Source organism: Pseudomonas sp. BAY1663 (assembly GCF_000582595.1).
Lineage (GTDB): Bacteria > Pseudomonadota > Gammaproteobacteria > Pseudomonadales > Pseudomonadaceae > Stutzerimonas > Stutzerimonas stutzeri_AF.
This window is the reverse complement of sequence record NZ_AZSV01000032.1, coordinates 1-44,207: the sequence shown is the minus strand read 5'-3', so window position 1 is coordinate 44,207 and position 44,207 is coordinate 1. Positions and strand designations below refer to the sequence as shown.

Below are 44,207 nucleotides of genomic sequence, written 5' to 3'. Positions count from 1 at the left end.
CGCGTCTGGCCGGGCGGCATGGCCGTGGTCGCCTGGTTCGGGCTGATCGCCCTCGGCGGGCTGGCGCTGCTCATGCTCCTGCCCTATGCGCCGCGCCTGGCGCTCTGGCTACCGGCCGCCGGCGGCCTGGCCTGGCTATGCGTCTACGCCGGCGTGTAGCAGGAAGTCGAGCACCGGCCGGGTGAAGGCATCGCCGGCCTCCACGTTCGACAGGTGCGCCGCCTCCAGCTCGAGCAGTCGTGCCCCGGCGATGCGCTGCTGCATGAAGCGGCCATGCTCCGGCGTGGTCACCGGATCGTGGACACCACAGACGATCAGCGTCGGCACCCCGATGACGCCCAATCGCTCGCGGTGGTCGGCATCGCGCACGGCGGCGCAGCTGGCGGCATAGCCTTGCGGCGAGGTCGTGGCGATCATCCGGGTCAGGCGCTGCACCTGCTCCGGTTGCCGCGCGGCGAAGCCCGGGGTGAACCAGCGTGCGGCAGAGGCTGCGCGCATGTCGCGCATGGCCTGCTCGCCGCCCTGTACGACGCTTGCGATGCGCTCGTTCCAGATCGCGTCGGTGCCGATCTTCGCCCCGGTGTTGCACAGCACCAGCCGCGTCAGCCGCTCGCCGGCGTGGATCCCCAGCCACTGGCCGGTCAGGCCGCCCATGGACAGGCCGCAGAAGGCGAAACGCTCGATCCCCAGCGCATCGACCAACGCCAGCACGTCGCCGCCGAGCTGGTCGATGGTGTAGGACCCCGGCGTGACCAAGGAGTCGCCATGGCCGCGGCTGTCATAGCGCAACAGACGGAAATGCTCGCTGAAGGCGGGAACCTGGGTGTCCCACATGCCCAGCGAGGTACCCAGCGAGTTGGACAACACCAGCAGCGGCGCATCGGCCGGGCCATCGAGACGGTAGTTCAGCTCGCCATCGGCGAGTTTTACGGTAGGCATGAAAAAGTCCTTATGCGTTCGAATGAAGGAACCCGGAAGCGCAGGAGACCGCGGGATGTCTGGCTCGGTGCCACGGTCGATGATCGGGCGTCCGTGGGTAGGTTGGCGCTGAGCGCAGCGAAGCCCAACAGGCACGGGCATGACGCGTTGGTGACATGCTGGGCTTCGCCCGCCTCATACCCTTTCGACCGCCAGTGCCAGCCCCTGGCCCACCCCGACGCACAGGGTCGCCAGGCCGAGCCTGCCGCCGGACTTCTCCAGCGCATGCACGCAGGTCATCACCAGCCGCGCGCCGCTCATGCCCAGCGGATGGCCGAGGGCGATGGCGCCGCCGTTGGGATTCACTCGCGGGCTGTCGTCGGGCAGGCCCAGGTCACGGGTGACGGCCAGGGCCTGGGCGGCGAAGGCTTCGTTGAGTTCGATCACGTCGAAGTCGCTCACCGCGAGGTTCAGCCGCTCGCACAGCTTGCGCACCGCCGGCACCGGCCCGTAGCCCATCACGCGCGGCGCGACGCCGGCGCTGGCCATGCCGAGCACCCTGGCGCGTGGCGTGAGGCCGTACTGGCGCACCGCCTCGGCCGAGGCCAGGATCATCGCCGCCGCACCGTCGTTGACGCCCGAGGCGTTGCCGGCGGTGACGCTCTTGTCCGGGCCGTTGACCGGCTTGAGTTTCGCCAGTGCCTCGGCGGTGGTGTCCGGGCGCGGATGCTCGTCGCTATCGACGAGGGTGTCGCCCTTGCGGCCCGCGATCGCCACCGGGACGATTTCCTCGGTGAAGAAGCCCGCTGCCTGCGCCTTGCCGGCGCGCTGCTGGCTGCGCAGGGCGAAGGCGTCCTGGTCCGCGCGGCTGACGCGGTGCTCCTCGGCGACGTTGTCGGCGGTCTGCGGCATCGAGTCGACGCCGTACAGTTCCTTCATCCGCGGGTTGACGAAGCGCCAGCCGATGGTGGTGTCCTCGATCTTCTGGCTACGGCCGAATGCCGCGTCGGCCTTGCCCAGCACGTAGGGCGCACGGGTCATGGACTCGACGCCGCCGGCGATGGCCAGTTCGATCTCGCCGCAGGCGATGGCACGGAAGGCGCTGCCCACCGCATCCATGCCGGAGGCGCACAGGCGATTGAGGGTCACGCCCGGCACGCTTTCCGGCAAGCCGGCCAGCAGCGCGGCCATGCGCGCGACGTTGCGATTGTCCTCGCCGGCCTGGTTGGCGCAGCCCATGAAGACGTCTTCGATCGCGGCGGGATCGAGCGCGGGATTGCGCTGCAGCAGCGCCCGGATCGGCGTGGCGGCCAGGTCGTCGGCACGCACCGCGGCCAGGGCGCCGCCGAAGCGGCCGATGGGTGTGCGTACGGCATCGCAGATGAATACTTCGCGGGTCACTCGTCACCTCCAGATTGTCCATGGGCGGCGGCCGTACGGGCCTCCAGGGCGCGCAAGGCCGCCAGTTCGGCGGCGGTAGGCGGCGCCGTCTCGCCGAGTCCGTCGGCGAAGCGGACAGCCCAGCCGGTGTTCTCGATCACCTGCTCGCGAGTCACGCCCGGGTGCAGCGAGGTCACCACGAACTCGTGGGTGTCCGCTTCCGGCTCCATGATGCACAGGTCGGTGATGATGCCGACCGGCCCCTCGCCCGGCAGCCCCAGCTGCTGGCGGTGGTCGCCGCCCTCGCCGAAACCGACCGAGGTGATGAACGCCAGCCGGTCGACGAAGGTGCGCTGCGACTGCCTGAGGATGATCAGCACCTGCTTCGCCGAACCGGCAATTTCCGGTGCGCCACCCGCCCCTGGCAAGCGAACTTTCGGTTGGTGATAGTCGCCGATCACCGTGGTGTTGATGTTGCCGTAGCGGTCGACCTGCGCGGCGCCGAGAAAGCCCACGTCGATGCGCCCGCCCTGCAGCCAGTAGCGGAAGATCTCGGCGGTGGGCACCACGCTGTCGGCGGTCTCGGCCAGCTCGCCGTCGCCGATGGACAGCGGCAGCACCGACGGCTTGGCGCCGATCGGACCGGATTCGTAGATCAGCACGACGTCCGGCGCATGGGTCAGGCGCGCCAGGTTGGCGGCCTTGGACGGCAGGCCGATGCCGACGAAGCAGACGCTGCCGTTGCCGAGGCGGCGCGAGGCGGCCACCGTCATCATTTCGTTGGTGGTGTAGGTCATCACTGGGCCTCCTGCTGCGCGGCCAGCTTGGCCTGGAACGCGGAAAAGTCCGCGGTGCCGCGAATGAATTCGTCGAGCCATGCGCTGAAGGCGTCGCGGTCGCGGGCGATGGGGTCCCATTGCTGGTAGAAGCGGTTGTCACGTTCGTAGTAGCCATGGGCATAGGACGGATGCGCGCCGCCCGGCACCCGGCAGACGGCGGTCAGCGCCCAGCTCGGCAGCACGCAGGCGTTCATCGGCGCATCGAGCTCGTCGACGATTTCCTCGACGGTGACGATGCAGCGCCTGGCCGCCAGGGCGGCCTCCTTCTGCACGCCGAGGATGCCCTGGATCAGCACGTTGCCCTTGCGGTCGGCCTTCTGCGCGTGGATCACGGTGACGTCCGGGCGCACGCTGGGCACCGCCGCCAGCGTCTCGCCGGTGAACGGGCAAGTGACCGACCTGATCAACGGGTTGACCTTCGGCAGGTCCGAGCCGGCATAGGCGCGCAGCACGGCGAACGGCAGGCCGGAAGCGCCGGCGACATAGGCATTGGCCAGGTCGGCATGGCTGTGCTCCTCGATTTCCAGCGGCCGCGGCCACTGCTTTCCACCGCGTCGCGCAGACGATGCAGCGAGCCGACCCCCGGGTTGCCGCCCCAGGAGAAGATCAGCTTCCTGGCGCAACCGGCGCCGATCAGCAGGTCGTAGACCAGGTCCGGGGTCATGCGCACCAGGGTCAGGTCCTTCTTGCCCTGGCGAATGATTTCGTGCGCGGCGGCGGTGGGAATCAGATGGGTGAAGCCTTCGAGGGCAACGCTGTCGCCATCGTCGACGAAGCGATCGATTGCCTCGTGGAGGGAAAGAAGCTCGGCCATTGTTGTTGTCTCGTGTGGGAATCCGGATGCACGAACGCATTCGCGCCTGGACCGAACACTAAACAGCGGCACGGAGCGGAACAATCCGATAATCGCATCACCGTTCGATTATCGAACCAAAGCTGCAGACGGCAACCGCAGCACGAACTGCACGCCTGGCCCTGGCGCGCGGCAGGCTCCGCCAGGGCCAGGGGCCATCAAACGGCCCGCGAAATACCCGAAACCGCCCGGCCGGCCGTCTGGTCGTTGGCGGCGACGGCAACGTCGGCGAGCGCAATGATGCCCACCAGGCGCTTGTCGCGGTTGACCACCGGCAGGCGGTGCAACTGGATGTCGCCCATGTTACTGGCGACTTCCTGCAGGTCCTGATCATCGAAGCAGTACTTGACCTCATCGGTCATGACGTCGCGGACAGAGGTGTTGGGGCCTTTCCCGGTACAGACGGCTCGCGTAACGATATCGCGATCGGTGACCATGCCAATCAGCCGCTCGCCATCGCTCACCGGCAGCGAGCCGACGTCGTTATCGGCCATCATCCTTGCGGCATCCTGAATCGTGGTTTCCGGCCGTACCATCCTGACTTCGCGGGTCATGCATTCTGCGACTTTCATATACGATCTCCCGACGCCGAAAAGGCGCCTTTTCAGGTGAGTCACTTCAGCGGTTCATAGGCATCACCTCGACGTCTCTTTCATGAAGAGGCACACCGGTGGACTCGCTGCCATCGGCGACGTTCGGGCGAGCCGGGCGAGTGCCGGACGGATGCACCGCCGTCGATCGGACATCGGCGATGACACGACCGCGGCCCGGCAATCTCCTCGAACAGGCGGCTATTTGCCTGGTGCTCCGCTGCGCGCATCACGCCACACGCCAGGCAACGTCGGCGCAACCAGCCGCGGGCCGTCGAAGCCGGCCACCTCGGCGAACCGGGCGCTGCCCTCCTCCCAGTCCCGCTGGGCGGCGGCAATCTCGGCCTTGCTGTGGCCGACGAAGTTCCACCAGATGAAGATCTCCTCGCTGAACGGCACGCCGCCCAGCAGGATGCCCCGCGCGCCGGCCGGGGCTTCCAGTTCGAGCGACGGCAGGCCGCGGCCGAGATAGGCCAGTTCGTTCTCGGCGAAGGCCTCGCCGTTGATCCGCCACTCGCCGACCAGCGGCAGGACGCAGTATTCGAAGCTCGGCTCGAGCGCCAGCCGGGTGTGCGCGGCCGCCAAGGCGGCCAGGTCGATGCCCAGCAGCGGCGAGAAGGTCCTGGCGGGCGCCTGGTGCGGGCCGCAACGTCCGGCGAGCAGGGTGAAGCCGAAACCGTCGGCCTGCCAGCGGGGCAGCTCGGCATGGTGCTCGAATGCCGGCGGGCGATCGCGCTCGGCGGCCGGCAGGGCGATCCACAGCTGCACGGCGTGAAGCCGGCCTTCGCCGGGCATGGATTCCTCGGTATGGGCGATGCCATGGCCGGCGGTCATCAGGTTCACCTGGCCGGGGCGGATCACCTGGGCATTGCCGAGGCTGTCGCGATGCAGCACCTCGCCTTCGATCATCCAGGTGAAGGTCTGCAGGCCGATATGCGGATGCGGCCCGACCCGCATGCCAGCGCCGGACTCGAACACCGCCGGGCCGGCATGGTCGAGGAAGCACCAGGCCCCGACCATGCGCCGCTGCCGCGAGGGCAGCAGCCGGCTGACCGAGATGCCGCCGCCGATCTCGGCGCTGCGCGAAGTGATCCGCTGGATGGCCCGCGCGCCGTTCGTCACCGGGCAATCGTAGGAAGAAGTCAGCTCACAGCGGGTTTCGTGGGTACTCATCGCTCGGTCTCCATCCGGGTCATTTCCTGTGTTCCAGGGTCCAGGCCTGGAGTGCCACGAGCAGGCCACGCAGGTACTCGCGGGTCGCCTCGTCGGTCAGGTGGCCCTGTTCGTCGAACAGCTTCTGGGCAGTGCCGATCATCAGTTCGGGCCGGTTGAGCGGACGCATGTCGAGGAACACCATGCTCTGCCGCAGGTGGTACTGGGCCCGCGCCGTGCCGAAGCGGCCGGCACTGGCGCCCAGCAGGGCGACGGGCTTGCCGGCGAAGGGTTGCTCGGGCGGGCGCGAAACCCAGTCGATGGTGTTCTTCAGCACGCCCGGCACCGAATAGTTGTATTCCGGGGTGGCGATCAGCAGCGCGTCGGCGGCGCGGATCTGTTCGCGCAGGCGCTCGACCGCGGGCGGAAAGCCCTGCGCGTAGACATCTTCGTCGTAGAGCGGGATCTCGCCGATGTCGGCCAGTTCGATGAGCATGCCCGCGGGCGCCAGGCGCATGGCCTCCCGCAACGCCGCGGTATTGAAGGACCCGCGTCGCAAGCTGCCGGAGATACCCAATACCTTGATCTGGGGTGCGTTGGCCATGTCCGCTCCTCCTCGTTCGATCGGTTGACTGGCGAGTGCCGGTACCTTCCACCGGACATGCGGCCGCGCATCTATCGCCAGTATCGAAGCGGCCGGCCCGGCGGCCACGCCCGCTGGCATGGTCGCCAGGGATCAGCGGCTCACTTGCCCGCGGTCAGCGTGTTGTAGCTGTTGATGAGGTTGCGGTAATCCGGGATGTGGTTGGAGAACAGCTCGGCCAGGCCCTCGATGTCGTTGCGCCAGTCGCGGTGCAGTTCGCAGGCCACGCCGAACCAGGTCATCAGTTGGGCACCGGCGGCTCCATGCGGCGCCAGGCGGCGTCACGGGTGATCTCGTTGAAGGTGCCGGAGGCATCGGCAACCACGAAGACCTCGAAGCCCTCTTCCAGCGCGGACAGCGCCGGGAAGGCCACGCACACCTCGGTGACCACGCCGGCGATGATCAGCTGCTTCTTGCCGGTGGCCTTGACCGCGTTGACGAAATCCTCGTTGTCCCAGGCGTTGATGTTGCCGGGACGGGCGATGTAGGGCGCGTCAGGGAACTGCTCCTTGAGCTCGGGCACCAGCGGGCCGTTGGGGCCGTTCTCGAAACTGGTGGTGAGGACGGTCGGCAGCTTGAAGTACTTGGCCAGGTCGCCCAGGGCCAGCACATTGTTCTTGAACTTGTCGGGCTCGATATCCCGCACCAGGGAGAGCAGGCCGGTCTGGTGGTCGACCAGCAGTACGGCGGCGTCGTTCTTGTCCAGACGCTTGTATTGGAAGGACATGGTGAATCTCCTTGCTTGGGTTGATGCTCCGCCCAGATGGGCGGAGCTGGGGGATCACTGTGTACTGCTAAGCGGTTGTTGCATCGCGGCGCCATCCCGGCCATGGCGGTCGAACCGCGCCCCTCACACGTCCACCGTGAAGAGTAGTCAAACCAGCCAGCAACCTGGCCGAAACCGACCGTCAGTTAGCCATCCGGCCGAAGCGACCACTGCTGGGCGGTCACCCTCTCGAAACCGCGGTGCGGATGCTCGCCTACTCCCCTGCGCCGGGCTGCGGGGATGAAACATGAGGCTGGCGAAGTCGAGCAGCAGGAAAGGGCTCACGTGCTTACCTAAGCTGTCATGGGAAAACAGCGTGCGAACCGGGAAGCCGTCACCCACCCAGTGGGGCCGAGGGCTGGTGTAGACGCCAAGGATCTTCTTCATCGCGGAGCTCCTGAAGCCAATGGCAGTAACGCTAGTTGCGCAACGGCACCGCCGGTAGCCCCAATTTATCGCCCTCAGTGTTCTATTTCGTGAACACCAAAGCCGCTTCGCCGGTGGTAAAAACAGGGGCTGCCGCTGACAGCACGCCAACCGGGCATGGCTGCCCGGCGGCACAGCCAATCTGGGTTGGTGCCGGTTTCCATGGTGCGCCTGGCGTTTTACCGGCATACGAACGCCGTTCGGCCCGGACGGCTAGCACAGACGATGACATCCGCCCCGTGCCGGTGGGGCCAAACATGAGGAGCCCGTCATGCAAGACCTCGATCCCGTCGAAACCCAGGAATGGCTGGATGCCCTCGAATCCGTCCTCGAGCGCGAAGGCGAAGAGCGGGTGCACTACCTGCTGACCCGGCTGGGCGAGCTGGCCAGCCGCAGCGGCACCCAATTGCCCTACGCCATCACCACGCCGTACCGCAACACGATTCCGCTCACCCGCGAGGCGCACATGCCCGGCGATCTGCTCATGGAGCGCCGCATCCGCTCGCTGATCCGCTGGAATGCGATGGCCATGGTGATACGCGCCAACCGGCAGGATCCGGACCTGGGCGGGCACATCTCGACCTTCGCCTCCTCGGCCACCCTCTACGACGTCGGCTTCAACCATTTCTTCCAGGCGCCCACCGAGGAGCACGGCGGCGACCTGATCTTCATCCAGGGGCCGATCGCCCCCGGCATCTATGCCCGCGCCTTCCTCGAAGGCCGCATCAGCGAAGAGCAGTTGAACAACTTCCGTCAGGAGGTCGACGGCAAGGGCCTGTCCTCCTACCCGCACCCCTGGCTGATGCCGGACTTCTGGCAGTTCCCCACCGTGTCCATGGGCCTCGGCCCGATCCAGGCGATCTACCAGGCGCGCTTCATGAAGTACCTGGAAAGCCGCGGCTTCATCCCCGCCGGCAAGCAGAAGGTCTGGTGTTTCCTCGGCGATGGCGAGTGCGATGAGCCCGAAGCGCTGGGCGCCATCGCCCTGGCCGGCCGCGAGAAGCTCGACAACCTGATCTTCGTGGTCAACTGCAACCTGCAGCGCCTCGACGGCCCGGTGCGCGGCAACGGCAAGATCATCCAGGAGCTGGAAGGCGTGTTTCGTGGCGCCCGGTGGAACGTCAACAAGGTGATCTGGGGCCGCCTCTGGGACCCGCTGCTGGCCAAGGACAGCAACGGCGCTCTGCAGCGGCGCATGGACGAGGTGGTCGACGGCGAATACCAGAACTACAAGGCCAAGGACGGCGCCTACGTCCGCGAGCACTTCTTCGACAGCCCGGAACTCCGCGAGATGGTCAAGGACCTCTCCGACGACGAGATCTGGAAGCTCAACCGCGGCGGCCACGACCCCTACAAGGTCTATGCCGCCTACCACCAGGCGGTCAACCACAGCGGCCAGCCCACGGTGATCCTGGCCAAGACGGTGAAGGGCTACGGCACCGGCGCGGGCGAGGCGAAGAACATCGCCCACAACGTCAAGAAGGTCGATATCGAAAGCCTGAAGCTGTTCCGCGACCGCTTCAGCATCCCGGTCGGCGATGCCGACCTGGAAAACCCGCCCTTCGTGCGTTTCGCCGAAGACAGCCCCGAACTCAAGTACCTGCAGCAGCGCCGCGCCGCCCTCGGCGGCTTCATGCCGCAACGCCGCGCCAACAGCTTCAGCATCCCCACCCCGCCGCTGGATACCCTCAAGGCCATCCTCGACGGCTCGGGCGAGCGTGAAATCTCCACCACCATGGCCTTCGTGCGCATCCTCACGCAACTGGTCAAGGACAAGGACCTGGGCAGCCGCATCGTGCCGATCATCCCCGACGAGGCACGCACCTTCGGCATGGAAGGCATGTTCCGCCAGCTCGGCATCTACTCCTCGGTCGGACAGCTCTACGAACCCGTCGACAAGGAACAGGTGATGTTCTACCGCGAGGACAAGCAGGGCCAGATCCTCGAGGAAGGCATCAACGAGGCCGGCGCCATGAGCTCCTTCATCGCTGCCGGCACCGCCTACTCCAACCACAACCAGCCGATGCTGCCGTTCTACATCTTCTATTCGATGTTCGGCCTGCAAAGGGTCGGCGACCTGGCCTGGGCCGCCGGCGACAGCCGCGCCCGCGGCTTCCTGATCGGCGGCACCGCGGGGCGCACCACCCTCAACGGCGAAGGCCTGCAGCACGAGGACGGCCACAGCCACATCCTCGCCGCGGTGATCCCCAACTGCCGCAGCTACGACCCCGCCTATGGCTACGAGCTGGCGGTGATCATCCGCGAGGGCATCCGCCAGATGCTCGAGGAGCAGCAACAGGTCTTCTACTACATCACCGTGATGAACGAGACCTACCAGCAACCCGCCCTGCCGCGCGGTGTCGAGAACGGCATCATCAAGGGCATGTACCTGCTCGAAGAGGACAAGAAGGAAGCGGTGCACCACGTCCAGCTACTGGGCTCGGGCACCCTCCTGCGCGAAGTGCGCGAGGCGGCGAAGATCCTCAGCGAGGAATTCAACATCGGCGCCGACGTCTGGAGCGTCACCAGCTTCAACGAACTGCGCCGCGATGGCCTGGCGGTCGAACGCCACAATCGCCTGCACCCGGAGCAGCCGCCGCGGCTGACTTACATCGAGCAGTGCCTGGGCGGGCGCAAGGGCCCGGTGGTGGCCAGCACCGACTACATGAAGCTGTTCGCCGAGCAGGTGCGCCAGTGGGTGCCGAGCAAGGAATACAAGGTCCTCGGCACCGACGGTTTCGGCCGCAGCGACACCCGCAGGAAACTGCGCCACTTCTTCGAGGTGGACCGCTACTGGATCGTCCTGACCGCCCTGGAAGCCCTGGTCGACCGCGGCGAGATCGGAGCCACGGTCGTGGCCGAGGCCATCGCCAGGTTCGGCATCGATCCTGAAAAACGCAACCCGCTGGACTGCTGAAGGCGGCAGCGATGAGCGAGCCGATGCCGCACGTACCGGCGAACGGCCAACCGGCGGGTCGATGTGCTCGGCGAAGGGCTGGACCTGGCGCTGCGCGTGCGCTTCCCGCCGCTGGAAGACAGCGGCCTGGTGATGCGCAGCCTGGCGCAGAGCCCGCAGCGCCTGGTGGCGAGTGCGGATTTCCTGAAAGGCCTCGACCTGCCGCTGGTGCCGGCCGATCTCGGCAACCTGCCGAGCCTGGACTGGGGGCCGCGTTGCACGGCGTAGGCATCGTGCAGTTGCCGCTGATGGTCGTCGATCAGGACCTGGAACAGGGCCGGCTGGTGGACATCATCCCGCAATGGGTGCCCCGCAGCGGCCCGTCCCGCCGGGGCCTGCTGCTTTCGGTGAGGACGCTGATCGACTTCCTGGCGGAGCACATCAGGCAATAGCCTTTCAGGCTACCGATGAGGACGAGACACCGCTCCGCCCTTCCGGCGGAGGGCTTTGCGCAGTTACTGACCGCAGCACGGGGCCCCCGCTCGCCGCCAGAGCAGCCGTGCCGTCCGCGCTTCGCTTGTGCCCACCTCAAGCCGAGCCGTCAGCGCGAGGACGTCGCCTTCCAGCTCGGCGCTACGGCGCTGCTCGCCGCCTACCCAGTCGGGGAAGAGGCTGTGGCGTACCTTATGCGTGATGGTATTGCCGTCGACGTCGTAGTCTCCTGCATACGTCAGGTAGCTGCCGTAGGCCGCCGCCTTCTCGGCATCGCTGGCCGACCATTGGCCTCCGCTGGCGAATGCCGGGCGATCCTTGCGCGAGACGACGCAGAACATGCCGAAGTCGGAGTATTCAATGAAGCCTTCCAGCTCGGACCCCATGGGCAGTACCACGCGGCCATCGTCATAGAGTTGCTCCCAGGCCAGGATGTTCCAGCGGCCTTTTATGGTTTCGCGATTCATGTTCATGCTCCGTTGCAGGATGGCGGGTCGATGAGAAAGTCAGTGAGCAGGCGGACGAAGGCCGGGGCTTTTTCGATCTGCACCCAGTGGCCGCATTCGCCGAACGCATGCAGCTGGGCGTGGGGGATCAAGCGCAACATGCGCTCGGAGACTTCCAGGGGAATCACCTTGTCGTCACGGCCGTGGACCAGCAGGGTCTCATGCGGCAGTGCACGCAGCGCGTCCTCGGCCAGGGCGAGCATTTCCACCCCCTGCTGGCGAGGCGCCGGGAACAGCTGGGCGAAGCGCGTCTGCACGTCGTCGCGGATACTGGCCTCGTAGCGCATCCGCACCAGATCGTCGTTGATCAGCCCGTGGTCGTAGGCGAACACTTCCATCAGCTCACGCATCGCCTGCAGCGATGGCTGGTAACCCCAGACCTTTTCCAGCCCCTCGGTGATGGGGAACGGCAGCCCCGCGGCGCCCATCAGCACCAGGCGCCGAACGCGTTGCGGATACGCCTTGGCGAAGGCCAGCGCAATCGCCCCGCCGAAGGAATTGCCCACGATGGATACCTGCGGGACGTCCAGTGCATCGAGCAGGCCCACCAGCGACCGCACCCAGGCCGTGGGATCCAGCTTCCAGTCGCCGGGGCAGGTGGTATAGCCGAAGCCCAGCATGTCCGGGGCGATGACGCGGGCGTTCCGGGACAGCGCAGGAATCACGCCACGCCAGTTGGCCCAGGCGGTGACGCCAGGGCCGGAACCATGGATCAGGAGGATGGCGTCGCCCTGGCCCTGGTCGTGATAGTTGAGGGTGCATTCGCCAATCCGCAGGCTGTTGGCGATTTCCGGGGAAGCGGTGGTGGTCATTGTTTGGCCTTAGCGGTTTGAGAGGTGGTAACGACCGGGGCGCGCACACCTTGGGCGGCCAGGCGCTTGAGGATCTGCCGGGCTTCTTCGCGCTTGTGCTCCGGCAGCCAGGTGCGGTCGTGGCCCCACAGGCTCATGCCCTGCAGTTCCTCGACTTCCCAGTCCGGCCCGACGGTGCGGCTGGCCCAGCCCAGCTCGAACATCCAGCCATCCGGGTTCTTCAGGTAGAACGAGGTGACGTAGTCGTTGATATGGCGGCCCAGGGTCACGCCAATGCTGTCGGGGTTGGTCAGCGCCACGTCGTAGGCGCGGCCAACGTCGTCGAAATCGTTGTATTCGAGCATCAGGTGGTAGATCTTCGCCGGCCCGCCGGTATGGGCCAGCCCCATGGTGTGGTGGCGCGGATTGCAGTGCAGGAACTCCACGCGAAACGGCGCATGGGTGTAGTCGCTGACCTTGAAGCCGAAGATGTTGCGGTAAAGATGACTGAGTTCGTCGAAGTGCTCGGTGATGAGCGCGACGTGCCCCAGGCCCATGTCGCCGGTGCGGAATCCGCCCAGCGGGCGCCCCGCAACGAAGGGACTGGCGGCATCCGCCAGGCCGTGGCACACCTCGATCGTCACGCCGTCGGGGTCGCGGAAATGAAACATGCCAGCAACCCCGCGCAATGCCAGTTCCTCGGCCGAGGCCGGTGTGGTCGCGTAGCCGCCGGCCTCCAGGGCAATGCGGATGCGCTCGGCATCGGCCGCATCCGCCGCCTCGAAGCCCATGCCCATGCTGGCCTCGCCTTCGGTCCGGCTGACCAGCAGGCGCTGCACCTTCTCATCGGCGCGCAGGCGCACGCATGCTCCAGGACGGACGACCTCGACCTGCAGGCCGATGTGGTCGCGCGCCTGGTCCATCCAGGCCTCGAGATGCGGCGTCTGCACCACCACATAGCTCAGTGCGTTGATCATCTTGTTGTTCTCCTGTGATCACCCTGAAACGCGAGCACTATTGCGCTGCCATGCCGCCATCCACCGAGAGCGTCGTACCGGTGACGTAGGAAGCCTGGTCGGACAGCAGCCAGAGCACTGCCGCGGTTATCTCTTCCGGCTGCCCTATGCGGCGCATGGGTACGCCGTTGTCGTACAGATGGTCGTCACCGCCGGTGACGCGGTCGAAGCTGGGCGTCTTGACCGGGCCGGGGCATACCGCGTTGACGCGGATGCCCTGGCTGGCGTAGTCCAGTGCCACGGCGCGCGTCGCACCGACGATGCCGTGCTTGGAGGCGACGTAATAAGCCGTCTCGGGCATCGCCTTGAGGCCGAAGATCGAAGCGTTGTTGACGATCGAACCGCCGCCGCTGGCGAGCATGGCGGCCGTCTCGTACTTCATCATGTACAGCATGCCCTTGAGATTGATGTCGATGACCTCGCTGAGATCGGCGATCGGCGTCGCGTGGATCGCGTTGAAGGCCCGCTGCAGGCCAGCGTTGTTGAATGCGCCGTCGAGCCGGCCATGGCTGTCCATGGCCAGCGCCACCAGTGCCTCGCAGTCCTCCGGCCGTGACACGTCGGTCGGCAGGAACAGCGCCTGGCCGCCGCCGGCACGGATTTGCCGCAGCAATGCCTGGCCGGCTTCGGCGTTACGATTGCCGATCACCAGACACGCCCCCTCGGCCGCCAGCGCCAGGCATACGTCCCGCCCCATGCCACTGGCGCCACCGGTCACGATCACCACCTTGTCGCGCCAACCGTCATTGCGTCTCATCAGGTTTCTCCTCTCATCTCATGCCCGCGCTACGCGGCCAAAAATGCTTTCCAGCAACTGCCCGATCGCCAACAGGCGGCGATCGCTGCCCAGCGGACCGTCGAGTTCCATGCCCACCGGCAGGCCACTGCGCGTGCCGAGGCCCGCCGGCACCTGGATGCAGGGCAATCCTGCGCTGGCAGCCGGTTCGGTGTTCTGGATCAGGCGCTCGAAACTCGCCGGCTGGTTGACCTCTTCCTGCGCGAGCGGAGCAACCACGGCGGTCGTCGGAAACAGCAATCCGTCGAGGCGAAGGGATTCGAACAGATCCTGATAGCGTTCGCGCAGCGCCTGGCGGCCACCGTTCTGCGCGGCGTGGTACAGCGGTCCCGAAGCCACCAACTGGTCTGCGGCCGGAATCCTGCGAGGCAGCACCCAGTTCTCGTAGATGTAACGCACATCGGGACTGTGCAGCTTCTCGGCGACCTGCTCGATGGTCATGCCGTGGCCATACGCATGCAGGTACTCGACCATGCAGTCGTAAGCCTCGTGGATCACCACGCTGAAGCCCACCGGCTCGTTGAGCGCCAGCAGGCCGGCATCCTCGATGGGCACCAGCTGGACACCATGGGCACGGAGCTTGTCCAGCGCGGCATGGGCCTGCTCCTGGGTGTCGTCGTCCAGGTTGCGCCAGCATTCGGCGGGGATGCCGAAGCGGAGCGCCTCGAGGGTGATCGACGGCAGGGCATGATCGCCAGTGATCAAGCCATCGAGCAGCGCCACGTCGGCCATGCACAGGGCCATGGGCCCGACGGTGTCGCGGCTGCGGGCGATCGGGATCACGCCCTGGTCGCTGTAGCGGCCTTGGCTGGGACGCAGCGAGGCGCAACCGTTGAGCGCCGGCGGAATGCGCATCGAACCACCGGTATCGGTGCCCAGCGCCGCCAGCGCCATGCGCGCACCGAGCGCGGCGGCGCTGCCCGATGACGAACCGCCGGCGATGCGGGTGCTGTCGTATGGGTTGCGCACCCCCACTTCCCGCCCGGTGTTGAATGCGCCGTTGTAGCCAGTGGCGCCGAACGCCAGCTCATGCATGTTGGTCTTGCCGAGGATGATCGCGCCGGCCTCGCGCAGCGTGCGCACGGTGGGCGCATCCTCCGCCGGGACGAAATCGGCGAAGGCCGGCGAGCCGGCCGTACAAGGCAAGCCGGCGCAGTGGATGTTGTCCTTGATGACGATGGGAATCCCGCTCAACGGCTTGAGCGGCTCACCGGCCTGCGCGCGGCATCGGCGGCCCCGGCGGCCGCCAGCGCCCCGGCGCGGTCGAGGGTCACGTATACGTTCAGTTCCCTGCCATCGTCACAGCGCTCCAGGCAGGCCTCCACCAGCTCGGTACTGCTCAGCACACCGTCGCGGAAGGCCGTCATCGCCTCGGCGATGGTCAGGTCGCTGAGGGCGTGGGCCGCTGCCGATTCGAACATTTTCATCATGGCTCTCCTATGCACGACCCTGGCTCACGAAAGCCCCGTCCTTGTTCCGCTCGGGGCTGGGAAAGGCGACCTTGCTGTGGCACAGGCCAAGGTCGAGCAGCAGCTCGCACTGCTTGTAGGCGATCACGCCCGGATTGAGTACCGGCACCGGCAGGTGCTCGGCCAGGTAGGCGTGGGACTGGTGCATGGTGGTCGAGCCGAGCACGATGACGTCGGCGCCGTCTTCCTCGATGGCGCGCCGGCCGGCCTCGAGCAGCTTGCCGAAGACGAACTCCTCCTTGCCCTGCAGCAGCGCCTCGGTATCCGGACGAACATCGATCGAGCGGACCGACGCCAGGCGCGACTCCAGCCCGTATTCCTTGAGGGTCTTGCGGTACAGCGGAAACCAGCGTGGCCACATGGTCAGGATGCTGAACGTATGGCCGAGCATGGCGGCGGTATGGAACGCGGCGATGCCGGGGGCCAGCACCGGGATCGACAGCCGCGAGCGCAGCGCGGCCAGGCCGGAGTCGCTGACGGTGTTGATGCACACCGCGTCGAAGCCCTCTTCCTCGGCCTTGATGCCGGCTTCGATCACAGCCAGTTCCATCAGCGCCATGTCGTAGTAGCTGTCGGCCAAGGTCATCACCTGGCCGGCGCCGACGAAGCTGACCTCGATATCCGGGCGCAACATCGCGGCGGGCAACTGGGATTCCACCAACGGCCTTGTGGCTTCGCTCATCGGAACCGGGAAGATCATCTTGATTCGCTTGCTCATCGGCGGCTCCTTACAGGCCCATTTCATGGCGCGGCCGGCTCAGGGTGTCGATCAGCGCGTAGAGGATCTTTTCCGCGCAGGGCATCAGGTCCGGGATGTAGGTCGCGCCCATGCCGCCCAGCCCCTCGGCCACCGGCAGCGGTGCACCAGTCGCCGGCCACGGCCAGCCGATGCGGGCGGTGGGGACACCGTAGCGACGCAGCGCCGCGCCGTCGGTCTGGCCGGCGAGCATGTCCGGTTCGCCATGGGGGCGTTGCTCGATGAACTCCCAACCGCGCTTGCACGACTGGATGATCCAGTTCTCTGGATCGGTGGTGCCGCCCGGTGCCGAGCCGTACTGCTCCCAGTCCAGATCCAGGTCCGGGAAGCGTGCATTCAGATCGGCAACGAACTCGGCGAACTGCGCCTTGACGCTGGCCGGGCTTACGCGTGGATTGACGCGTACATCGAAGAAAATTTCGGTGACCGCGCTGGGGAACGCCGGGCGCTCGACCTGGCCGCCGCGCACGCCGGCGATCCAGCCATGAGGCTGGATCACGCCGCTGGTGTTGCGGTCGGTGTACTGCAGGATCCACTGCTGCAGCTCCTGGATCACTGTCGCAGCCGGCACCACGGAGCTACGGAAGCCCGGGATACCATGGGGGACGCCGGCATAACCGAGGGTGCCCTTGACCTTGAGCTTGAACCAGGCCATGCCCGGTTCCTCGTGGTAGACCCAGTTCCACGGCTTCATGATGATGGCGAAGTCCGGATACATGCCGCGGTTGAGCATGTGAATCACGCCGTTGGACATCCCGGCATGGCGCGCACCGATATCCACCGGCATGCCGCCGTCGGCCACTCCCAGCAGCAGATCGCCCTTGAGCGGGACACCGGCCTCGATCAGCGCGGTGGCCACCTCGGTCAAGGTGGCGATCATCGCCTTGGGGTTCGACGAGCCGAGGCCGAACACCCAGTCGTCGACCATCTGCGCATACGGCTGCAGGTCGGCTTCCTCGCCATCGCCGGTGAGAATCTCCTCACCCGGTGTGCGATCCAGGTGAGTATCGATCGGCGCATAGAGCAACACGGTCGCCCCGCCGCCACTGCCCCTGAACTCGCCCAGCGCATTGCCGGTAAGGTCGTTCATCGGGTAGTAGCGCGCCTTCATGCCGATCGACTGCATGTGCCGGCGCATGAACTCGCTGGCCTCGCGGGTAGCGCCGGTGGGGCTGTGAATGTTGGTCAGCTGGAACAGCAGCTTCTGCAGACGCTGGGGGTCGAGCTTGGCGCGGGCCAGTTCGTACCACTGGCTTTGCTCAGAGGTGAGCGGAAGCGAAGTTGTAGGTTTCATGCGCGGCTCCTCAGTGGCTGGCAACGAACTGCTCGGCGAAGATGTTTTCGGGTTTCACGCCCAGCGCGGTCAGGCGCTGGGTGGCGGCATCGATCATCGGCTGCGGGCCGCACAGGTAGGCGACGGTGTCCGGGCTGATCACGTCGTCTTCACGCAAGGCGCTGACCGGGCTGCCCGGATGCAGGCCGTCGCTGGCCTCGCGGTCGACGCAGATGCGGGTTTCCAGGGTCGGCAGCCATTGCTTGCGCAGCTCGATGTCTTCCAGGGAGAACAGCGCCTCGGGCACGGCGCAGCCGAAGCTCAGCAGCATCCGCGGCTTGCGCCCGCTGCCTTGTCGCAGGGTGTCGATCATCGACAGAATCGGTGCCAGCCCGGTGCCACCCGCGACGAAGATATGCGGTGCGCGCTTATGTTCTTCGCGCAGGAAGAACGCACCATATGGTCCGCTGAGGGTGAGGACCTGATCCCGCTCGGCCACGTTCGCGAGAAAATCGGACATGGCGCCGCCCGGCAGCAGACGGATGAGGAATTCCATCTTCGGCAAATCGACCTGGGTGCTCGACGGCGAGTAGCTGCGCAGCACCCCCAGGCCGGGCACCACGATCTGCATGAACTGGCCGGGGCGGAACTCCATCCACTCCCCGTCGGCAAGCTCCAGGGTCAGCTTCACCACATTGCTGGCGATGCGCTCCACGGAGTCGATGAAGGCATGGACTTCCTGCGCCGCGCAGGAGCCCACCTCGCTGCCGTAGCCAAGGTTGAAGGTGCAGTCCGAGTTGACCTGGGAAACGCACAGCAAGCGCTGGCCGGCCTCGTACTCACTGCCCAGCAGCGAGGAGCTGGCACCCGGCTGGGTAACCGCCTCGCCTTCGCTCAATGTGCAGATGCAGCTCGAGCAACCGCCGGAGCGGCACTGGTAGAGCACCGGCATTTCAGCCGCGATCGCCGCTTCGAGGATGTTGGCGCCCCGTGGCACGCTGAAGCTGTGGGTAACGCCATCGGCGAAGTTGAGGGTGACGTGATGCAGTTGTTCATTCATATCGGAATCCACCGGAATCGGGACTTGCTTGAAGCCGGGCTGAAGCGTGTGGGGTGCAATCCACCAGCGCCCCGGACGGGCTGGCCTTGTGCCGGATGTTAGGAAGCGACAGGGTGCGACTGCGCTCCCATGGCTACGCCGTTATCCCGAAAGTGCAAATTAAGTTGCGAAAGCACCAATGCCGACGGCCTGGAAAAGCCCCTGCACAGGCCTACGCCGCGCCACAGGGAGCGCAGACGCCGGAAAGAACGGGCATAGCTATCCGCCCGTGAAAAGCAACCGAATCACAGATAGGGCTCGCCACTCCACCCGCAAGCGCCTACGCACCCCGAAAGGTTCTGTCCCTGCTAACCGTTGCGAATGAACGTTGCCCGCTCCTACGGCGGCTCGGCATGCAGCCGCACATCGAGCAAGTCGGAATTGGGGCATAGCTATCCGAAAGGTTTCCTCTCAGCCGAAGCTCTGCGGACGCAACCGATGCCAGTCGCTCACTTTCTGCAGCGCCATGCCGGCGCGGCAGAGCAGCGCTTCGCCGCCCTTGCGGGCGATGAACTGGCCGCCGATGGGCAGGCCGCCAGCGGTCAGCCCGATGGGCAGGCTCAGGCATGGATGGCCACTGACATTGAATGGCGAGGTGAACTGGATCAGGCGGCGGTTGGCCTCCGGGTCCAGCGCCAGATTGGCGAGCTGCTCATGGGTCGGCGCGGCGTAGGGCTGCACCGGCGCCAGCACGACGTCCAGCTCGTTCATCAAGGCGTCCACTTCGCCGGTGAAACGCTGGGCCGCCAGCAGGATGCGCTGGTAATCCATGCCACTCAGGGCATGACCACCCTCGATCAGCCGGCTCAGGGCCGGACCGTATTCGCCCGCGCGCGCCGGATAGGTGCCGGCGTGGGCCACGGCGGTCTGTACGCCGCAGTGCATTTCCCAGTTGCCGCTCACGGCGCGGGCGTCCGGCATGTGGATTCTTCGCAACTGGCCACCAGCGCCGGCGATCAGTTGCATGACCTGCTGCAAGGCCTGCTGGATCTCCTCGTCGACGCCATCGCTGAGCCAGCGCTCATCGATGCCCACGCGCAAGCCGCGGAAGCTGTCGTCGATGCCCGGGATTTCCAGGCACACGCTGGGCAACGAGGTCGGGTCCAGCGGATCGTGGCCGGCGATGGTCGAGAGCAGGAACAGCGCGTCCCGCGCGCTGCGGGTGACCGGCCCGATATGGTCCAGGCTGGCGGCCATCTCGAAGGCACCGAAGCGGCTGACACGCCCCCAGGTCGGCTTGAGCCCGGTGAGGCCGTTGGCCGCGCAGGGAAAGCGGATCGAACCACCGGTATCGCTGCCCAGCGAGCCGTAGCAGAGCCCTGCCGCCGTGGCCACCCCGCAGCCGCTGGACGAGGCACCGACCCAATGATCGGCGCCCCAGGGATTGACCGGCGCCAGGATGTCGGGGTGATGGATGGCGAACGCGCCCTCGGTCATCTGCAACTTGCCGAGCATCACCACGCCGGCCTCGCGCAGGCGGGCGACCACGGTGGCATCCTGCCGCGGGATGCGCTGGCCATGCAGCGGCATGCCCGCCGCGGTGACCACGCCGGCGGTGTCCAACAGATCCTTGAAGGCCAGCGGGATGCCGTGCAAAGGGCTGCGGCAGAGGCCGCCGGCCAGTTCCCGCTCGGCCTGCCGGGCCTGTTCCAGGGCCAGTTCGGCGGTCACCCGGGCGTAGCTGTGCAGCGTGCCGTCGAGCGCGTCGATTCGCGCCAGCTGGGCCTCGGTGACTTCCACGGGGGAGATCTTGCGGCTGCGGATCAGCAGCGACAGTTCATGCATCTCCAGGTAATGCAGATCGCTGGGCAGGTTCATCATGCGGCTCCGATGAAGCTAATGGCCAGGGCGTTGAACTCGTCCGGGCATTCGCTCTGCAGATGGTGGGCGGCGTTGCCGAATACGTGGAGCTGCGCCCCGGGCAGGCGGTTGAGCATCATCATCGGCACGTCGATGCTGCCGAACCAGTCATGCAGCCCCCAGCACATCAGGGTCGGCGCCCGTACCCGATGCAGCTCCGGCAGCAGGTTCTCCCACTCGCCGAAGGCGCCGGGCGTCTGCAGCAGGCGGATGTAGTCCGGGTTGTCGCTGGCCTCGAAACGCAGGCGCAGGTTTTCCTCGTCCAGGCGGCTGTCGTCGTGCAGTTCGTAGCGCTGCAGCAGCCGGCGCAGCTTGTCCGGCGTCGGCCCGCCATCGGCCAGGTAGTAGTCGCTCATCAGCGTCGCGGCATGCTTGCTGAACAGCGGCAGCGGCGCCATCGCCCCCTGGTCCACGGGCTGCGAGCCTATGGTGACCAGCCGCCCGACCCGCTGCGGATGGTCCACGGCCAGGCGCAGCGCGACGCAACCGCCGAAGGACTGGTTGATCAGGTGCGCGCGGGCGATGCCCAGGGCATCCATCAGCCCCAGCAGCTTACTGGCGTGCCAGCCGAACAGCGGGCCCTGCACCGGGACCATGGCGGAGCGTCCGAACTGCGGCAAATCGACGAAGTAGCACCGGTGATCGGCCGCGAACGCGCCGGCACTGAGGCGAAAGTTGCTCCAGGCCGTGCTGCCCGGCCCACCGCCATGGGTGAATAAGATCGGCAGCCGTCCGGTGTCCCGGCCCAGCACCTGGTAATGCAGGCGCACGCCGTCGACCGCGACGAACTGGCTGTCGCTTGGGGTTAAGTACGACATAACGGATTCCTGAAACAGGCGGGCCAGCCCCGGTCGAGGCCGGCCCGAAGGCATCACTCTTCGATCTTGCGGACCCTGTAGCCCGGACGGTGGCCGTCGGCGGTGTCCTTGAAGATCAGGCTGGTGTCCTTGCGGGCGCCGGCCACGCCGCGCCCCGGCTTGGCGATGCCGCGATTCCAGCGCGACGCATCTTGCGCCAGGTGATCGGCGAGACGTCGGTGGCCACCAGTTGCTCCTCGTCCCAGCCGGTACCGTCGGAGTAGAAGTTCTGCATGGCTTCGCGGGCGTACAGGTCGCAGTCGTTGAAGCCGTGCAGGCACAGCGGCTCGTACATGTACTTGTAGCGATAGTCGAATTTCTTCACGTCTTCTTCGGTCGGGCACACGCGTACCAGGATTTCCCAGTACTCGTGGGTATCGTCGGTGATCGGCACGTACCACTCGTACTGCACCACATGCTCTTCCGGCCAGTTCTCCACCATCAGCACCCCCGGCAGAACCACCGAAGTGCGGTAGAAGCGACCATTCAGGCCTTCCACCTTCAACCCCAGAGGGCCGTTCTCCAGGATCGGCTGCCACTTGTCGGTGAACAGCCACTGCATCAGGCCTTTCGGGCCGTCCTCGTCCTCGACCACGCTGATGCAGTCGTCGGCGGTCGGCAGGATGCCCAGCGGCAGCACCCAGTCCTTGGCATGGACGATGGCATTGTCCTTGTGCACCAGGATGTGAGCGTTGTCGAAGCCGTTCTCGCAGGCGATGCGCCAGTTGCCGTAGCCGGTGCGGTGCATGCCGCGGATCTGGGCGTTGTCGTCCATCACGCTCGGCGAGGATGGCCACAGCGGGTGCGGGAAGCGCTCGCTGTTCTCCGGGAAACGGAACGGTAGGTCGTGGGACAGCGGCGGGACGTCCTCGTCGGGGAAGTCGTCCTCGCGCACGAAGACGAAGATCATGCCGTTGACTTCGTGCACCGGGTAGGTGGTGATGCCGGTGGTCCCCACCAGCTTGTCGTCCGGGTTGGCGACGATGGTGACCAGGTCACCGCTCTGCAGATCGAAGGTGAACCCGTGGTACCAGCAGGAAATGGTGCTCTTGTTGAAGCACATGGGCTTCTCTGACAGGCGTACGCCACGGTGCAGGCACTGATCCTTGAGACAGTAGACCTTGCCGTTGACCCGGCGCAGCACCAGCGGCACGCCGCAGATCTGGATGCCTTCGACCTGATCCTCGGGCAGCTCCTTGCTGAATAGGGCCGGGTACCAGTGGTTGATGAAGCCCCAGGCAGCATCCTTGTAGGGCTGGTACTGGCTCTGGGTCTTGGCGTTGTTGGCGCGGGCATCGCTGATGCCGTGCTTTACCACACGGCGCCGGACGATAGGCTGCTCGGACATGATTACCCCCTGGTTGTCAGGAAAGACGCCACCCCATGTGGCGCTTTTCAGTCATCCTAAGAAGCCATGTCCGCGCTGACGCTCCCGAAACCGTTGGGCTTATCCCGTCAGTGCCAAAAGATGCGAATTGCCGAACGCCCCGGCACGCTCAGCGCGCCAGGGTCTCGGAGGGGCTCTCGCCGAAGCGACGCTTGTAGTCGGTGGTGAAGTGCCCGAGGTGACTGAAGCCCCAGCGGAAGGCCACGGCCGTCACGGTATCGCCACCGGGCGCCAGCCGCTTGAGCTCTTCGTTGACCCGACGCAGGCGAATTTCCTTCAGGTAGAGCATGGGCGAAGTATTGCGGTAGCGGCGGAACCCGGTGAACAGCGAGCGGCTGCTGACGCCGGCATGCTCGGCCATGTCGACGATGGAGATCGGCTCGTGGGCCTGTTCCTCGATGTAGCGCTCGACCCGCTTGACGAAGGACGGCGCCAGCGACGGCCCCTCTGACGCCAGTTCGGCCGAATAGGTATGCGGCTGGTTGGCCAGCAGCAGGCTGACCAGGCCACTCTCCAGCTGCGCGACCATCAGCGGCGGGATTTCATCATCCTGCGACACGCAGTCGTAGACCCACCCCACCATCCGCAGCCAGCGCGCACCGGCCACGGTGTTCAACGGCATGCTGGAGTCGAACTCGATCTGGTTCCGCAACGTACGCCCCAGCAATTGCTGGCAATGCCGCTCGAGAAGGCTACGATCGATGCGGATGATCAGCTTCTCGGTATTGGACGCGTGGTTGATCAACGTGGGGGTATGGCTGTTGAGCACGGAGCCCATGTGCGGGTTGCACACTACGCGCTGCGAGCCGACCTCGATTCGCTCCTCCCCGCGGATGGGCATCTGCACCAGGGCGAAGTTCTCCATCACATCCGGCCTGATTGTCACCGCACCGCCGTAACTCATGCGGCCTATGCCGATGCTGCCGATACGCCGGTAGTAGATGCGGGTGTTGACCGCGCCCTTGCTATCCACGGCGCACAGGCGGTTCTCGCAGAAGATCTTCTCACCCCACTGGCGAGCCTCTTCCAGGTCATGGGTACGACAAAGCTCATAACGCGCCAGCACGGCTTCTGGCGGTGTAACTGGACGGAAACTCAACTGTTCCATTTGCATGACCCTCTTCGGTCTGGCCAGGCAACCAGATCGATTTGCACGATTCTTATGCGATCCCGAGTCGTGCCCGGGATCATTCTTGTTATTGCAATCGCTAGCTGAACCGACGCGGGCCAAAGCGTCCTTTCAGGTGCTCCGGTTCAGTGCAAGGCATAGCGTGGTCATCTGCCGATGGTGCGGTAATCCTTCCCTTTGGCCTGAACACCAGCCGCTCCAGGCCAATGGGTGTTCGGTTCGTCGTGACCACAGTCCTGATCAAGCATTAAGCATGCCTATCTTCATGGCCCATCGCAGCGCCGTGCGATGGGCCGGAGGTATTTCCTCCCGTTCGGTGTCGATCAGCGTCGGATGAGACGACATGTCCTTGTTATGAATGACAATGGAAAGAACCGGAGACGGCAGGGAGCCGTCTTCCAGCTCGGCCAGGGCCCACGTCTCACACGCGTTTCGCGTGCACCATCACGAACATCATCCGGGCCGGAGTGTTACCGGTGTTACGCCAGGCGTGGCGGGTACCCATCTGCACCAGCACATCGCCTGCTCTCACCACGGTGGTTTCACCTTCGTCGAGGACGAGCGTCAGCTCCCCTTCCAGGAGCACGCCGTAGTCGATGGTGTCGGTGCGATGGAAACCCGGTGCGTCCGGCTCGAACAGCTCGGCCAGGCCGGGCAGCCGGGCGGCCATTTCCGCCCCTGCCGCCTGCAGCCGTTCTTCGCTGGGCAGTACCTCCGGCTCCGGCGGGAAGGTCACCAGCATTGCGCAGGTGCCGCCCGGCCCGGGCAGGACGGAAGTCGGCCGGGCCGGCGGATCGGGCTGCACATTGCCGACCTGCGGCGCGGCTTCGGTCTTCCAGAACATCGCGGCACTGAAGCCCGGAACATTACTGAACGGTTCGTCACCGGGAATCGCACCGGCGCTGACGATCCGCGAGCGGCCCCGGGCATCGTGCCCGGTGACGACGCGTTGTGCTCTCATCCTGTTTCTCCTCGTGGCCGCCAGCGCCATCGACATGCGGTACCGGCGGCGTCACTCATCTCACAGATGAAGAATGTGGAAGTTGCTGAAGCCGTTGCCTTCGGCCTGGATCTCGTCCAGCGCCTCGTTGAGCTTCTCCAGTGGATACGGGCGGTTTTCCAGAATGGACAGGTCGAGGATCCCCGACTCCACCATGCTGGCCATCTCTTCGCCTTCGCTGGTGGTGAACCACAGCGAGCCGAGGTACTGCAGCTGGGCGCACATGAAAGGATGCGGATCAATGGGAATGGGGCCGGCCACGCCACCGATCTGCACGATGCGACCGCCGCGGGCGACCGCCTGCATGGCATCGACGGATAGCTCGGTGGGTGCCTTGGCGCCAAGGGTATCGAGCATGCAATCGACGCCCGCCGGCAGCAGTGCCCGGACTTGCTCGGCGATGCGGCCTTCGCCGATGCGGATCGGCACCACACGGCGCGGGTCCAGCGCCTTCAGGCGCTCCAGCGCCAGGGCATCGCGCGCCACCACCAGCACGCGGGCGGCGCCGAAGGCCAGGGCCAGCAGGGCCGCCCCCACGCCCAGGGTGCCGCTGGCCCCGAGGATCAGGATGTTCTGCGCCGGGCGCAGCGCCGCCTTGCGGATGGCCGAATAGGCAGTGCCCAGGTAGCCGAAGCGGGTGGCGGCGGCGAAGCCAGGCAATCCGGCAGGCGCACCAGGCTGTGCACGTGGGCGGTCATGTACTGGCTGTAGCCCGCGTACGGATAGCGTTCGAAGACCTGCTGCGAACCGGGACCGAAACCGAAGTAGCCGGTGAAGGTGTAGGACTCGCAGCGCGGTGCGTTGCCCTCGCGGCAGTGACGGCACTCGCCGCAACCTACGCCGGGATTGACGTAGACGCGATCGCCGGGTTTGAACGCGGTGACGTGGGTGCCCACGGCGGCCACGGTACCGGCCGAATCCAGGCCGAAGATGGCTGGCAACCTGGGCAGCGGCAGGAAGGGATACCACTCGGGGAAATGGGTGGTGACGTTCTTCAGGTTGGGGATGATCCCGCTGGCGGCAACCTTGACCAGTACGTCGTGGGGGCCGGGGCTGGGTATCGGGATCTCGTCGACGACGAAACGACCACCGATCTCGTGCAGACGAGCTGCTTGCATCATGGACACGGGGCACTCCTCGGATCGCGGCTCCGATACGAAGCGGTCGATCCTGTCTTGTTGTTTTTCTGGTTATGCGCAGCCAGGACGGATGCGTCACGCGAAAGGCCCGCCCCTCACGGGGCCGGGCCGGTACACAAGGTGATGAAGCCGGGCCTCAGCGGCCCGCCGCCTGCAGCGCCTGCAGGGAGAAGTCCGAGGCCTTGGCGTCGAAGTTGGTGCGCCAGGTGCTGGTGTCGATCAGCGAAATCGTCGCGTGGTTGCGCTGGAAATCGATCACCGCCCCCACGGTGGTGCGGATGTCGCCGTCGGCCGGGTTGGAATAGGAATGGAATTCCATGAACTTCCAGAACTCGCCCTTGCGGTTGTAGGCCTCGCCGTAGTGGATGCGCGGGTACTGGGTATCGATGTACAGCACCTTCTTGCTGTACGGGTGGATCGACGGCGTGATGGCCTCCACCACGTAGACTTCACGCACTTCGTAGCTGTTGCCGGTCATGTTCCAGTACGGCGGGTTCGGATCCATCACCGGGTAGCGCTCGGCGAAGCTCTTGCCGTCCTTGTTCCAGATATCGGCGCCTGCTTGCTCGCAGTCACCGCCAGGATGTTGCGCTTGCCCAGCAGGCGGTACTCGGGATACCAGCAGGGGCGCGCGTTGAAGATCTCCAGGTCGTCCTGCAGTTGGTCGGAGGAGCCCACCGGGTCCATCCAGGCGCCACCGGAGAGCTGGCGCACGCGGCGCACGGCGGGAATGTAGGCCCAGACGCTGTTCACCTTGTCCGAGTCGTACATGACGGTATAGGTCCCCAGGCCCTTCATGTCCGAGGGCGACTTGAAGTACAGCAGCTGGCGGCCACGCTCGCTGCCGTCACCCTCCACCGTGCTGTCACCGGTCAGCCGGCCCTTCATGGTGTAGCGGGTGAACTCGGCCACCGGCTCGGCATGCACTCCTTTCTTGCCATCGACCAGCAGCTGGGTGTAGCCCGGAACCTGCGACACGTCACCCACCAACTGGCCCAAGTGCCAGTTCCAGAGGATCTTCTCGGCGGCCTGCGGGTCCTTCTCGTCGATCTCCGGGAAGGGTGCGCCGGCACCCCAGCCGTCGACACGACAGGCTTCCCGGTTGATCGAAGTCTTGCCGGCGTTGGCCTGGGAGGCCGCGACCCAGCCCGGGTCGAGCGGAACTTCCCTGGAGGCCGCCAGCGGCATCTGCATGCCGCTGTTGCGGATACGCCACTCCAGCTTCTCGGTCAGCAGGCTGGCAATGCTGTGGCCCTCGAAGGTCTGGTCCTTCAACTGGTCGATGTTGGCGGCCGTGATCACGGTGCCGGCCGGCACCTCGGCGGCATTGGCAATACCGATGAAACCGCCGGCGGCGATCAGGCCGGCCAGCAGAGGGGTACGCAACGCATGACGGAAATGGGTCATCTCGTGGTCTCCGTTTGGGCTCAGAACAGGTAGGTCAGGCTGGTGTACAGCTGGTCGCGGTTGTGCAGGTAGCCGAACAGCGTGGTGTTGTCGGTCAGCGGGGTATCGCTGTTCTCGTAATGGCCGTCGTCCCAGAACAGGTCGTACTCAACCTTCCAGCGCAGCTTGCTGCTCAGTTCGAAGGTCACCGAGGGGATGGCGAAGCCGCCGCCGTTGCTCAGGTCGGAGCCGACCACCAGGTTCGGGCGGATACGGCCGTTGGCGTAGCTCATGTCGAAGATCGCGGTGCCCATGACCGTGTGTTCCTTGGCTTTGCCGCCCCAGCCGACGCTGTACAGCAGGTTGTCGTCCTCGTCGTAGTTCTGCACCCACTTGTCGAACAGCTGCACCGAGAAGAACATCGGCTTCTCGGTGCCCAGCAGGTTCTGGGTGAAGGCCAGGTTCTTGTCCATGCGCAGCATCAGCGCGACCACGTCCTTCTTGACCCAGCCATCGAAACCGGGCGCCACCAGCTGGCTCATGATGGTCGGGTTGTCCAGGGCGATGTTGTACGGCGCGTCCTTGATGTAGGCCATCTCGGTGCTGAACACGGCGTCGGTTGCCGCGGAATAGCTGCTGGCGGTGACGCCGAAGATGTCGACGATCGGGTAGATGACCTCGCCGGCCACGCCACGGGTCCGCTCGCCATTGAGCGCTCCGCTCGGCAGGTCGGGCCGGCCGATCAGCGCCTGGTTGTCGGAGGCGTTGAGGATCGGGGCGTTGTAGTAGGTCTTCAGGTACGACAGCGAGTAGTTGGTATCGCCCCACAGGCCGTTCCAGCGGATGCCGCCGGTGATGTCGTGGCGGTCGCCCTCGTCGTGGTTGTAGTTGTAGGGGTCGACATTGCGGAAATCGACGCCGGCATAGGGCTGGCTGGACCAGCGCCCGCCATAGATGTCGATCTCGGTGCCGCCGATGTCCCTTTTCGCATCCAGGCCGGGGCGGATGAACGTCTCGATGCCGCCGTTGAGCTCCGGCACGTCGATGTTGAACTTGGCCATGATGTTGGTCTTGCGCAGCTCCTCGTTGGCCGGTTCGAGGAACGAACGCCAGGTGTTGTCGAAGCCGTGCACCAGGTCGTTGGCGGCGAAGAAATCGGTCTCGCCCCAGGCGATCTGCTGCTTGCCGAGGCGTACCCAGGTGCGCTCGCCCATGGGGAAGTCCACGTACAGTTCGCGGATGTCGGTCTTGTTGTAGAGATCGGTGATGTCGCCGCGGCCATCGGCCTCGTGGTAGTTGTTGGCGCCCATCTCCTCCAGGTGCTCGAGGAAGTTGGTCTCGATCTCGCGCACGCCGCGCAGCTTGGCGACCACGGAGAAGGCGTCGCTCGGACGCCATTGCATGTTCAGGCGCACGGTGCTGCGGGACATCGACAGCTTGCCGCGATCGTCGTAATCGGGCGTGTCCTCCCAGTTCTTCATGTTCCAGGACATTTCCTGGCGCAGGTAGCCGTCGTAGCTGAAGGTGTCGGCCAGCACCGGCGTGCTCGCCACGCCGAGTGCGACGGCCAGGGCCAGCTTGCCGAATGCGGACCGCGGTAGTTCGCCACGGATGAGTGTGTGCATTGGATGTTCTCCCCAGGGTTTGCGGCAGTGATTGATCGGGTTGTGGTTGTTGTTCTTGTTACGTCTCAAGCCATCTGGAGCGCCGAATCGTTGCCAACGGCGACCGCTGCCCGAGTGCGCTCGCCGAAGACGAAGCGCGGGCGGAACACGTAGAGCAGCGCCGGCATCACGAACAGTGCGCTGAAGGCGGACACGGACAGCCAGATCGCCATCAGCAGGCCCATCTCGGCCTGGAAGCGCAGCGACGACGCCCACCACAGCAGGGTGGCGAAGACCAGCACGCTCGCCGTCACGATCACCCCCATGCCGGCGGTGTGCAGCGCGATGCGGATGGCCTCCTCCGGGCTCTTGCCGATGGCGATCTCTTCCTTGACCCGGTCGGAGATGTAGAAGGCGTAATCCACCCCCAGCCCGATCCCCAGGGCGGCTACCGGCACGGTATTGATGTTCATGCCGATGCCCTGCCAGGTCATGAAGGCGAAGGTCAGCATGTTGGAGATGATCACCGGCACCATGAACACCATGCCGGCGATGGAGGAGCGGTACACCGCGGTGCAGATCAGCGCCAGCACCAGCAGGGCCAGGGCGATCGCTTCGACCTGGCTGGCCAGGATGATCTCGTTGACCGCAGCCATCACGCCGATCAGGCCGCCGGCCAGTTGCCACTCGCCGTCGTCAAGCGGGTTCTGGGCGATGAACTCCTTGATGCGTGCAACCGCGGTGCGGATGGTCTCGCCCTGGCGGTCGCGGAACATCAGGGTCACCGCGCCGTTGGCGTACTGCTCGTCGGCGAAGCGCGAGATGTCGCCGGGTTCGGATACCGAATCGAGCATGGCCACCAGGCTGCCGTTGATGGCGCTGCTGTCGCCCAGTTCGAGGTAGCGCGGGTTGCCTTCGCGCAGGCTGAGGTTGACCTGCGGCAGCACGTCGGCCAGGGAGACGGAGCCCCCCACTTCCGGCTGTGCTCGATGAAGCGTTGGAAGCTGTTCATCGCCTGCAGCGCTTCGCTGGTCTTCATCAGGCCGCGGTTGCCGTCCTCGCCGAGCACCACGAACATGCGGTCCACGCCCTCGAAGCGGTTGTTGATCGCGTCCGCATCGACGTTGTAGGTCGATTCCGGCCAGAGGATCGGCGACCCCGGGTTGGCATCGCCGATCTTCAGGTTCAGCGAGTAGAAGCCGGCGCCGACCACCAGCAGAAAGCCGCCGCCAAGGACAACGTAGCGCGCACGCGACAGGCTGACGGCCGTGGCCAGATCCAGCACCCGGTTCAGCAGCGGGATACAGTTGAGCGGATGCACCATGCCGTGCGGACGGCGAATGAACGACAGCATGACCGGCGTCAGGATCACCGCGCTCACGGTCAGCGTCATCACCCAGACGCAGGCCAGCACGGTGAGCTTCTGCAGCATCGGGATCGGGCTCAGGGCCACCACCGCCATGCATGCCGCATCGGCGATCACGCCCAGCATGCCGGGACGAAACAGGTCCGCCAGCGCCACCCTGGCCGCAGTGCGCGAGGTATCGGCATTGGCCGGCAACAGTTCCAGCTCGTCGTCGAAGCGATTGACGATCTGCACCGAATGGGACACGGCGCGGGAGGTGATGAGCATGGCGACCACGATCACCAGCGGCTCGAAATGGATGTCCAGCAGGTGGCAGATACCTAGCGCCCAGGAGGCACTGACCAGCCCCGCCAGCAACGGCAGCATCACGCCGCGCCAGGTGCGCAGCAGAATGAACAGCATCACCAGGGTGACCAGCAGCGCCGCGCAGACCAGCTGGAAGGTCTCCGGCAGATAGTGGCCTACCCATCCGTACAGGATCGGGTCGCCGACCACGCGGATGTTCACGCTGCCGTCGTCGACACGGTCGATCAGGCTGCGAATCTCATGGAACACCTTGCCGTACTCGACCTGCTCGTCGATGAAGTCGACGGTGACGAGCGTCGCCTGCAGGTCCTTGGATACGTAGGGGCCGTAGACCAGGGGGTTACGCAGCACCGCCTGCCTCAGCTCCTGCATCTACGCGGCGGTCTCCGGCAGGTCCGGCCACATCAGCGGCAGGCTGACGATGCCGGTGGTGGAGGCGCGGACTTCCTTGAGCTTCTTCGACGCCAGCGAGGTGATCTGGTAGGGGTTGACCGCCGAGACCTCGCGCAGCCCCATGGTCACTTCGCGCACCTTCTCCAGGACCGGCTTCTGGAAGATGTCGCCCTCGTCCACCTCGAACATGATGGTGACCATGTTCGAACCGCCGAAGGTGTCCTTGAACTTCTCGTGCGTCTGCACGTATTCGTGGCGCGAGGGCAGCATGTCCTCGAAGACAGTGCGCACCTCGATATGCAGGGCGGACCAGCCCAGCACCAGGGTCATGAGCAGCAGAGCGCTGGCCACCCAAACGCTGCGCCGGATACAGAACGCGGCTATCCGATCGATCATTGAAATGCTCTCGCTTTGTTAGGCAAATGAGGGGTTCAGGGCTTGAGCTGCGACCAGCGCCGGCCATCCCAATGGCCGATGTCCGCACCGGCGAGCCAGAGGCCACCGGCTACCGGCAGCGCTCTCACGTGCCAGGACAGGTTGCGCTCATCCAGGTTGCCGGCCTGCCATTGCCCGCCGTCGCCGAGAGCCCAGCGGCCCAGGCGCCGGTGACGAACCAGCGCCGCTGCTCGGCCAGCCAGGCCACGTCGAACAGGTGCTCGGCGAGCCCAACGTCATGGGCCTCCCAGCTCTGGCCGCCGTCGCTGGTTTCCAGGACCGTGCCTTCCAGGCCGACGGCCATGCCGTTGCGGGCATCGCGGAAAGCCACCGCCATAAGCGAGGCGCCAGTGCCGCCGTCGATGTCGTGCCAGGCCTGCCCATCCAGGTCGCCGAGCACGATCCGGCCGAACTCGCCGACCAGTACCAGACGGCCGTCGTCGAGGATCGCCACGTCGTTCCAGGCCACGTCTTCTTCTTCGCGCAGGCGTTGCCAGGTCACGCCGTAGTCCCGGCTGATCAGCAACGCGCCCATCTCGCCACTGGCGATGGCCAGGCCATCGGCGCCGATACGTACGCGATTGAGCTTGTTGGCGATCTCGGAGCGCGGGACGTCGCCGGCCCGCTGCCAGCTGGCGCCGCCGTCGCGGCTGTAGAGCACCACGCCGCCATTGCCGACAGCCACGGCATGCCTGGCGTCCCATGCAGCGATGTCCTGCAGCGTATGGCGGGTGCCGCTGGGCAAACGGCTGGTGCTGCCGTCCTGCGCGATCCTGAGGATCTTGCCGTAGCTACCGCGGCAAGCAGCTCGCCACCGGGTAGCTGGGCCAGCCCATAGAACTGGTCACGGCTTTCCAGCGGCGCCGGGTCGATGGTGCTGCCCACCGGCTGGGGACGAATGAAGATGCCAGCCCAGAGCAAGGTGGCGATGATCATCCACGGCAGTACCGCCATGAAGAGTTTCAGCAACCGTGCAGCGGGCGTCGGAGTAGCCGCCTGCGCAATGCTGAGTTCGCGAGTAACGAGGTTCGACATGAGACTGATCCACACGTTGGTCGCCGCCGGGAAATCTGCGGCGAGGCAACGTGACATTAGGTCTCCGTACCCGCGGGGGACTATCCGTGGACTGCTCGGGTTATCCCCCCAGTGCAGGTTAATGATCCTGATCAAGTTTCGAGCATGGCGGCAGCGCGGCAATCTTCCGATTGCCACGCAAAAAACACTTATATTTCAATTGGTTATTGATAAATAACCGAATGACGACGACACCACGCCCCGCGCAGAGGATGCGCGGCCGCCGGCCGGGAGGCGTCAGAGCCGGAAGCGGCTCACCAGGGCGTTCAGGCGCGTTGCGCTGGCTTCCAGGCCGTCGCTGCGCTGGCTGACCGCCCCGGCGCTCTGGGACGAGCGTTCGGCGGAATCGGCGATGCTCACGAGGCTGCGTGAAAGCAGGTCGCTGGTGGCGGCCTGTTGCTGCGTGGCGGAGGCGATCTGCTGACTCATGCCGCGCAGCTTGGCCATGATCCGGGAGATGCTCTCCAGTGCCTCGCTGGCTTGCCGGGCACTGGCTATGTTGTCCAGCGAACTGCGCCGGCTCTGCTCGATGATATCCACGACACGGGCGGTGCGCTCCTGGATGAGATGGATGCTGGCGCGGACCTCCTCGGTGGACGAATGGGTCCGCCGCGCCAGCGCCCGTACCTCATCGGCGACCACCGCGAAGCCCCTGCCCTGCTCGCCCGCCCGCGCCGACTCGATGGAGGCATTGAGGGCAAGCAGATTGGTCTGGTCGGCGATGTCGCTGATCACCGCGACGATGGTGCCGATGGACTGGCTGGCCTCGCCCAGCTGGGCCGCCAGGGTCGAGACGTGCTCCAGCGTGTCGGCATCGTCATGGATCGCTGCCACCAGCCCGGAGACCTTCTCCTGGCCCAATGCGACCGCCTGATCGCCCTCCCCCGTGGCGACGGCTGCCTGCCCGGCATTGCCGGCGACCTCATCGACGGTCGCGGCCATCTCCTGCATGGCCGTGGCCAGTTGGCCGACCTCGTCACGCTGTGCATCGACCGAGCGTTCCGCGCTTCGGCTTTGGGCATGCAGCTCCGTCGAGATGCCTTGCACGGCCTGGCTGGTACCGTTGATTTCACGCACCAGTTCCCACAACGTCTCCAGGAACCGGTTGAACTCGCGGGCAAGATTGGTCAGCTCATCGTCCCCGCGTATCGGCAGGCGCGCGCAGAGATCGGCGTCGCCGGTGGCCAGCTCGTGCACGGCCTCCACCACCCGCTGCAGCGGCCGGGCCAGGGCCCGGCCCAACAGCACCACGGTGATCGCAAGCACCAGCGATGCGAAGATCCCGAGCAGGATCAACTGCAGGGCCAGGGTCTTCACTCCACCGAGCAATGCGGAACTCGGTAGCGCCAGCCCCAGCGACCAGGGCGTGACGTCAGCACCGATCGCCACCGGCGTCACCAGCATGAAGACCTCTTCGGACATGGCCGGCGAATCGAAGCGCAGGGTCATGCCCTGGCCCTTGCGGACCGACTCGATCACCACCTCGAAGTAATCGCCAAGAAAGTCGCCTTCGGTGTCCTGTTGCCGTTTGCCCACCCGGCCAGGATCGGGATGTGCCACCAGCGTGTTGTCGCTGGCGATCAGCGCCGCCACGCCCACATCCAGTGGCCGCAAAGCCGCTACCTGCTGCTGCAGTTGGACGACATCCAGGCCGACGCCCAGGGTGCCCACCACCTGTTGCCCCGCCAGCACGGGCATCAGCAACCCGATGACCTGGCGGTCGTCCAGTGCCAGCAGGGGGATGACCTGTACGCTGGCCGGGCCGGCCTGCCCCATCCGCGCCAGAAGCGCTTCGCGCTGTGGCTCCAGGCCCGGATGCAGGTGCTCGCCGCCGCGCAGCCAGAGGACGCTGCGGTCCGTCCCGCCCTGTCGCGGCACCCACCATACTGCCGAGGCGGAATCCTGGGACCGAAGCAGGGATTCGGCGATCTGGTCGGCAATACGCCGGTCCGGCAATTCCCCGTCGATCATCTCGCTACCCAGCAATCCGGCGGTATTGCGCAGGGCGTGCAGCGAGGCGTCGAAAGACTTGGAGATTTCCGCCGCCTGTTGTCGGGCGACGGCATTCACAGCCACCTCGGCCAGCGCTTCCGTCGAAGACTTGCCGGAGTAGTAGACCAGCAGCACGGTCGCCAGATAGATCAGCAGCATCAGCGGCAGGACGGTGAAGAGCAGCTTGTTCTTCATCGACAGGTTGGACAGCATCAACAGCACCTCGTCCGAATCAACCGGCTCGCGGCGGGCCCGGCAAGTCACGGAAAATAAAAAAACGCCGTGCAAGCACGGCGTAAAGGAGCATCTCGTCAGGGCCGCTGCTCGAGCAGGTCCAACGCGACATCGACGATCATGTCTTCCTGCCCGCCGACCATGCGGCGCCTGCCCAGCTCGACCAGGATGTCGAGCGTCTTGAGCCCGTACTTGGCGGCCGCGACTTCGGCGTGGCGCAGGAAGCTGGAGTACACACCGGCATAACCGAGCCCCAGCGTCTCGCGATCGACTCGCACCGGGCGGTCCTGCAGCGGACGCACCAGGTCGTCGGCCGCATCCATCAGGCGATACAGGTCGGTGCCGTGGTTCCAGCCCAGGCGCTCGGCGGCGGCGATGAACACTTCCAGCGGCGCGTTGCCGGCCCCGGCGCCCATGCCGGCCAGGCTCGCATCGATGCGGTCGCAGCCCTCTTCCACCGCGACGATGGAGTTGGCCACGCCCAGGCTCAGGTTGTGATGCGCGTGCATGCCGGTCTGGGTTTCCGGGTTCAGCACCGCCTTGAATGCGCGCATGCGATCGCGCACGTCGTTCATGTTCATCGCCCCGCCGGAATCGGCCATGTAGACGCACTGGGCGCCGTAGTCCTCCATCAGCTTGCCCTGGCGAGCCAGTGCCTCGGCCGGGATCATGTGGCTCATCATCAGAAAGCCCACGGTGTCCATGCCCAGGTTGCGGGCATATTCGATGTGCTGCCTGGAAACGTCGGCCTCGGTACAGTGGGTGGCCACGCGTACCGAACGCGCGCCGGCGTCATAGGCGGCCTTGAGGTCGTGCACGGTGCCGATACCCGGCAACAGCAGGACGGTCAGCCGGGCGTGCCGGACCACGTCGGCCGCCGCCTCGATCCATTCGAGGTCCGAGTGGGCGCCGAAACCGTAGTTGAAGCTCGAGCCCTGCAGGCCATCGCCATGGGTCACTTCGATGGAATCCACCTTCGCCTCGTCCAGCGTGCGGGCGATGTCCTGCACGTTCCGGATCGAGTACTGGTGGCGGATCGCATGGCTGCCATCGCGCAGGGTCACGTCGGAAATGTAGAGTTTCTTGTCGGTCATGCTCATGTCCTCAGCCCTCGGCATTCAGCATTCGTGCGGCCATCCGCTCGGCGGTGGCCAGGCCGGCAGAGGTCATGATGTCGAGGTTGCCGGCATAGGCTGGCAGGTAGTGGGCCGCGCCCTCCACTTCGAGGAACACGGAGGTCTTCAGGCCGGAAAAGCGCCCATGGCCCGGGATGTTCAGCGGCGCGCACTCGGGAATCACGTCGAATTGCACCTTCTGCTTCAGGCGATAGCCCGGCACGTAGGCCTGTACCGCCCTGGCCATCTCCTCGATGGAGGCCTCGACCGCCGCCTGGTCGACCGCCTCGGACAGCACGAACACGGTGTCGCGCATGATCAGCGGGGGCTCGGCCGGGTTCATGACGATGATCGCCTTGCCCTTGGCCGCCCCCCCGATCACTTCGATGGCCTTGGAGGTGGTCTCGGTGAATTCGTCGATGTTGGCGCGGGTGCCTGGGCCTGCCGACTTCGAGGCGATGGAGGCGACGATCTCAGCGTAGTGCACCCTGGCCACGCGGGACACCGCGGCGACCATCGGGATGGTTGCCTGGCCACCGCAGGTGACCATGTTGACGTTGAGCCGGTCGACGTGTGCCTCGCCGTTGACCACCGGCACGCAGTACGGGCCGATGGCCGCCGGCGTCAGGTCGATCAGGCGGATGCCCGGCTTGATCGCGCGCAGGAAGGCATCGTTCTTCACGTGAGCCGAGGCGGAGGTCGCATCGAAGACGAAGTCGATGTCCGCGAACACCTCCAGCCGCGCCAGGCCTTCCACGCCTTCGTGGGTGGTGGCCACGCCCAGGCGCTGCGCCCGGGCCAGGCCGTCGGAGTCGGGATCGATACCGACCATGGCAGCCATTTCCAGGTGCCGGCCATGGCGCATGATCTTGATCATCAGGTCGGTGCCGATATTGCCGGAACCGACGATGGCAACCTTGAGTTTGTTCATGAAGATGCTCTTTGCTGTAGGGCTTGCCGATCACTCGGCGGAGAAAGTCGCTGCGACCTGGCCGACGCCCTCGATCACAGCCTCGAAACGATCACCCGGATTAACCCCGACCATCGGTCCCAGGGCACCGGTGAGCACGATGTCGCCGGCGCGCAGCGGCTGGCCCAGGCGGGCCATGGTGCGTGCCAGCCAGACGGCGGCGTTGAGCGGATGCCCCAGGCATTCGGCGCCGCTACCGGTGCAGACCAGCTCGCCGTTGCGGGTCATGCTCATGCTCGCCTTGCGCAGATCGACGCCCGCTACCGGCAACGCCGGCCCCCCCAGCACGAAGCAGCCGCTGGAAGCGTTGTCGGCCACGGTATCGACGAAACGGATATTCCAGCCCTGTACCCGCGAACCGACGATCTCCAATGACGGCAGGACCCAACCGGTGGCCTCCAGCAGCTCGGCGAAGGTGGTATCGGCCCGGGGCAGGTCGCGGTGCAGGATCAGCGCGATCTCGGCCTCGATCTTCGGCTGCATCACCCGACCGAAGGGCACGGTCTCGTTGTCGCCATAGCACATGTCGGCGAACAGGGTGCCGAAATCCGGCTGGTCCACGCCCAGCTGCGCCTGCACCTTGGGGTTGGTCAGGCCGATCTTGCGGCCCACCACGCGCCGGCCGGCGGCCTCGGCATGGGCCACGTTCAGGCGCTGAATGGCATAGGCCGCCTCGCCGGCATCCTCCCCTATGCGCTCACGCAGCGGCGTGATCGCCTCGCCGCTACACTCGGCCGCACGCAGGGCCGCAGCCAATTGTTCGAGAATGTCCTGGGTCACGCTCATATTCACCTCGTGTTCACCGCATCGCTCCCGCAGCAGGCAAGCCCGACCGCCGGAGGCGCGAAACCTGTTGATGCCGATGCTAGGAAATGCTCGCCGCCGGCGGCGCTCCCGCCAGCTACGGCGTTATCCCGCCAGCGCAATAAGTTGGGCTCTGCCCGAGTTGGCCGTTGCGGATAGACGTATCCCTGTAGGAGCGGGCCAGGCCCGCGAATATTCCGGCGCGCAAAGCTTGGCGGGCACGGCCCGCTCCTACGGACGCTCAGAACAGCTCGACACTTCGAGCGACACGCAGTTGGGACAGAACCATGAGTTCTTTCCGAGAGCGGCACCGGCCCGCTGGCATCGGGTGCCGGATCAACTGCCGAGGAAATCCGCCACCAGGCGGTTGAAGCGCTCGGCATGCTCCCACTGCACCCAGTGGCCGCAGTTGTTGAATACATGCAGTTCGCTGTTGGGGATGCCGGCGACCAGGCGCAGCCCGGTATCCATGGGCACGAAGCGATCGTTCCGCCCCCAGATCACCAGCGTTGGCGCGGCGATCTCGCCCAGGCGCATGGAAACATCGGGAAACTGGCGCGGATTCACGGCCAGGCTCTGGGTGAAATTCTCCAGATGGTCGCGGCGCAGAAGAATGTTCTCCAGGCGCCCGGCAATCAGTTCCGGCGTCAGGTCGCGGGTGTCGTAGACGAAGATGTCCATCATCTGCTGCAGATTTTCCTGCGTCGGCTCGCGATACACCTTCTGCAGCAGCTTGATGCCTTCGGTCGGCATCGGCACGAAGGGGCTTGCGCCACCGGTTCCGCCCCCCATCAGCACCAGGCGGTCGATGTGTTGCGGATAGGCCAGCGCAAAGGCCACGGCGCTGTGGCCACCCATGGAGTTGCCGATCAGATGCGCGCGGGAAATCGCCAATTGATCCAGCAGCCCCTTGAGCACGCGCGCATTGAGCGCCGAACGCGATTCGCTGCAGACGATGCTATCGCTCTTGCTCCAGCCGGGGCAGTCCATCAACAGCACGCGGAATCCGGCCGCGACCAGGGGCTCCACGTTGCGACTGAAGTTGGACCAGCCACTGGCTCCGGGACCGGAGCCGTGGAGCATCACCACCACCTCGCCGCCCTCGCCGCAGTCGTGATAGTGGACGTTCAGGTCGACGCCCTGATCCTCGATGCGGGCAAAGCGGCTGGTGGCGGTTTCGCTGTACTGACTCATGGCATATCTCCCGGTTTCAATCTGGCTCGACCCGACTCGCGCTCAGCGAGCCGAAACCGGCAATCCACTCGGGAACCGGGCGGTAATAACGGTCGCTGGTCTGGTAAGGGCCATACATCGACAAGGCAGCGAAGGCCGCCACCCAGGTCTTGATCTCATGCGTGGACTTGCCCGCCAAGGCCGACAATTCGGCGTTGCTCATGGCATCCAGCTCGCCCAGGCGCCCCTGCTCCAACAGGGTGATGAAGTGCTGATCCCAGTCGGGATTGAGGGGATGCAGCGACTGCTGGTCTTCGGCGAACCGCTGCGCCGCGAGAATCACCCGCTGCGTACGTGCTTCGCGCTCATCGGCCGGCAGATGCCGGCCACTGCCCTTGAGCCGGTCCGCCATAAGGCCTTCGACCTTGGCCAGCTCCGGCACCGGCGGCTGATGCGACAAGCCTCCGGAACCGAGCAGCAGGACACGCTTGCCCAGCGTGCCTGCCCAGCGCCCGATCGCCTCGCCCAGCAGGCGGGCCCGCTGGAAACTCGGCAGCGGGGTCGCCAGCGAATTGATGAAGACCGGGATCACCGGCACGTTGCGCAGGCCACCCACCAGCATCTCCAGCGGCTGCGCGGCCCCGTGGTCGAGCTGCATGCGATAGGACACGGCGCTGTCCACCCCGGCGTCCAGCACGGACGCTGCACAGTTTTCGGCAAGCTCCTGCGGTACCAGCAGCGCTCCGGCGAGAGTGCCGAAATCGCCGATGGCGTGGGCCGCCATGCCGATGCAGAACGACGGCATGACATCGTAGAAAAAGCCGTTGTAGTGGTCAGGGCTGAAGAGGATCACCAACTCCGGGTCGAACGCAGCGATACGCTGGCGTGCCGCGGCGATGACGCCATCGACCTCGTCGAGTACCGCCGGGGCGGGGTCCACGTGCCCCATGAGCGGGGTATGGGATAGGCAATGCAGATAGACGGTCATGTCTCGTACCCAGTCAATCCCGGCCCGGCAACAGTCCGGGCCGCTCGTTGGGTCCAAGCGTAGAAAAGGCACTACCGGCGAGCACTCCCATGAGGGCGCGCTTTATCCGTAAAGCGCATAAAACGCTTTTGAAATGCATCGGTACGTTCACGCCAGATGCGCCGCGAGAACGCTACATCGCGGATTCGGGCAACGACTCTGCAGGCAGCAGAACCAGCAGCGCCAGCACCGATGATGACGCCGTTACCGGCTGGTTATGCGGGAAGGTGAACTTCCGATGTTCTGGCGACGATTACGTGCTCTTTTCGAAACCACTATTTTTTCCTATCACCGAAAACGTACGGCGAAAGCCACTGGGGTCCATGCCGTAAAGTTGCTAAACGCCAGAGAGAAATTACTTCTGCTGGAAAATCCGGCTCGCTTGGCGACCTCGGCGACTGGAAGTGCTGTCGTGATCAATAACTCACTGGCACGACGCAACCTCACCAGTTTGACCAGACTCATCGGCGATTGCCCGAAGGCGCGCTGGAATGCGGCAGCAAACGCCGAACGACTCATCCCTGCAATCAGCGCGAGACTGTCTACCGTATAGGCGACGGCAGGCTGCTCAAAAATAGCGAGTAAAGCACGGCTTAGTCGTGTATCCGCCATGGCAGCCAACCAGGGTAATGGCGAGGGATCACGCTCAATCCAGCGCCGCAGCGCCAGTACCAGGCATTGCTTGAGCAATGCCTCGGTCAGAACACGCGAGCCGACGCCTGGCCGGGCCGACTCAGCCAACAACATGACAAACTGGTCTCGCAATCCGCCGCTGCCGCCAAAGTGCACTACCAATGGCTTTCCCAGTGAGCCGAAAGGATCCACCCCACCAGCCAATCCGATACGAAGCTCACCGCACGCCGTAGTAATGCCTTGCAGGCCTTCGCCGGCGATTAGCGTTGGCACGGATTCCTGTGACGACACTCCGCACACGCGCGCCCGGTATTCAAGCCGCACCGGTTTTATCGCGGCGCTTTCAAGGTGGTAAGCAACCCCAGGTGGCAGAAGTACGAAACTGTGTGGCTCGAGTTGAATAGGCGGTCCGCCATGAACGCCAGTGTGCCAGCACCCTCCAGGCAGTAATGCAAACTCGCCGTCTTGCAGGAATCGAAGCGCATTCCCCAACCGTTACGTATATCGCAAACCGTGAAATGGGTTACGCCGATATCAAGAACAGCTAGCAATTGATCCAGGATCACATGCGCAGACAAGGGCGATTCGGACATGAGCGATTATTCAAGCGACCAGAATAAGAGAAGGACGATTATGAAAGCACCCCAAACATGAATGCAATTCGACAAATACGATTAAAAATTCTGGACGAATCAGAACCAATTCGAGACCAAAAAGTACGCATGCAAAACTACGATGAAACTCCAACTATTCGTGGAAGAAAGGAGAAAGCCAATGCGTACTCCCTTACTGATTGCCACCGCGATTTCCAGCGCCCTTGCCATGACAACCGCACATGCCCAGTCTCCATCCGATAATGGCAACGTACAGGCAAGAGAACGCTATCTTCCCGAATACACGAAATCAGGCGAGTTGCTTTTGCCGAAGAATTTCAATGAGTGGATCTTCGTCGGCTCACCGCTTACGCCCAACGGACTCAACGACGGGAAGGCCAACTTCCCGGAATTCCACAACGTCTATATCGAGCCCGGCTCGTACGAAATCTACAAGAAAACCGGTGAGTTCCCGGAGGGAACGATCTTCTTCAAGGAACTGCAGCTGACCATCCCGGGCGAGAACCCGGATGGATCGCGCACCGAAGCCTCCGGACGCGGCTATTTCCCAGGGAAATTGAATGGCGCCGACGTGACTGTCAAAGACTCCAAGCGCTATGCCGATACCGGCGGCTGGGGTTACTTCAACTTCAATCACCATGAGCCGAAGGCAGCAACGGCCAAGGCGAAACCCAAAGAAGAGTGCGCGTTCTGCCACATGGCGAGCGCCAAGAAAGATGATGTCTGGACACAGTTCTACCCGCTGCTTGACAAGTGAAATCGTCAGCAAACGTCATTGGTCAACCAACACGAGGAACTGTGCCATGAGAATAGTCGGTGCCCTAGGCGTCGCGCTGGCAGGATTGTCCATGATGGTCTTCGTCACTGCCTACGGGCAGAGTGATATGCGCACACCCTACGAAGAAACGACTGCAACCGTTGTCGACGACAAGGGAAATATAAAAGTCCCTGCCGACTATCAGACCGCTTATCAGATGCTGGGTACTTGGGCGGTGGCCGCAGACGCAGGCCCGGGCTCAAAGGAGATGCACGTGGTCTATGCATCTCCCGGAACCATCGACGCATACCGCAAGGCCGGGCACTTTCCCGATGGCGCCATCCTCGTGAAGGAAGTGTTCAAGACGACCACCCAACCCATGACAACCGGAACGGTAAGCAGTGCCGGCACCCGCGCTGGCTGGTTCGTCATGGTGAAAGACGACATCGGCCGATACCCCGCAAACAAGCTGTGGGGCGACGGTTGGGGCTGGGCCTGGTTCGATGCGGCTGATTCCATGAGGACCACATCCACGGACTACAGGAAGGACTGTCAGTCCTGTCACGTGCCGGCACAAGCGTCAGACTGGATCTACACCCATGGCTATCCACCCCTGAGCCGATAAACGGAGCGAGGTGTCGCTGCTTCGCAGCAATCCCGGACACGCCGCACAAGCTCGGGCGACGCCTGCCCACTGGAGCCCCTTACGAAGTAATCGATCCGTTCGCCCAGAGGAATGACCATGACCAATGGAACACCCCAGATCAATGCCGTCATCGAATGTATCTTGGGCCGAAGCGCCGCCAAGTATTACGACCCTGCTGCCACCTTGAGCGACGACCAGATTCGCGAACTGGTGCGAATCGGTACCGCCGCACCGACATCCTTCCACTTGCAGAACTGGCGCTTCATCGCCGTGCGCACGGCCGCTGCCAAAGCTCGGCTGAGCCCGATCGCTTGGAACCAGCCGCCGATCACCGAAGCGGCCGTTACCTTCATCGTTTGCGGCCAGTTGGCCGATTCCAGCGTAATACCGGAACGTCTTGCTCCATTGGTCGAAGCAGGCGTCATGGCAGCAGCGATGGTGCCGGAATGGGAAATCCCCGCGAGACAGCTGTACATGGAATACCCGCAGCGTCAGCGCGACGAGGCAGTACGCACCGGCACCTTCGGCGCGGCGGCGATGATCTACGCGGCCCGTTCGCTGGGCCTGGGCTCCACGCCAATGATCGGATTCGATGCCGAAGCGGTGCACCGCGAGTTCGGGCTGGCCGAGAACGAGGTGCCGGTCATGCTGCTGTCCGTAGGAGCGGAGCGTCCCGGGAACTGGCTGCAGAAGCCGCGCCGCCCGGTGGCCGAAGTGTTGGACTTGATCTAGGCGGTGTCACCGCAGCAATGATCGCGGCGAACGAGCAGACGGCAGCCAAGGGGAAGACGACCACCAGATATTTCCCGCTTGACGGCCTGATCAGCCTCGCCCCACGACCTGGGTGCGAGATAAGCCGAGGAACGCTCCCGACGTGGACTTCCCCCACTTAGAAAACCCGTAACTTACGGAGACTACGATGCCAAGAGCTGCAGCGCTGAAACCGGAACATATTCCGGCTGATTCGAAACCGACCCTCGATATGTTCACCAAGAACATCGGGTTCACCCCAAATATGATGGCGACCTTCGCGGCGAGCCCGATTGCGTTCAACGCATGGGCCACCCTGCTCGGCTCCCTGAGCAAGGCGCTCGACGTGAAGACGCGTGACAGCATCGGCCTCGCCGTGTCCGAAGTGAATGGCTGCAACTACTGCCTGATGGTTCACAGCTTTACTGCCGAGCATATGGCCAAGCTGCCGGCCGATGAAATCATTCTCGCCCGGACGGGCCGTGCCAGCGACCCGAAGCGGGACGCCGCCGTCCAGTTCGCGCACAAAATCATCGAGACCCGCGGCCAGATCGGTAATGCCGATCTGAAAGCCGTCCGCGATGCCGGCTACACGGATGCGAACGTCATGGAGATCGTCGCGCTGGTAGCCATGTACTCCCTGACGAACTTTTTCAATAACGTGTTCGATCCCGAGAAGGACTTTCCTGCCGTTACGCCGGCGGGTTCGGTCTGAACCCTACACCGTCGCATCGACCATCTCCGAATGGTCCTGGCACATATCATCCGATGCGAACGCAATACCGTAGCCCAAGCCTGAACACGCCTGGCTTTTTTCGTAATGCGCCTATCAGGAAAACGTGGCCGGTTCGACTACCGCTTGAATCCTGCCCTCAAATGCCTAGGGAAACCCTG

At 65.1% G+C, this 44,207-nt stretch carries 43 protein-coding genes and 5 pseudogenes; 8 read left to right on the top strand and 40 right to left on the bottom strand.

The genetic code is table 11. From position 1 onward, the window contains the following. Positions 1 to 159: DUF3325 family protein (locus BAY1663_RS23755; protein ID WP_128576248.1), on the top strand; the 159-nt coding region annotated here is incomplete at its 5' end. Here the strand turns inward: BAY1663_RS23755 and pcaD are convergent. From pcaD to BAY1663_RS25215, 9 genes and pseudogenes are all read right to left on the bottom strand, one after another. Beyond that, positions 136 to 939 (bottom strand): 3-oxoadipate enol-lactonase, encoded by an 804-nt coding sequence (pcaD, locus tag BAY1663_RS11310; protein WP_037040734.1) that lies wholly within the window; start codon positions 937 to 939, stop codon positions 136 to 138. The two genes, BAY1663_RS23755 and pcaD, sit on opposite strands and share 24 nt — an antisense overlap. Before the next feature lie 174 nt (positions 940 to 1,113). Beyond that, entirely contained in the window at positions 1,114 to 2,319 is a 1,206-nt protein-coding gene (gene pcaF, locus BAY1663_RS11305; RefSeq protein WP_037040731.1) for a 3-oxoadipyl-CoA thiolase, read from the bottom strand. Beyond that, entirely contained in the window at positions 2,316 to 3,098 is a 783-nt protein-coding gene (locus BAY1663_RS11300) for a CoA-transferase subunit beta (RefSeq protein WP_128576246.1), read from the bottom strand. Before BAY1663_RS11300 ends, pcaF begins: the two co-directional genes overlap by 4 nt. Beyond that, a pseudogene (locus BAY1663_RS11295) lies at positions 3,095 to 3,951 on the bottom strand (CoA transferase subunit A). Before BAY1663_RS11295 ends, BAY1663_RS11300 begins: the two are co-directional and overlap by 4 nt. 197 nt (positions 3,952 to 4,148) lie before the next feature. Further along, positions 4,149 to 4,544, bottom strand: a complete 396-nt coding sequence (locus BAY1663_RS11290; protein ID WP_256046035.1) for a CBS domain-containing protein — start codon at positions 4,542 to 4,544, stop codon at positions 4,149 to 4,151. Between the two features lie 237 nt (positions 4,545 to 4,781). Further along, the gene (locus tag BAY1663_RS11285; protein WP_037040703.1) at positions 4,782 to 5,753 is read right to left on the bottom strand and encodes a pirin family protein; all 972 of its coding nucleotides are present in this window, start codon (positions 5,751 to 5,753) and stop codon (positions 4,782 to 4,784) included. 19 nt (positions 5,754 to 5,772) lie between these two features. Continuing rightward, positions 5,773 to 6,336, bottom strand: coding sequence for an NADPH-dependent FMN reductase (locus BAY1663_RS11280; RefSeq protein ID WP_037040702.1), 564 nt, complete (start codon positions 6,334 to 6,336; stop codon positions 5,773 to 5,775). Between the two features lie 140 nt (positions 6,337 to 6,476). After that, positions 6,477 to 7,102, bottom strand: a pseudogene (gene ycaC / locus BAY1663_RS11275) (isochorismate family cysteine hydrolase YcaC). Positions 7,103 to 7,320: 218 nt separating this feature from the next. Continuing rightward, positions 7,321 to 7,528 (bottom strand): annotated as a pseudogene (locus BAY1663_RS25215) (pirin family protein); the annotation flags it as partial. A 310-nt stretch (positions 7,529 to 7,838) separates the two neighbouring features. Here BAY1663_RS25215 and aceE point away from each other — a divergent pair. From aceE to BAY1663_RS25205, 3 genes are all read left to right on the top strand, one after another. Continuing rightward, positions 7,839 to 10,484, top strand: a complete 2,646-nt coding sequence (gene aceE / locus BAY1663_RS11270; RefSeq protein WP_037040698.1) for a pyruvate dehydrogenase (acetyl-transferring), homodimeric type — start codon at positions 7,839 to 7,841, stop codon at positions 10,482 to 10,484. 63 nt (positions 10,485 to 10,547) lie between these two features. Further along, positions 10,548 to 10,751, top strand: coding sequence for a hypothetical protein (locus BAY1663_RS25210; protein ID WP_051497130.1), 204 nt, complete (start codon positions 10,548 to 10,550; stop codon positions 10,749 to 10,751). Then, positions 10,739 to 10,915, top strand: coding sequence for a hypothetical protein (locus BAY1663_RS25205; RefSeq protein ID WP_256206695.1), 177 nt, complete (start codon positions 10,739 to 10,741; stop codon positions 10,913 to 10,915). Before BAY1663_RS25210 ends, BAY1663_RS25205 begins: the two co-directional genes overlap by 13 nt. A gap of 63 nt (positions 10,916 to 10,978) precedes the next feature. On the opposite strand, the gene BAY1663_RS11260 is transcribed toward BAY1663_RS25205, so the two are convergent. The 31 genes and pseudogenes from BAY1663_RS11260 to BAY1663_RS11135 all read right to left on the bottom strand — a co-directional run bounded on the left by BAY1663_RS11260 (position 10,979) and on the right by BAY1663_RS11135 (position 41,038). After that, entirely contained in the window at positions 10,979 to 11,422 is a 444-nt protein-coding gene (locus tag BAY1663_RS11260) for a lipocalin-like domain-containing protein (protein WP_037040697.1), read from the bottom strand. Between the two features lie 2 nt (positions 11,423 to 11,424). Continuing rightward, a complete protein-coding gene (locus BAY1663_RS11255) occupies positions 11,425 to 12,273 on the bottom strand; it encodes an alpha/beta fold hydrolase (RefSeq protein WP_037040686.1) in 849 nt (282 codons plus the stop codon). Continuing rightward, positions 12,270 to 13,229, bottom strand: a complete 960-nt coding sequence (locus tag BAY1663_RS11250) for a VOC family protein (RefSeq protein WP_037040683.1) — start codon at positions 13,227 to 13,229, stop codon at positions 12,270 to 12,272. The genes BAY1663_RS11255 and BAY1663_RS11250 overlap by 4 nt, the downstream gene beginning before the upstream one ends. 37 nt (positions 13,230 to 13,266) lie before the next feature. Next, positions 13,267 to 14,025: an SDR family NAD(P)-dependent oxidoreductase gene (locus tag BAY1663_RS11245; protein WP_037040675.1), complete on the bottom strand. Its 759-nt coding sequence runs from the start codon at positions 14,023 to 14,025 to the stop codon at positions 13,267 to 13,269. Positions 14,026 to 14,043: 18 nt separating this feature from the next. Continuing rightward, positions 14,044 to 15,258 carry an indoleacetamide hydrolase gene (gene iaaH / locus BAY1663_RS11240; RefSeq protein WP_256206694.1) on the bottom strand — a complete coding sequence of 405 codons (1,215 nt, stop codon included), beginning with the start codon at positions 15,256 to 15,258 and terminating at the stop codon, positions 14,044 to 14,046. Next, complete coding sequence (locus BAY1663_RS25200; RefSeq protein ID WP_256206693.1) at positions 15,255 to 15,491, bottom strand: hypothetical protein; 237 nt, start codon at positions 15,489 to 15,491, stop codon at positions 15,255 to 15,257. The genes iaaH and BAY1663_RS25200 overlap by 4 nt, the downstream gene beginning before the upstream one ends. 10 nt (positions 15,492 to 15,501) lie before the next feature. Beyond that, complete coding sequence (locus BAY1663_RS11235) at positions 15,502 to 16,251, bottom strand: aspartate/glutamate racemase family protein (RefSeq protein WP_037040673.1); 750 nt, start codon at positions 16,249 to 16,251, stop codon at positions 15,502 to 15,504. A gap of 10 nt (positions 16,252 to 16,261) precedes the next feature. Then, positions 16,262 to 17,584, bottom strand: coding sequence for a M20 family metallopeptidase (locus BAY1663_RS11230; RefSeq protein ID WP_037040671.1), 1,323 nt, complete (start codon positions 17,582 to 17,584; stop codon positions 16,262 to 16,264). A gap of 10 nt (positions 17,585 to 17,594) precedes the next feature. Further along, entirely contained in the window at positions 17,595 to 18,623 is a 1,029-nt protein-coding gene (locus BAY1663_RS11225; RefSeq protein WP_037040666.1) for a 2Fe-2S iron-sulfur cluster binding domain-containing protein, read from the bottom strand. A 450-nt stretch (positions 18,624 to 19,073) separates the two neighbouring features. Further along, positions 19,074 to 20,480, bottom strand: coding sequence for an amidase (locus tag BAY1663_RS11220; RefSeq protein ID WP_037040662.1), 1,407 nt, complete (start codon positions 20,478 to 20,480; stop codon positions 19,074 to 19,076). Further along, positions 20,480 to 21,340, bottom strand: a complete 861-nt coding sequence (locus BAY1663_RS11215; protein ID WP_037040660.1) for an alpha/beta fold hydrolase — start codon at positions 21,338 to 21,340, stop codon at positions 20,480 to 20,482. The genes BAY1663_RS11220 and BAY1663_RS11215 overlap by 1 nt, the downstream gene beginning before the upstream one ends. 115 nt (positions 21,341 to 21,455) lie before the next feature. After that, the gene (locus tag BAY1663_RS11210; protein WP_256206692.1) at positions 21,456 to 22,727 is read right to left on the bottom strand and encodes a Rieske 2Fe-2S domain-containing protein; all 1,272 of its coding nucleotides are present in this window, start codon (positions 22,725 to 22,727) and stop codon (positions 21,456 to 21,458) included. Between the two features lie 148 nt (positions 22,728 to 22,875). Further along, complete coding sequence (locus tag BAY1663_RS11205) at positions 22,876 to 23,874, bottom strand: AraC family transcriptional regulator (RefSeq protein WP_037040749.1); 999 nt, start codon at positions 23,872 to 23,874, stop codon at positions 22,876 to 22,878. A 442-nt stretch (positions 23,875 to 24,316) separates the two neighbouring features. Further along, positions 24,317 to 24,856: a cupin domain-containing protein gene (locus BAY1663_RS11200; RefSeq protein ID WP_037040658.1), complete on the bottom strand. Its 540-nt coding sequence runs from the start codon at positions 24,854 to 24,856 to the stop codon at positions 24,317 to 24,319. 60 nt (positions 24,857 to 24,916) lie between these two features. Beyond that, positions 24,917 to 25,555: a zinc-binding dehydrogenase gene (locus tag BAY1663_RS25985; RefSeq protein WP_371257615.1), complete on the bottom strand. Its 639-nt coding sequence runs from the start codon at positions 25,553 to 25,555 to the stop codon at positions 24,917 to 24,919. After that, the gene (locus BAY1663_RS25980; RefSeq protein ID WP_371257616.1) at positions 25,459 to 26,016 is read right to left on the bottom strand and encodes an alcohol dehydrogenase catalytic domain-containing protein; all 558 of its coding nucleotides are present in this window, start codon (positions 26,014 to 26,016) and stop codon (positions 25,459 to 25,461) included. Before BAY1663_RS25980 ends, BAY1663_RS25985 begins: the two co-directional genes overlap by 97 nt. Before the next feature lie 154 nt (positions 26,017 to 26,170). Beyond that, positions 26,171 to 26,539: a DUF1329 domain-containing protein gene (locus tag BAY1663_RS25195; protein WP_256206696.1), complete on the bottom strand. Its 369-nt coding sequence runs from the start codon at positions 26,537 to 26,539 to the stop codon at positions 26,171 to 26,173. Continuing rightward, a complete protein-coding gene (locus BAY1663_RS11190; protein WP_256206691.1) occupies positions 26,539 to 27,441 on the bottom strand; it encodes a DUF1329 domain-containing protein in 903 nt (300 codons plus the stop codon). The genes BAY1663_RS25195 and BAY1663_RS11190 overlap by 1 nt, the downstream gene beginning before the upstream one ends. A gap of 20 nt (positions 27,442 to 27,461) precedes the next feature. Continuing rightward, positions 27,462 to 29,045: a DUF1302 family protein gene (locus tag BAY1663_RS11185; protein ID WP_051497129.1), complete on the bottom strand. Its 1,584-nt coding sequence runs from the start codon at positions 29,043 to 29,045 to the stop codon at positions 27,462 to 27,464. Between the two features lie 65 nt (positions 29,046 to 29,110). Then, positions 29,111 to 29,878, bottom strand: coding sequence for an efflux RND transporter permease subunit (locus tag BAY1663_RS25975; RefSeq protein WP_371257614.1), 768 nt, complete (start codon positions 29,876 to 29,878; stop codon positions 29,111 to 29,113). Next, positions 29,806 to 31,047: an RND family transporter gene (locus BAY1663_RS25970; protein ID WP_371257613.1), complete on the bottom strand. Its 1,242-nt coding sequence runs from the start codon at positions 31,045 to 31,047 to the stop codon at positions 29,806 to 29,808. Before BAY1663_RS25970 ends, BAY1663_RS25975 begins: the two co-directional genes overlap by 73 nt. Positions 31,048 to 31,068: 21 nt before the next feature. Continuing rightward, positions 31,069 to 31,440 carry a hypothetical protein gene (locus tag BAY1663_RS25965; protein WP_371257612.1) on the bottom strand — a complete coding sequence of 124 codons (372 nt, stop codon included), beginning with the start codon at positions 31,438 to 31,440 and terminating at the stop codon, positions 31,069 to 31,071. Positions 31,441 to 31,609: 169 nt separating this feature from the next. Continuing rightward, positions 31,610 to 32,269, bottom strand: a complete 660-nt coding sequence (locus BAY1663_RS11175) for a YCF48-related protein (RefSeq protein WP_256206690.1) — start codon at positions 32,267 to 32,269, stop codon at positions 31,610 to 31,612. 566 nt (positions 32,270 to 32,835) lie between these two features. After that, a pseudogene (locus tag BAY1663_RS25960) lies at positions 32,836 to 33,342 on the bottom strand (methyl-accepting chemotaxis protein); the annotation flags it as partial. Positions 33,343 to 33,693: 351 nt separating this feature from the next. Further along, positions 33,694 to 34,002, bottom strand: a pseudogene (locus BAY1663_RS25955) (HAMP domain-containing protein); the annotation flags it as partial. A gap of 899 nt (positions 34,003 to 34,901) precedes the next feature. Further along, entirely contained in the window at positions 34,902 to 35,918 is a 1,017-nt protein-coding gene (dmpG, locus tag BAY1663_RS11160) for a 4-hydroxy-2-oxovalerate aldolase (protein WP_037040737.1), read from the bottom strand. Positions 35,919 to 35,928: 10 nt separating this feature from the next. Beyond that, positions 35,929 to 36,870, bottom strand: a complete 942-nt coding sequence (locus BAY1663_RS11155) for an acetaldehyde dehydrogenase (acetylating) (RefSeq protein WP_037040651.1) — start codon at positions 36,868 to 36,870, stop codon at positions 35,929 to 35,931. A gap of 30 nt (positions 36,871 to 36,900) precedes the next feature. Continuing rightward, positions 36,901 to 37,695, bottom strand: coding sequence for a 2-keto-4-pentenoate hydratase (gene mhpD, locus BAY1663_RS11150; RefSeq protein WP_037040649.1), 795 nt, complete (start codon positions 37,693 to 37,695; stop codon positions 36,901 to 36,903). A gap of 354 nt (positions 37,696 to 38,049) precedes the next feature. Further along, positions 38,050 to 38,907, bottom strand: coding sequence for an alpha/beta fold hydrolase (locus tag BAY1663_RS11145; RefSeq protein ID WP_037040645.1), 858 nt, complete (start codon positions 38,905 to 38,907; stop codon positions 38,050 to 38,052). Positions 38,908 to 38,923: 16 nt separating this feature from the next. Further along, the gene (gene mhpB, locus BAY1663_RS11140; protein ID WP_037040644.1) at positions 38,924 to 39,874 is read right to left on the bottom strand and encodes a 3-carboxyethylcatechol 2,3-dioxygenase; all 951 of its coding nucleotides are present in this window, start codon (positions 39,872 to 39,874) and stop codon (positions 38,924 to 38,926) included. 327 nt (positions 39,875 to 40,201) lie between these two features. After that, complete coding sequence (locus BAY1663_RS11135) at positions 40,202 to 41,038, bottom strand: AraC family transcriptional regulator (protein WP_218186659.1); 837 nt, start codon at positions 41,036 to 41,038, stop codon at positions 40,202 to 40,204. Between the two features lie 282 nt (positions 41,039 to 41,320). Here BAY1663_RS11135 and BAY1663_RS11130 point away from each other — a divergent pair, with 282 nt between their 5' ends. From BAY1663_RS11130 to BAY1663_RS11115, 4 genes are all read left to right on the top strand, one after another. Next, on the top strand, positions 41,321 to 41,917 hold the full coding sequence (locus tag BAY1663_RS11130; RefSeq protein WP_037040642.1) for a cytochrome P460 family protein: 597 nt from the start codon (positions 41,321 to 41,323) through the stop codon (positions 41,915 to 41,917). 91 nt (positions 41,918 to 42,008) lie between these two features. Beyond that, on the top strand, positions 42,009 to 42,542 hold the full coding sequence (locus tag BAY1663_RS11125; protein WP_256206689.1) for a cytochrome P460 family protein: 534 nt from the start codon (positions 42,009 to 42,011) through the stop codon (positions 42,540 to 42,542). A gap of 117 nt (positions 42,543 to 42,659) precedes the next feature. Then, complete coding sequence (locus BAY1663_RS11120; RefSeq protein WP_037040637.1) at positions 42,660 to 43,295, top strand: nitroreductase family protein; 636 nt, start codon at positions 42,660 to 42,662, stop codon at positions 43,293 to 43,295. Positions 43,296 to 43,545: 250 nt separating this feature from the next. Beyond that, on the top strand, positions 43,546 to 44,028 hold the full coding sequence (locus BAY1663_RS11115; protein WP_256206687.1) for a carboxymuconolactone decarboxylase family protein: 483 nt from the start codon (positions 43,546 to 43,548) through the stop codon (positions 44,026 to 44,028). Positions 44,029 to 44,207: the final 179 nt, after the last annotated feature.

Coding starts and splice junctions, on each gene's coding strand:
- pcaD (WP_037040734.1), bottom strand. CDS start 939: ATGCCTACCGTAAAACTCGCCGATGGCGAGCTGAACTACCGTCTCGAT.
- BAY1663_RS11290 (WP_256046035.1), bottom strand. CDS start 4,544: ATGACCCGCGAAGTCAGGATGGTACGGCCGGAAACCACGATTCAGGAT.
- BAY1663_RS11285 (WP_037040703.1), bottom strand. CDS start 5,753: ATGAGTACCCACGAAACCCGCTGTGAGCTGACTTCTTCCTACGATTGC.
- BAY1663_RS11280 (WP_037040702.1), bottom strand. CDS start 6,336: ATGGCCAACGCACCCCAGATCAAGGTATTGGGTATCTCCGGCAGCTTG.
- aceE (WP_037040698.1), top strand. CDS start 7,839: ATGCAAGACCTCGATCCCGTCGAAACCCAGGAATGGCTGGATGCCCTC.
- BAY1663_RS11260 (WP_037040697.1), bottom strand. CDS start 11,422: ATGAATCGCGAAACCATAAAAGGCCGCTGGAACATCCTGGCCTGGGAG.
- BAY1663_RS11255 (WP_037040686.1), bottom strand. CDS start 12,273: ATGACCACCACCGCTTCCCCGGAAATCGCCAACAGCCTGCGGATTGGC.
- BAY1663_RS11250 (WP_037040683.1), bottom strand. CDS start 13,229: ATGATCAACGCACTGAGCTATGTGGTGGTGCAGACGCCGCATCTCGAG.
- BAY1663_RS11245 (WP_037040675.1), bottom strand. CDS start 14,025: ATGAGACGCAATGACGGTTGGCGCGACAAGGTGGTGATCGTGACCGGT.
- BAY1663_RS25200 (WP_256206693.1), bottom strand. CDS start 15,491: ATGAAAATGTTCGAATCGGCAGCGGCCCACGCCCTCAGCGACCTGACC.
- BAY1663_RS11235 (WP_037040673.1), bottom strand. CDS start 16,251: ATGAGCAAGCGAATCAAGATGATCTTCCCGGTTCCGATGAGCGAAGCC.
- BAY1663_RS11230 (WP_037040671.1), bottom strand. CDS start 17,584: ATGAAACCTACAACTTCGCTTCCGCTCACCTCTGAGCAAAGCCAGTGG.
- BAY1663_RS11225 (WP_037040666.1), bottom strand. CDS start 18,623: ATGAATGAACAACTGCATCACGTCACCCTCAACTTCGCCGATGGCGTT.
- BAY1663_RS11220 (WP_037040662.1), bottom strand. CDS start 20,480: ATGAACCTGCCCAGCGATCTGCATTACCTGGAGATGCATGAACTGTCG.
- BAY1663_RS11215 (WP_037040660.1), bottom strand. CDS start 21,340: ATGTCGTACTTAACCCCAAGCGACAGCCAGTTCGTCGCGGTCGACGGC.
- BAY1663_RS11210 (WP_256206692.1), bottom strand. CDS start 22,727: ATGTCCGAGCAGCCTATCGTCCGGCGCCGTGTGGTAAAGCACGGCATC.
- BAY1663_RS11205 (WP_037040749.1), bottom strand. CDS start 23,874: ATGGAACAGTTGAGTTTCCGTCCAGTTACACCGCCAGAAGCCGTGCTG.
- BAY1663_RS11200 (WP_037040658.1), bottom strand. CDS start 24,856: ATGAGAGCACAACGCGTCGTCACCGGGCACGATGCCCGGGGCCGCTCG.
- BAY1663_RS25980 (WP_371257616.1), bottom strand. CDS start 26,016: ATGATGCAAGCAGCTCGTCTGCACGAGATCGGTGGTCGTTTCGTCGTC.
- BAY1663_RS25195 (WP_256206696.1), bottom strand. CDS start 26,539: ATGGATCCGAACCCGCCGTACTGGAACATGACCGGCAACAGCTACGAA.
- BAY1663_RS11190 (WP_256206691.1), bottom strand. CDS start 27,441: ATGACCCATTTCCGTCATGCGTTGCGTACCCCTCTGCTGGCCGGCCTG.
- BAY1663_RS11185 (WP_051497129.1), bottom strand. CDS start 29,045: ATGCACACACTCATCCGTGGCGAACTACCGCGGTCCGCATTCGGCAAG.
- BAY1663_RS25975 (WP_371257614.1), bottom strand. CDS start 29,878: ATGCTCGATTCGGTATCCGAACCCGGCGACATCTCGCGCTTCGCCGAC.
- dmpG (WP_037040737.1), bottom strand. CDS start 35,918: ATGACCGACAAGAAACTCTACATTTCCGACGTGACCCTGCGCGATGGC.
- BAY1663_RS11155 (WP_037040651.1), bottom strand. CDS start 36,870: ATGAACAAACTCAAGGTTGCCATCGTCGGTTCCGGCAATATCGGCACC.
- mhpD (WP_037040649.1), bottom strand. CDS start 37,695: ATGAGCGTGACCCAGGACATTCTCGAACAATTGGCTGCGGCCCTGCGT.
- BAY1663_RS11145 (WP_037040645.1), bottom strand. CDS start 38,907: ATGAGTCAGTACAGCGAAACCGCCACCAGCCGCTTTGCCCGCATCGAG.
- mhpB (WP_037040644.1), bottom strand. CDS start 39,874: ATGACCGTCTATCTGCATTGCCTATCCCATACCCCGCTCATGGGGCAC.
- BAY1663_RS11130 (WP_037040642.1), top strand. CDS start 41,321: ATGCGTACTCCCTTACTGATTGCCACCGCGATTTCCAGCGCCCTTGCC.
- BAY1663_RS11125 (WP_256206689.1), top strand. CDS start 42,009: ATGATGGTCTTCGTCACTGCCTACGGGCAGAGTGATATGCGCACACCC.
- BAY1663_RS11120 (WP_037040637.1), top strand. CDS start 42,660: ATGACCAATGGAACACCCCAGATCAATGCCGTCATCGAATGTATCTTG.
- BAY1663_RS11115 (WP_256206687.1), top strand. CDS start 43,546: ATGTTCACCAAGAACATCGGGTTCACCCCAAATATGATGGCGACCTTC.